This window comes from Pseudomonas sp. efr-133-TYG-103a, from assembly GCF_030209235.1.
Lineage (GTDB): Bacteria > Pseudomonadota > Gammaproteobacteria > Pseudomonadales > Pseudomonadaceae > Aquipseudomonas.
Genome location: NZ_JARVSK010000011.1, coordinates 401,853 through 457,408, shown reverse-complemented (window position 1 = coordinate 457,408; position 55,556 = coordinate 401,853). Strand labels below are relative to the sequence as shown.

Genomic DNA, 55,556 nt, shown 5'->3' with positions numbered 1-55,556 from the left:
CGCGCGACGGACTTTTTCCGCACGCTCGATGCGGTTCATCTTGCGCACCGACAGCGGAAACGCGAGGTTTTCCTCGATGGTCATGTGCGGAAACAGCGCGTAGTTCTGGAACACCATGCCGATGTCGCGCTTGTGCGGCGGCAGGTTATGCAACGGCTTGTCTTTGAGAAATATCTCGCCCTGCGTGGGCGTTTCGAACCCGGCGAGCATCATCAGGCTGGTGGTCTTGCCTGAGCCGGAGGGACCGAGCAGGGTGACGAACTCGCCTTCCTTGATGTCTAGGTTGAGGTCTTTGACGACAGGTCGGAAGCCGTCGTAGGTCTTTTGAATGTTCTTGAAACTGACCAGATGTTGCATGTCGCGGCCTCATTCAGGGAGTAGGCAGGGTCTGTCGTCGCTGCTCATCTGCCTGTTCCCGCAAAATGAAGAGCAATCCGAGGTCGCACTTCGCGAGCGACGCGAGGTGGCAATCCTTCAAGTGTGAAGCCGCCGCCCTGAAACGGGCGGCGGCGAATCGAGCGTTACTTCTGCGCGATCCAGGCGTTGAAACGCTCGGTCAGCGACTCGGTGTTGTCGACCCAGAACTCGACGTCCAGCGGCAGCGCAGCGGCGAGGTTGTCCGGAGTGGTGGGAAGATCGGCCTTCAGGTCCGCAGGCACCAGGTCATTGGCTTTCTTGTTGGGCAAGCCGTAGGCAATGAACTTCGGCAGTTTCGACAGGTTTTCCGGCTTGCTTGCAAACGCAATGAAGTCCATCGCGGCGGCCTTGTTCTCGCTGCCCTTGAGCACGGTCCAGGAGTCGATCGCCGAGACACTGCCGTTCCAGAGGAACTGGAAGTGCTTGCCTTCGTTGCGGTTGAAGCCGGTGATGCGACCGTTGTAGGCCGAGCTCATGACCACGTCGCCGGCGGACAGCATCTGCAGCGGCTGGGCGCCGGCTTCCCACCAGACGATGCTGGATTTGATGCTGTTCAGCTTGTTGAAGGCGCGGTCGACGCCTTCGGGCGTGCGCAGCACCTTATACACGTCTGCAGGCTTCACGCCGTCCGCGATCAGGGCGAATTCCAGGGAGTATTTCGGGCCTTTGCGCAGGCCACGTTTGCCGGGGAATTTGCGGGTGTCGAAAAAGTCGGCCCACGAGGTCGGCGCGGTTTTCAGTTTGTCGGCGTCCCAGGCCACGCCGGTGTTCCACACGATGGCGCCGACCCCGCAATCGTTTACCGCTTCAGGAATGAAGTCGGCCTTGTTGCCGATCTTTGCCCAGTCGATTTTTTCATAGAGCCCGGAATCGCAACCCAGCGCGAGGTCCTCGGCCTCGACTTCGACAACGTCCCAGTTCGGGTTGCCCACTTTCACCTTGGCGTCGAGCACTCCAACGCCACCGTCCCAGCTCTGGTCGAGGACTTTCTTGCCGGTCTGCTCGCCAAACGGTTTGAAGAAGATCTCCCGCTGTGCGTCCTGGAAGTTTCCGCCCCAGGACACGATGGTCAGGTCGCGAGCGCTTGCAGACTGGGCAACGGCCAGCCCGGCAACGGCAAACGCGAGAGCGGCTAGAGCGTGGCACGGCTTGTGCTTCTTGTGCATTTGAAACCTCGACGCAGATGATGTGTGTGTGGGTGGTAAAAATATTTACCACTGCGAAATCTGCGAAGCAAGTTTTATTTGCTGGCGCCATCCTGAAATCCGAACTGCCTGCGTTCGGTAAGCGATTGATTTTCCTCGCCCGACACCCGATATTCACCGGGGCCGTCCTGCGCGTCCGGTTTGCCCGCGCTTTTTGCGGGGCGCGCCATGGGCACATCGCCCCGTCATGGCTTGTTACTTTTGCGCTTGTCAGCCGAGCCGTGTTGGTGCGAAATACCCAACAAGGTGCGCCGCTGGCCGTTCATTCAGCCTTGCCGCCTGCACATCCAGACGCCGCACGCCGTACCGGGCAGCGTTCATTCGAGGAAAAATCCGTGACCGATACACCGGCGATCAGCCGCAACCCCCACGCGCCGGAAGAGCCGCCTGAAGAGCCGATAACCCCTGAAGACAGCGCCTCGGTGGGCGAGCGCCTCAAGGCCCTGCGCCAGAGTCGCGGTCTTTCGATCCGTGGGCTGGCTGAGCTGGCGGGCGTACCGCATGCCACGTTGTCGATCATCGAACGCGACAAATCCAGCCCTTCGGTGAGTATCCTCAAGCGCTTGCTCAAGCCACTGAACGTCACCCTCAGCGTGTTCTTTTCGGATTCGGCGGTGGTCGACCGCGCGGTGTTCTACAAAGCCAGCGAACTGGTCGAACTCGCGGACGGCAAGATGCTGTCGTACCGACAAGTGGGCGCGAACCTGGCCAACAGCTCGATGATGATCCTGCACGAGCGCTACGAACCCGGTGCCGACACCGGCCAGGAAGGCGAAGAGCTTTACTCTCACGAAGCCGAGGAGGGCGGCATCATCATCGAAGGCCGGCTGGAAATGACCGTCGGCGATGAGGTGCGCGTGCTGTCGCCTGGCGACGCCTATTATTTCGACAGTCGCTTGCCACACCGCATGCGCAACCCGTTCGATGAAGTGTGCGTAGTGGTCAGCGCGGTCTCGCCTCCGACCTTCTGATGCTCTCGGCCCATGCTCATGCCCACGGCTGCGCCTTGAGCCGGTCTTCCAGAAAATCACGGAACACCCGAATGCGCGGGCTCAAGTGTTTCCTGTTCGAATAGATCAGATAAAGCGGCTCCTGGTCAGGCACGCTGAAGTCAGTCAGCAGAGGGATCAGACGGCCCTCGCGGAGATCGGCGCCGATGTGGAACTGCGCCAGCCTGACGATTCCTGCGCCGCTCAAGGCCATTTCCCGCAACAGGTCACCCTGCGAGAACACGGCCTTGGGCGTGATCGGAATCGTGCGGATCACGCCCTCCGGGCTGAGGAATTGCCAATTGTTCCACGCACTGTGAAAGCCGAAATTGAAGCAGTCATGCCCGAGCAGCTCGTCAGGCCGGGTTGGCGTTCCCCGGCGCGCCAGATACTCCGCTGACGCGCACGTGACCCACGCGCTTTCCCCGATCTTGCGCGCGACTCTCGAGGAGTCGGGCAGGCCGCCGCTGTGGATGGCGATGTCCAGGCCCTGATCGAACAGGTCAACGTATTGCGGGCCAACCTGCACATCGACGGTCAAGCCGGGGTAGGCCGCCAGAAAGTCAGGCAGCCAGGGCAGGATCTGATGCTTGGCGAACGTCGTCATCGTGTGGATACGCAAGGCGCCGCTCACCCGATCCGGGAACGCCTGCGCCAGCGAGTCGGCCTCGGCCATGGCGTTGATCACTGCCCGCGCGCTCACCCGGTAGGCTGCACCTTCGTCGGTCAGCGTCAGGGTTCGGTTGCCTCGCTGGAACAGTCGCACCTGCAGCCGGTCCTCGAGCCGCGTGATCAGCTTGCTGATGGCCGAGGGCGTCAGGCCGTTGGCCCGTGCAGCCGCTGAAAAGCTGCCATGTTCGGTCGCCCACATGAAGGCCAGCATCTGAGAATAATTGTCCATTTGCACGCTCGTGACAGGCTGCGATCGTCACGCAGCCTGCCAGCAATCAACCCTTCGAACAACGCTCGCCCTGCGCTCCGGACGCAGATATCAGCGAATGAACCGCTGGATATAGTCGTCCGGCAAGCCCAGCGAGGCGTAATGCTTGCGCGCCGCTTCCAGCTTGGTGAACACGTCTTCGTAGCCCACCGCGACACCTTGCGGATCGACGTAGGTGTAGCCGCCCTGAACGTGAAACCAGGTAATCATCTCATCGACGCCTTCAGGCACGAACAGGGTGTGGGTCTCGCCCGGCGGTTCGTAGGCAAACGAACCCTGTTCGGCGACCCAGTCGTGCTCCAGGTAGTACCAGCGGCCCTTCAGCACCAGCGCATGAACGCCGCCGCTGTGACGATGGCGGGACAGCACACCGCTCTGACGGACGCGCAGCAGGTTGATGTAGTAACCACCGGTGGTGCTCAGCAACAGTGGCTTGAAGGACACCGATGCGGTGACCGGCACCCAGAGCGCGTCATCTTCCAGCCAGTCGGTCAGGACGCCGGGGTGAACCATGTCCGGCGTCATGAACGGCACTTGTGGCAGTTGATAGGGAATCGCGAGTTCGTCTGGCTTGGTGGGCGTGCTCATCGGTCTGCTTCCACGGTCGATTATCGAAAGTCCCGGCGACTTGAATGGCCGGGTCGAGAACAGAGTAGGCCAGCAACGTCTTCGGGAGAACCTTCCGGCGGGCACAGTGGCTGTGAACGCACGTCACAGCAGAAGGGCTGATCAGGTTATCGGTTTGCCGGATGAGCGCAGCCAGCGAGCGGAAAGATACAGCGCTAGCTCAGGCCCGCCCCCGGCTTTCCTGGACGATCCTTCCGGCATCGCGTCCCGGCGGCAGGCCAAACACCTTGGCGTAATCCCGGCTGAACTGTGTCGGGCTTTCATAACCCACCTCATACGCGGCGGCCGTTACGCTTCTGGCGCTGCCCACCATCAATGTGCGGGCCTGAAGCAGGCGCACGCGTTTTTGATATTGCAACGGACTGAGCGTGGTCACGGCCTTGAAGTGGCGATGAAACGCCGACACGCTCATGGCCGCGCGCTGCGCCAGATGCTCCACCCGGAGCGGCTGAGCGAAGTCCCGGCGAATCCACTGAATGGCCTTGTTCACGCGGGCCATGGCGGTGTCCGGTGCCGCGATTTCCCGCAGCATCCAGCCGTGCGGGCCCTGCAGAACGCGAAACAGGATTTCGCGTTCATAGGCTGGCGCCAGCGCCGTGATCGCATCGGGATCGCCCATCAGGCGCAACATGCGCACCCAGGCGTCCATCAGTTCCGGGGTCACTGCCGCCACCGAGAATCCGGGGTCGCTGTCGTGGCGTGAGGCAGGTTCAGGCAGGTCCGCGAGCAACGTCGCGAGGATCACCGGATCCAGCGTGAGGCTGACCGCCAGATAAGGTTCACCGGTCGCGGCAGGGTGCACCGTGCCGATGGCCGGCAGTTCGATGGACATCACAAAGTAGGTGGCCGGATCGTAACGCAGGGTCCGGTCGCCCACCGTCATGCTCTTACTGCCCTGCAGAATCAGGTTGATCATCGGGTCGTACACCGCAGCCAGCAGGTGTTCCGGGATCTTCCCCTGGACCATGGCGACACGCGGTATGCCGGTCTCGGTGAGACGGTTCTCAGCGGCGGCAGTCAGTGTGCGAAGTTCATTCAGTTGATTTTCCATGGCCGCCATGCTGACGGCTGCGTGAGCACAGGCGCAAGTGAAAAGCAGAAACAGGCAGGATCGGGGCAGGAACGGTTGCGTCCGCCGGTGCCGATACGCCTACCGTGAACGCTCTTTCAGCAACCCTCGTGGAGAGCATCATGGGCGTCATCGTCATTACCGGAGGCAGCCGTGGCATCGGCGCCAGCACCGCCAGACTGGCCGCCCAGCGCGGCATGGGCGTCATCCTGACGTACAACGATCAGCCAGAGGCGGCGGCAGATGTCGTGCGCAGCATCGAGGACGCCGGTGGCAAGGCCGTCGCGCTCAAACTCGATGTCGCCGACACCGGCAGCTTTGCAGCGTTTCGGGCAACGCTCGTCGACACATTGAACAAGCATTGGGGCGTCGACAGCCTGACCGGGCTGGTCAATAACGCGGGTTACGGGCTGTTCAATCCGCTTGAATCGGTCACCGAGGCGCAATTCGACGGCCTGTTCGGCGTGCACCTCAAGGGCCCGTTTTTCCTCACGCAGGCCTTGCTGCCGTTGCTGGCGGAGCAGGCCAGCATCGTCAACCTCACCAGTGCCACGACGCGGGTGGCCACCGCAGGCGTCGCGCCGTATGCGGCGTTCAAAGGTGGACTGGATGTCCTCACCCGGTACATGGCCAAGGAGTTCGGCGAACGACGCATCCGTGCCAATGCCGTTTCACCGGGTGCCATCCGCACCGATCTGGGTGGCGGACTCACAGACGAATTCGAAGCCTTGCTGGCTTCGCAGACGGCACTCGGCCGTGTCGGCGAGCCCGATGACGTGGCGCGTGTCATCGTCATGTTGTTGAGCGAAGAGGGCGCGTGGATCAACGCGCAGACCCTGGAAGTCGCGGGCGGCTACATCATCTGACAACGAGGGGAAACACATGCTGGATCATATTTTTCTGACGGTCAGCGACATCGCCCGATCCGTTGCATTTTACGAAGCGACGCTGTCGCCGCTGGGCATCACTGCCCGGCTGGATTACGACGGCAAGGATGGCCCGCCTGGCCATCCGGACCTCAAGGGTTTCGGCGCCAACGGCCGGATGTTTTTCTGGCTGCGCGAGGGCGTGGTGGAAGGTCGCGCCGCCCACGTGGGATTCGTCGCCGACAGCCAGGCGCACGTGCAGGCCGCGTATGCCGCCGCCATGGCGAACGGTGCAACGGACAATGGCGCGCCCGGCGCGCGAGTGCATTACGACCCGGATTATTACGCCGGCAATGTGCTCGACCCGGACGGCTACAGCCTGGAATTCGTCTACAAGAAATGGCAGCACGGCGCATGAATACATTGCTCATTTACGGAGCGACCGGCTACACCGGGCGCATGGCCGCCCGTCGCGCCAAAGACCTCGGGCTGGCGTTCGAAATCGCCGGTCGCAATCGCCAGGCGCTGGCGTCTCTGGCCGAAGAGCTGGGCGTCGGCTACCGCGTCTTCGAGGCCAGTTCCGGTGCCACGCAGGCCCTCGACGGTGTTCGGGTATTGCTCAACTTTGCCGGTCCCTTTGCCCATACTGCGCCAGCCCTGATGCAGGCGTGCATCGAGGCAGGTGTTGATTATCTGGACATCACGGCCGAGATCACTGTCTACCGGCTGGCTGAGCGACTGGGCGACCTGGCCAGCGAAGCCGGCGTGATGCTGATGCCGGGTGTCGGCTGGGATGTCGTGCCGACCGACAGTCTGGCGGTGCGGTTGGCCCGGCGAACGCCCGATCCGCGGGCACTGCGCATTGCCCTGCAGGTTCCGGGTTCGATGTCCCGTGGCTCGGCCATGAGCGTGGGCGAGATCGTCGCCGCCGGTGTGATGGCGCGGGTCGACGGTGAACTGGTGGCCACCCCTGATGCAGCCGCGCAACCGTTCGATTTCGGTGACGGTCCGGTTCTCTGCGAGCCATTGTCGTTCGGCGATCTGGTGACGGCCTGGCATTCGACGCAGATTCCTGACATCGCCATGTACGTGCATATTGCCGCTGACGCGTTTCCCCAAGGCGACCTTGCGTTGCTTCCCGACGGGCCGACGGCCGCCGAACGCGAAGCCCATCGCGCTCGCGCAGTGGTCGAAGTGACGGCGGCAGACGGCGCGGTTTCGCGTTCGGTGATCGAGACCGTCAACGGTTACACCTTCACGCCGCTGTCGGCCATTGAAGCGGCGCGCCGCGTCTTGATCGGCGAACGGCAGCCTGGCTTCGAAACCCCTGCACGGGTATTCGGCAGCGATTTTGCCGAATGTATCGAAGGGACCGTTATCAGCGACGATTAGCCCTGGCGTGCGCGCTCACGTCGGGGTGGCACCTCAATGCCCGGGCGTGATGTCGCGGCCGGGATCTTGAATCGCGCGGCGTCGCGCGCAGGTGGCAGACCGAACAGGCGGGCGTATTCACGGCTGAACTGCGATGCGCTCTCGTAGCCCACTGTGTAGGCGATGGACGTGGCGTCCAACGTGTCGAACAACAGCAGCCAGCGAGCCCTTAACAGGCGCAAGCGCTTCTGATACTGGATCGGTGTCATGCCGGTCACCGATCTGAAATGCCGGTAAAACGCCGCGACGCTCATGTCCGCCATGCCCGCCAGCGGTTCTACCCGGAAAGGTTCGGTGTAATGTTCGCGGATCCAGTGCGTGGCGCGGCGGATCTGCGCCAGGCGACCTTCGGGCCGCGCCATGTCGCGCAGCATTTCGCCCAACGGTCCCTGCAGTGCGCGAAAGAGGATCTCCCGCTCGATCATGGGCGCGAGCACGCCAGCTTCATCGGGACGGTCCATCAAACGCATCATGCGCAGCCACGCGCCGATCATTTCCGGTGACGCCGTCACCGCGTCGAAACACCCATCGCCCGGCGCGTTCGAGGCCTTGCCCTCGTCCAGCAACAAAGCGGCGATCACCTCGCTGTCCAGGGTCAGGCTGACCGCAAGGTAAGGCTGGTCTTGATCTTCGGCGTGCACCTGCCCGGTCGCCGGCACATCCACTGAAACCACGAAGTAGCTGCCTGCGGGATATCGCCGCACGCCATCGGCGATCGACAGGGTTTTGCGGCCTTGCAGCACCAGATGCAGCATCGGCGGATAGACCTGATCGGCGCACGCCTCAGCGCGGACCATTGCCACGCGCGGCAGTCCGGTGTCGGTCCATTTGTCATTTGCGCGCATCACCAGATTGCGCAGTTCCGCCAGTGCATTTTCCATGTCTGCGACCATGGGCCAGTTGCCGAGGCCGCGCAAGCGTTTGAGAAGAATAGGCAAGGATGCGCGACAAACCGGCACGCTGCACCAGAGCGATGAGCGAATACTGGGTCAATGCGCTGCGTCGATTCGCGACGGCAGGTGCAGGGCGGCCACGGGCCGCTCTCGGGTACTCTCACTTAACAGAAGGTCGTTGCCATGAAGCTTCAAGGAAAAACCGCATTAGTCACCGGGGCCTCCAAAGGCATCGGCGCAGGCATCGCCCGGGCACTGGGCGCGCAGGGTGCGACAGTGATCGTCAATTACGCCTCCAGTCGACGTGAGGCCGAGGCGGTGGTGGCTGACATCGCCTCGAACGGCGGGTCGGCTTTGGCGGTGCAAGCGGACATGAGCCGCGAGGCGGACGTCGTGCGCCTGTTCGAGACCATCCGGGGTGAATTCGGCACGCTGGACATCCTGGTCAATAACGCTGGCGTTGCGGTGTTCCAGCTCATCGATGACCTGACCGAAGAGGCATTCCACAAGCAATTCAACCTCAACGTACTCGGCTACTTGCTGGCGATTCGCGAAGGCGTGAAGTTGCTGTCGTCCAAAGGCAGTGTGATCAACATCAGTTCCATCCTCAGCACTGACCCGTACCTGGCGTCCAGCGTCTATTCCGCGACAAAAGGCGCCGTCGATACATTGACCTTCGCGCTGGCCAGAGAGCTGGGGCCGCGCGGGATTCGGGTCAATTCGATTCTGCCGGGGCATACCAACACGCCTGCGACCGACGGACATTTTGCCGGTGAGCTGGGCGAGAAGTTGATTGCTGGCACTCCGTTAGGGCGCTTTGGCGAGCCTGAGGACATCGCAGGGCTGGCGCTGTTTCTGGCGTCGGATGATGCGCATTGGGTGACCGGCGAATCCATTCGCGCCTCCGGCGGCGTTCGGGGCGTGGGCTATTGATCGCGTTTGGTTGATCGAAGTAGAGGCTAGTCGAAGCAAAGGCGAATCGAAGCAGAGGCGAATTCGAGCAGGACGACAGGCAAAGCAGCTGACTGGCCAGCGTCAGGCAGAACGTCTGGCCAGTCTGAGCGCTGAATCAGGAACCGCTGCCGGAGCGAGTGCCGGAAGTGCCCGTGCTGTCGGAGCTCGATCCTGCGCCGGACGGTGTCTTGTTGCCCGGGCTTGAGTTACCGCCGCTGCCGGCCTCGCCGCCGGAGCCGGGCAACGCGGTGCCATTGGTGTTGGCGCCGTTGGTGCCACTTGGGCGCGAGGAACTGTCAGACGTCGAACCGCTCGTGCTGCTGCCACTGGAAGTGCCCGAGCCGGTGCTGCTGGTGGCGGCCATCAACGGCATTGACAGCGCGCAGGTCAAGCCGGCGATCGCGAATGCAAAACTCATCTTGTTTTTCATCTAGTAAGCCTCTTCGCAAGAATGAACAAAGGTCAAAGCTGGCAGGGTTGCCAGTTGCTCTCAGTGTGTGACTCATCCGGTGTGCAGAAGAGTTTGCAAAAATAAATAATCCGCGATGAACGGTCAGGTGCCGGTGTCATCGAGTGAATGTTTCCCGGCGTCGCAAAAACCGTGATTGATATATGCACCACTGATCAACTAGAGTTGTGGGTACTCACCGATATCAGGAGCTACACATGTCCCGCCTTGCCGAATTCCGTAAACTTGAACAGCAGCTCGCCGCGCAACTGGCGGAGCTTGAAACGCTGAAGAACGATTCCGGCCTTCAAAAGGAGATCGAGTTCGAAACCAAACTGCGTAACTTGCTGGGCGAGTACAACTTCAGTCTGCGCGAAATCGTCAGCATCCTCGAGCCGCAGTCCGGCAGCCGCAAGGGCGCACCTGCAGTCGCCGAGAAGTCGACGCGCAAAGCGCGTTCGGTCAAGGTCTACAAAAACCCGCATTCTGGCGAGCTGGTAGAAACCAAAGGTGGCAACCACAAGACGCTGAAAGCCTGGAAAGCCGAATACGGCAGCGCCGAAGTGGAGTCCTGGTTGTCCAAGTAACGCCAAGGCTTTCGCCATCGCTTCGAGGACAATAGTCCCCGACGATGTATAACCTGCCAACAGCAGTTGCAAAAGAGGCGCTCTAAAGAGCGCCTCTTTTTTTTGCCTGACCCATGGCGCCTGTCTATCCGGGCAGGTCGGCCCTGCATCTCGTCTTCGCCGGCGGTGAACTTTCGCAAGTAAACCGTTCGTCTCCGGGTGCATTCCCGGACGAAATTATCCGGTTCTCGCTGCCTCGAAACTTCTGTTGCATCAGCCTTGCGTTTTTTCAAGTCGCCCATCAACAGTTACCGAGGAGTTCAATCATGACCCACTGCATTCGTCACCTGGCGCTTGCCGCAGTTTGCATCTTCAGCAGCCTGAGTTACGCGGCAGAGGAACCCAGCGTCACGCTCGATCGTCCTGGCGCGGGCGTGAGACAGATTAAGGAGGGCGATAATGTCCCTGATGAATATCAGCGCGAGAGCCTGGCACTCAAGGATTGGCAACAGCGTCACCTGAGTGCGCCGGGCAAGAATGAGCAATGGGTGGAAATTCAGGATAAATATGCGCTGGTCACTATTCCGACCGGCACCATCAAGCAGATGGTCGACAAATCGAAGGTCAAGCCGTAATCCGATGTATGCGTTCCGAACGCCGTGGCCCGAAAAGGACAGGCGTTCGGAGGCAACTTACCCGTGTGACACTGGTTAAATCAATTGGCGGCATTACCACCGTGGGCTTTGGCCAGCGCCTTGGCTTGCTCAAGGTGCGCTTTCAGCTTGGGCAGCGTCGCAGTCGCAAATGCTTTCAGGTCGGCATCCTTGCCATCGTTGGCTTCTTCTTCGAACAGTTTGATCGTCGCTTCGTGAGCATTGACCTGATTGTTGGCGTACGCCTGATCGAACGACTTGGCGCTGCGCAACTCGAGAATCATGGATTTGGCTTTGTCCATCAACTGCGCGTCAGTCGACACTTCGAGCTTTTTCGAACGTGCCAGCGACTTCAACTTTTCATTGGCGGCGGTGTGGTCTTTGACCATCATCTCAGCAAACGATTTCACGTCGGCCGAGGTGCCTTTTTCCTGCGCCAGTTTACCGGCCTCGACTTCGGCCACGCCTTTGGCTGAGGCATCTTCAACGAAGTCGTCGCTGTCCTGAGCGGCATAAACGGCTTGAACACTCAGGGCGATGGCAAGTGCAAGTGCGGAAGTCTTGATGAAATGGGCCATGGGGTCGTTCCTTATTTTGGTGTTGTTTTATAAAGGGTGTTTTTGGGCAATGATTGCCTTCATGGTTTCGGACTGGGCCCTGTCGGGTTCGTTCAGCGTTTTTGCCGGGACGCGCGTGCGCGGGGGCCGCATAGGGCACTCTGACGCTTGCCCGCCTGCGTATCGACTGCTCGTCCTGTTCGCGCATCAACTGAATGAACTTCATCAATGGCCGCGCATTCTCAAGAGGACACAGAGCGCTTATGACCCTTCGCTGCTTGAGGTCGTTATAGGTAATAACGGGATGCAGTGGAAAAAGGTCTGACACCATGCGATCAGCAGCAGAATGCCAGGTGGGAAAAAATTTCTGCGTAGTGTTTCGACCCCGGTATCCAGAAGCGTGTGGAATATGAAAACCGTTCTGATCGTTGACGACGAATACCTGATCGCCGACATCCTCAGTTTTGCCCTCGAGGATGAGGGCTTCATGACGGTCACGGCCACCAGCGCACTGAAGGCGCTTGAAATATTGGGGCGTGAGCGCCCGGACCTTATTGTCACCGACTTTATGATGCCCGGGATGACGGGGCTTGAGTTTGCCGAGCGAGTCAAGCAGAACGCCGCGTATCTGCCGACGCCGATCGTGTTGATGAGCGGCGCCCAGGCGCACTTGGGTACGGCGCGGCCGGATCTGTTTCTGGAGGTGTTCGAGAAGCCCTTCGATATCGCCGCGATGGTCGCCAGGATCAAGGCATTGCTGCATGCCTGACGTCCATCACGACGCCAGCCCCTCAGCCTTTACTGTGCTCCTGAGAAGTGGGGCCTTTGACGATACCTCTCGGGCCGTAAAGACCCCAGATGATCCAGCCCACCACTGGCAGCGCAAACACCAGGACGATCCACCCCAGCTTCGTGGCCGCCGTTTTCTGGCTGCGCGACACGCTGTAGGCAATCCATGCATCGATCAACAGGACGACGATCACGACGCCCAGGGCAAACATTGTCATTTCCATCACAAAGACCTCCGCAGGTTGCGATACCTGTTGAGAGTCATCGCCAAGGCCGCGGTTTGAAATACCGGCAGCAATGCTGACAGGCGGCCGCCGCGTCGCCACAGCCACGTCGGTGCCCCGGCAGATATCCGCAATCGCCCGCAAATAAATGGAACTCGCCTCAGCACCTGCTGACAAATTGCCACTAGTACTCAGCAGAGGCGAGTTCCATGCTTGAATCCCGTGCCGTGACGCTCCTCGTGACCTTCGTCGATGAACTGGCGTACACCGTTGCGCCGCTGGATTTCACGGCACTTCTGTATTTGCGGGATCAAGGCTACGTGGACGTCTCCATCCAAGGGGGCCGCGTGGTTGCGAGGCGCACCCCTCAGGGCAATCGGTTCGTCAGCGAACGGACGTCGGTTCGCGCGGCGAGACCCAACAGCTGACCCACGTCACGCCGTCAGCGCAAGCGCCGCGCCTGGGGCAGCGCGGCAAAAGCTGGATCACATCGTGCCCAGCGGGTCACGGCTGGCGACGGTCTGGTCCACCAGCCGAATGCTGTTGCGTCCGCCGCGCTTGGATTCATACAACGCGGCGTCACTCTGTTCGATCAACGCCGCGAGGCTGGCAGGCGGCTGCACGAACAGATTCGCTCCGATGCTCAGGGTCACCGGCTCCGGCGTGCTGAAGGCCTGCGACGCGGCTTTGTGGAACTGCTCGCGCAACGTGTCGCTCAATCCCAGGATGCGTTCGCTGGAGGCGTGGCTCAGCAGGATCACGAACTCATCGCCACCCAGGCGCGCCGCCAGCGAGCCTTCGGGCAACACCGCGCGAATCATCTCGCTCAGGGCAATCAACAGGCGGTCGCCTGCGGTGTGGCCATACAGGTCGTTGACCGGCTTGAAGTTGTCGATGTCCAGCAGCAGCAACGCGCCGGGCCGGTCGGCACTGACGTCTTCCAGCAGGCGCGGTGCCCGGACTTCCAGCGCGCGGCGGTTGTACAGCGCTGTCAGCGGGTCGCGAGCGGCCAGGCGCGCAATGCGTTTTTCCCGCCGATAGCGCTCCGAGCCTGTCATCGACAGCGCGATGAGCATGATCGCCATGGCGCCTTCCACCAGCGAAATCTGGATGATCTCGCCCCGAAACGCCGCCAGGTCGATCAGTGTGCCAGGCACTACGGCCGTCACCGCCTTGGAAAAATAGAAAATGCCGTGGGCGAGCAACACGTAGCGTAATTGCACTGCGCCTTCGCTCAGCGAACGGCCATGGGGCCGCAGCAGGAAGCTGGCGCGCAGCATCAGCAGCGTGATCAGCAGGGAGTTGGCGACCAGCATGACCTTCGACCACCAGGGCTGATCCGGCAGAAACAGCAAGCCCAGCCAGACCACGAAGATCAGGTACCAGGCCCGCGACAGCCGCGCCTCGGTAAAGCGCGCCACGCCCAGCAGGAACAGAAAGTGGGCCGTCACCAGCAAGCCGTTGGCGAACCAGATGCCGATGATCAGAATGCCGCTGCTGCGTAACAGCGCCAGTACGCAGCCGACGCTGATCGTGGCGAACCCGGCGCTCCAGAACAGCAGCGAAGGCTCGCGGACATTGCGCCATTCCACTGCCAGATACAGCGCGGCGGCTGCGGCCAGGGCGATCGAGAGAGTCAACATCGTGGTGGGATCGAGCGCCATAAACTGCCTGGTTAGTCTGCTTGCGATAAAAAGTGGCGATTGTAAGCGTTTGAGCAGGTTTTTCGGAGCGTCCGTTTGTCTCTTTACCGAACGCCTGCAAGTGGCACCGGAACATCCGATAGAATGACGCTCCTATCCGGCCGGGTGCGATCCGGGACGCAAGCGAGGCGGCATTGATCGAACGAAGAGAATTCAGCGGATGCATGAAGGGCAAGAACCTTCGTTATCTGGATGAGAACACGCAGCCATCGGCGCAGACCCGGGCGGGATTTCTCCTGCTCGAGCATTTTTCGCTGCCGGCCTTCACCCAGGCACTGGATACCATCGTCACGGCGAACCTGCTTCGTCCCACGCTGTTTTCGTCACGCACGTTCGGTCTGCTGGACGGCGAGGTCACCAGTGATCTGGGCCTGATCATCCGCCCTGACGCGCAGCTGGATGCGCACGCCCTCAAAGAACTCGACTTGCTGGTGATCTGCGGCGGCTACCGAACCGAACTGAAGGCCAGTGAAGAGCTGATCCATCTGCTGGCGAATGCCGCGCAGCTGGGGCTAACCCTGGCCGGTCTGTGGAACGGGGCCTGGTTCCTCGGGGCGGCGGGCCTGCTCGACGGCTACCGTTGCGCCATTCACCCCGAGCACCGGGCCGCGCTGGCCGAGATATCCAAAGTCGCCCGCGTGACCAGCGAAGCCTTTGTGGTGGATCGCGACCGCCTGACCGCCTCAAGCCCCGCAGGGGCTTTCCACATGGCGCTCGAGTGGATCAAAGGGCTGCACGACAAGGCATTGATCGAGGGCATCGAAGACATTCTCTCCTTCGAAGAGTCGCGCTACAGACGTATCAAGCCCACCCGCCACTTGTCTGTCAGTGCGCCGCTCAGGGAAGTCGTCAATCTGATGGATGCCAACCTGGAAGAACCGCTGGAACTGGAGCAACTGGCCGCTTACGCAGGGCGTTCGCGGCGACAGATCGAGCGCCTGTTCAAGGAGCAACTGGGCACCACGCCCCAGCGCTATTACATGGAACTGCGCATCACCGAAGCGCGGCGTCTGCTGCAGCACACCGAGTTGTCGCAGGTTGAAGTGCTGGTTGCGTGCGGCTTCGTCTCGCCCAGTCATTTCAGCAAATGCTACAGCGCCTACTTTGGCTATCGGCCCTCCAAGGAAACGCGTCTGGTGAAGTGAAGATTCGGCGGGCAGGAATCAGCCGTGTTCGTTGAGGGGTTGACGGCGCAAGCGTGTAGGCTTGGCGCAGTCTGGATCGTGAGAGTATTGATGAGTGAAATGAGCACCAAGATCATTACCGTCGAAGGCCATGCCGCTCTGAAAAAAGAGCTGGATTACCTGTGGCGCGAACATCGTCCGGACATCACCCAGAAGGTGACATGGGCGGCTTCGCTGGGTGACCGCAGCGAGAATGCGGACTACCAGTACAACAAGAAGCTGCTGCGCGAGATCGATCGCAGGATCCGCTACCTGCGCAAACGCCTTGAGGACATGCGCGTCGTCAGCTATTCGCCCGAGCAGGAAGGCCGGGTGTTCTTCGGCGCCTGGGTGGAAGTCGAGGACGAGGAGGGCGAAACCAAGAAGTTTCGCATCGTCGGGTATGACGAGATTTACGGGCGCATGGATTACATTTCCATCGATTCACCGATGGCCAGGGCGCTGCTGAAGAAAGAAGTCGGCGACGAGGCGGCGGTGCCCGTTCCCGCAGGCACCAAGCTCTGGTGGATCACCCACATCGAATACCCGAAATAACCCGCCAGCGTGCCAGCCCAGGCGCGCAAGCATTTACAGCCCAGACGCGCTGCCCTGGCGAGATCAACCCTCGCGAAGCACGGTCAGGGGGCTTGCGTTGAGCGCCCGGCGCGTGCCGAACACGCCCGCGCCGCCCACCAGCAGTGCGCCGATCAGCGGCAGCAGCAGTAACCAGGCGTGCGGGTGCCATTGCAGATTGAAGGCGTAACGGTAGAGCGCGAAGCTCACCAGCTCGCATCCCAGTGCCGCCAGCACGCCACTGACGGCGCCCAGCAGTCCGAACTCGATGCGTCGCGCTTTGGTCAGCAACGCGCGGTTGGCGCCCAGTGCCCGCAGCAGCGCGCCTTGGCGGATACGCTCGTCGAGCGTCGCCTGCAACCCGGAGAACAGCACCGCAAGGCCTGCCGCCAGCACGAACAGCAGCACGTACTGCACGGCGAGCGTGACCTGATCGAGAATGCTGCGCAGCTGCTCGAGCAACGCCTCGACCTGAAGGATCGTCACGGCCGGGAACGCCCGCGACAGTTCAACGATCTGCTGATCGTTGCCCGGCGCCAGATAGAAGCTGGTCAGGTAAGTGGTGGGGACATCCTCGAGGGTGCCCGGCTGGAAGATCACGAAGAAGTTGGGTTGGAAGGTGTCCCAGTTGATGTCGCGCAGGCTGGTGACCTTGACCTCCCGACTGACCCCGCCGATCACGAACCCGAGGGTGTCGCCCAGCTTCATGTTCAGGCTGGCGGCCAGCTTGGCCTCCACCGATACGCCCGGTGTGACGCCCTCGGCCGGCAGTTGATCGTTCCACCACTGGCCCTGGGTGATGCTGTTGCCTTCCGGCAATCGTGCCGACCAGGTCAGGTTGAGGTCACGCTGGGTCGCGTTTTCGCCACGGGAGTCCTTGGTGACGAATTTGCTCACCGGTTCGCCGTTGATGGTCATCAGGCGGCCCGGAATCATCGGGTACAGGGGCGCGCTGTGGCTGGACAGGCGGCCCATTTGGCCGGCGAAGTTGTCTTTGTCGTTGGGCAGGATGTTCAGCGCAAAATAGTTCGGCGCGTCCTTGGGCAACTGGTTCTGCCAGGTGTCGAGCAATTCGCCGCGCAGCAGCGCGATCAACCCCATCGACAGCAGGATCAGACCGAACGCCAGCGATTGACCGGCCGCCGCCATCGGGTGACGCAAGAGTTGACCCAGGCCCAGACGCCAGGGCAACGAGGCGCCGGCTAGCAAGCGACGAAGGCTGCGCAGGGCCAGCAGCAGGACCGCGCCAAGCACGAGCGCGGCGATCACGCCCCCGCCGAGCAGGGCGAAGGTCAGCACCAGGTCCAGACTCAAGCGCCACATGATCAGGCCCAGCGCAAACAGGGCCGCGCCGTAGACCAGCCAGGTGCTCGCAGGAATCGGCAGCATGTCGCGGCGCAGCACGCGCAGCGGCGGAACGCGACCGAGCGCCGCCAGGGGCGGCAGCGCGAAACCGGCGAGGGCGACGAGCCCGGTGCCGATCCCTGCCAGGGCCGGAAGCCAACCGCCGGGAGGCACGGCAGCCGGCAGAAGACTGTCGAGCAGGTAAAACAGGCCGAGTTGGGCGAACCAGCCCAGCAGGGCGCCGACCACACTTGCGGCGATGCCGAGCATGGCCAGTTGCAGGCTGAACAGCAGCAACGCTTCGCTGCGCGATAATCCGAGGCAGCGCAGCAGCGCGCTGGCATCGAAACGCCTGACCGCGAAGCGCGCCGCCGAGAGCGCCACCGCGACACCCGCCAGCAACACCGCCACCAGACTCGCCATGTTCAGATAACGCTCGGCCTTGCCCAGCGCACCGCCGATCTGCTGATTGCCGTCGCGAGCGTCGTCGATCTTCTGATTCGGCGCCAGGCTGGGTTCCACGGCCTTGCGGTACGCCGCAAGCGCCTGCGGCGTGCCGCGCCAGAGGTCCCGATAGGTCACGCGGCTGCCGGGCTGCACCACCTTGGTGGCCTCAAGATCAGCCATGTTGATCATCACCCGCGGCGTCAGGCTGTAGAAATTACCGGCACGATCCGGCTCGTAGGTGAGCACGCGGGTCAGCTTCAAGGTTTTGGAGCCGACGTCGATGCTGTCGCCGACCTTGAGGTCCAGCGCCACCAGAACCCGCGCCTCGGCCCAGGCCTCACCCGGCTGCGGCTCGCCGCCGCTGACCTCCGGCTGATACGGCGCCTCGGCGCTTTTCAGCTCACCGCGCAGAGGGTAAGCCGCGTCGACGGCCTTCACGCTGGCCAGTTGAATGCCGCTGTCGGTGGCAACGACGCTGGAGAAAATCACGATGTGCGAATGATCGAGCTTCAGTGCAGTGCCTGCCTCGATCTGTTCGGGTTTGGCCGGCGTGGAACCGCCAAGGATGAGGTCAGCGCCAAGAAACTCCGTGGCGCGCAGCAGCATGGCGCTGTTCAGGCGCGCTCCGAAATAACCGATGGCGGTGCTCGCCGCGACTGCGACGATCAGGGCGAAGAACAGCACCCTCAGTTCTCCGGCGCGGGCATCGCGCAGAAGCTGGCGGGCGGCAAGACTGAGCAGGCGGGCGAACGGCAGGCGTGCCATCAAGGCTCCAGAGGGGCGGCGAGTCGGCCACCTTCAAGTCGGATCAGGCGCCGGCAACGATGGGCCAGGCGTTCGTCATGGGTCACCAGCACCAGCGTCGTATTGCGTTCCTGGTTCAACTCGAACAACAGGTCGCTGATCCGCTCGCCGGTGTGGCTGTCGAGGTTGCCGGTAGGCTCATCGGCAAACAGTACGTCGGGATCGGCGGCAAAGGCACGAGCGATCGCGACCCGTTGCTGTTCGCCGCCGGACAGCTGACGCGGCGTGTGGGTCAGGCGCTGGCCCAGCCCGACCCGCTCAAGCAGGTGTCGGGCGCGATCCCTGGCGTCCTTGCGACCTTCCAGCTCCATGGGCAGCATCACGTTTTCCAGGGCATTGAGGCTGTCGAGCAACTGGAAGGACTGGAACACGAATCCCACGTGTTCGGCACGCACCCTGGCGCGTTGATCTTCGTCGAGCTCGCTCAGGTTGCGGCCCGAGAGCATCACCGAACCGGCGCTGGGCAGGTCCAGCCCGGCGAGAAGGCCCAGCAGGGTGGACTTGCCCGAACCCGATGCGCCCACGATGGCCAGCGTGTCGCCCTTGTTTAGTTCCAGGGAGAGTTCGTGCAGGATGGTCAGGTCACCTTCGGTGCTCGGGACCACTTTGCTGAGGTGCCGGGCACTGAGAATACTTTCGCTCATGGAGAATCCGATGCGTGCGTGGTTTTTAAGTGCTGGCCTGGGTTTGCTGCTGTTGTCTCAAGGAGCCATGGCAGGCACGGTGCTGATCGTTGGCGATAGTATCAGCGCCGCTTTCGGCCTGGATACCCGCCTGGGGTGGGTCAGTCTGCTGGAGCAGCGCCTGGCGGATCAAGGTTACAAGGACAAGGTCGTCAATGCGTCGGTCAGCGGCGACACCAGTGCCGGCGGCCAGGCGCGGCTGCCGGCGCTGCTTGCAGCGCATAAACCGGATCTGGTGATCCTCGAACTGGGCGGCAATGACGGCCTGCGCGGCCAGCCGCCGGCGCAATTGAAACAAAATCTTGCATCGATGATCGACAGCTCGCGGGCCGCCGGCGCGAAAGTGCTGTTGCTGGGCATGCAGATTCCACCCAATTACGGCGCCCGCTATACCGATGCATTCAAGCAGGTATACGCCGACCTTGCGGCCGAGAAGAAGGTCGCGCTGGTGCCGTTCATGCTGGAAGGCGTAGGCGGCCATCCCGAGTACACCCAGGCCGATGGTCTGCATCCGGCGGCCAACGCTCAGGGCAAATTGCTCGAAAACGTCTGGCCGCAGCTAAAACCGCTACTTTAAAGGGCTGCAGGCCTTTTCTGGACGGGGGCTTTCGGCTAATGTGGCGCCCCCGAACTGGAGCCCCCGATGCCGCGCCGTCCCGCCTGGTCACTTTATGCCTATCAACTGATCGAGCCTGACGAGCAGCTTGACCTGTTCGCCTGCCAGGAAGTGCTTGTGCATCTGGTCGCGCGGCAGCTGGAACTGGCAGGTTCCGCCGACCGTACGCTGTGCGGCACGCTGTTGCCCGCTCAGCCACGCTGGTCGGGGGTCGAGCAGGCGATCTACCAGGACGAGCGCCTTTGTCCGCTGTGCCGCGCGATCATCGATGCGCAGCGACGTGGCATGCACCCCATCTGGCCTGAGCTCGAAGCAGGCGTGTAAGCCGTCGCGCCTACTCCCGAAGCCGTTGGCGTGCGTGTACAATCGCGCTCATTCAAGCCTCCCGTTTACCCAAGGATTCCCGGATGTTGTCGCGCATTCCAGCTTTCGCCCGCTGTCTGTCGCTTGCTGCACTGTGTGCGGCCGGCCCTGTTTCTGCTTTGGAATTCCCGCTGCCGCCGCCGGGCGAGGACATCATCGGGCAAGTCCAGACCGTGACCGCCCGCTACGAAGACACCTTCGCCGATCTGGGCACCCGTTACGATCTGGGTTATCTGGAAATGATCGCGGCCAACCCGGGTGTCGATGCCTGGCTGCCGGGCGCCGGTACTCAGGTGGTCCTGCCGACGCGTTTCATCCTGCCGCCGGGCCCACGCGAGGGGATTGTCATCAACCTCGCCGAGTATCGTCTGTATTACTACCCGAAAGGACAGAACGTGGTGTACACGTTCCCGCTGGGTATCGGCCGCGAGGGCTGGGGGTCGCCGGTGTCCACCACCAAGGTCACGGCCAAGACGCCAAACCCGACCTGGACGCCACCCGCGTCAGTCAAGGCCGAGCACGCCGCAGACGGCGACATCCTGCCCAACGTCGTGCCGGCAGGTCCGGACAACCCGCTGGGGCCGTTCAAATTCGGCTTGGGCCTGCCGGGCTACCTGATTCACGGCTCCAACAAGAAGTTCGGCATCGGCATGCGCACCAGCCACGGCTGTTTCCGCATGTACAACAACAACGTGCTGGAGATGGCGGACATGGTGCCGGTGGGCACCACGGTGCGGATCATGAACGAGCCGTACAAGTTCGGCATCAGCGGCGGCAAGGTCTATCTCGAAGCGCACACGCCGCTGGACGAAAGCGGCAACCCTTCGGTGGTCGACAAGCACACTGCCGTCATCAATGCGCTGCTCAAGCGTGAAGACCTGGCCAATAACCTGCGCATCAACTGGGATGAGGTGCGTGACGTGGTCGCCGCCGAAGACGGCATGCCGGTGGAAATCGCCGTGCCCGGCACGCCGGCTCCGGTGGTCAGCAGCGCGCCTGTGACCCTGCAGTAACGACGCCGCGCGCGAGACCCGGCCATCAGGCTCTGCAGCAGAGCAGGGTGGTCGGGTTTTTTGATGCCTGAACGCGTCATGCAGGCAATAAAAAAGCCGACCCGTAACCGGGTCGGCTTTTTAATAATCCCGAAGGGACTATTACTTGCGGCTTGCCTTGTCCAACATGCGCAGAGCGCGCTCGTTGGCTTCGTCAGCAGTCTGCTGAGCTTTCTGAGCAGCAGCCAGAGCTTCATCTGCCTTGCGATAGGCTTCATCAGCACGAGCTTGTGAACGAGCGGCTGCGTCTTCAGTAGCAGTCAGACGAGCTTCGGTTTCTTTGGATGCGCTGCTGCAACCGGTAGCCAGAACTGCGGCCAGGGCCAGAGCAGAGAATTTCAGAACGTTGTTCATCGTGTTCCCCTTAAAGGACTTCTATCAAGTTAGTCATCTCTCGAAAGTGAGAAAATGACCGGCGTACATAGTACCCATTGTTTGTAGTAAGTAAACGGACCCAACGCAAGAACTGCATAAAATTCTTTGCTTTGAAAGTGTTCCGAGCAACTCCTCACGTTTTTTATCGGAAAAAGACCATCGCTGTCAGGCGCAGTCGCCTGTCAGGGATTCGGGCGCAGTCGGTGACGCTTAAATGTGCCCATGGTTGCCGAAGTCGGTCCGCAGTGCCTGATCAAATCCCGAAAGGGATTACATCGAATCGCAGGCGACCTTTTTTGTATAGACGATGATCGTTACAGGCGCATCCTTGACTGTGTTTAAAGTGACTTTGCCGTGAGCAGGGCGTCTCAATGGACATTCGTCGGCGACGTCAGGTTCAACCGAAAGAGCGGTCAGATGTGCGGCAGCGCATTTTGCTGTTGATTCCCTTGAGCAGATTCGACAATGGTGCCTACTATTTGCAGGTGCTCATTTGTTTGAGAACAGCAAAGCTCTTCTCGGTGTCCAAACAGGCACAGGGTGGCGTAGAGGTTCCTTCGCCGGACAAACATCGGTAAGGTAGGGGTCAAAATCCAAGACCCGCGAGGAGTAGTGATGAGCGAGGCGTTGTCCATCCACCATGACGAGACCGGTCACCAGTTCGAGGTGAACATTGACGGTCATCGTGCCTATCTGACGTATATGGACCTGGGGAAGCAGACCCTGGATATCTACCGCACCTTCGTCCCTAATGCATTGCGTGGACGCGGTATTGCAGCGGCACTGACCGAAGTGGCGCTCGATTATGCGGACAGCATGGGCTACACCGTGATCCCGTCGTGCTCGTATGTGGAACGTTACATGGAGCGCAATCAGCGTCAGGCCGCGAAGATCTGACCTGAGACTGAATGAAAAACGCCGAGCATTTGCTCGGCGTTGTCGTTTCTGGCGTCCGGATCAGCCGCGCTGGCGCTTGGGCAGGACGTCCTTGAGCTTGGCGTGCATGCTGCGCAAGGTTTTCTCGGTGCTGTCCCAGTCGATGCAGGCATCGGTGATCGACACGCCGTATTGCAGGTCGGCCAGATCTTTGGGAATAGCCTGGCAACCCCAGTTCAGGTGGCTTTCGACCATCAGGCCGATGATCGACTGGTTGCCTTCGAGAATCTGGTTGGCGACGTTTTCCATGACCAGTGGCTGCAGCGCCGGATCCTTGTTGGAGTTGGCGTGGCTGCAATCGACCATGATATTGGCCTTGATCTTCGCCTTGTCCAGCGCCTGCTCGCACAGGGCGACGCTCACCGAGTCGTAGTTCGGCTTGCCATTACCGCCGCGCAGCACGACGTGGCCGTAGGCGTTGCCCTTGGTGGTGACGATGGACACGCCACCTTCCTGGTTGATGCCCAGGAAACGGTGCGGATTGGAAACCGACTGCAGGGCGTTGATCGCGACGGTCAGGCCGCCATCGGTGCCGTTCTTGAAGCCGACGGCGGAGGACAGGCCCGAAGCCATCTCACGGTGGGTCTGGGATTCGGTGGTGCGCGCGCCGATGGCCGACCAGCTGATCAGATCCTGCAAATACTGCGGGGAGATCGGGTCGAGTGCTTCGGTGGCGGTCGGCAGGCCTTTTTCGGCCAGATCCAGCAGCAGCTGACGACCGATGTGCAGACCGTCCTGAATCTTGAAAGAGTCGTCCAGGTACGGGTCGTTGATCAGGCCTTTCCAGCCAACGGTGGTGCGTGGCTTTTCGAAATACACACGCATGACCAGATACAGCGTGTCGGACACCTCCGCCGCCAGCGCTTTGAGGCGGTCGGCGTATTCGTGGGCGGCCTTGATGTCGTGGATCGAGCAAGGCCCGATCACGATGAACAGGCGGTGATCCTTGCCATCGAGAATGTCGCGGATGACTTCGCGGCCCTTGCTGACAGTGGCTTGCGCGGCTGCAGTGAGGGGAATTTCGCGTTTGAGCTGATCCGGAGTGATCAGTGTCTCGTTGGAGGCAACGTTGAGGTCGTCAATCGGTAAATCAGCCATCGTGTTACTCATCAGGTCACGGATGCTGGCCGCCAGCGTCCCCGTGCGGCGGAGCCGAGCATTATTGAGCGCAACGGGGGAGCGGAACCTTAGCGCGTTAGCCGGTAGTTCGACAATGGGTAATGGCCGCTTTCGACCAACAAACACGGCTTTGCAGGGCGCACCGGGCAACCGGCGGCCGCGAATGAGCGGAATTTGCAAAGCCGGCCTCCGGCAGCGATATAGTGTGCAGCCTGAAACGGGGGAATCACGTGGATCAATTGCAACTGACAGACTTCGACGTCGATCGGCAGCTGTTGTCATTGCCGGGGACGTCGCTGCTGATTTTCACCAGCATCGGCTGTGCCAGCTGCCGTTGGGCGCGGCATCATCTTCCCGGGCTGAATCTTCCCATCGAGCGAATAGCCTGGATCGACGCCGAAGAAAATGGCGGTGCGGTACAGCGCTATGGCGTGTTTCATCTGCCGGCGATGTTTGTCGTGCGTGACGGCGAGTTCTACGGCGCGTTGCGCACGCAGATCGCTGCCGACGCGATCATCCGCGGCCTTGAACAGGCGCTGTCCGGCGAACCTGACGAATTACCATAAGAGGCGTCCATGAACGAAAGCACCACCCAACCCCGTATCGGCATCATCGGCACCGGCGCCATCGGCGGTTTCTATGGCCTGATGCTGGCGCGCGCCGGCTATGACGTGCACTTCCTGCTGCGCAGCGAGTTCAGCGCCGTCTCGCAGAACGGCCTGCGCCTGGACAGTCAGGTGCATGGCCTGCTGACGCTGGAGAATGCTCAGGCGTACGCAAGCGCTGCGGACATGCCGCCTTGCGACTGGCTGCTGGTGGGGGCCAAGACCACCGGAAATGACGGCGTCGCCCCTGCGATCGTCCAGGCGGCTGCGCCCGGCGCCAACGTTTTGCTGCTGCAGAACGGCCTTGGCGTGGAGGACGATCTGCGGGGGCTGCTGCCGGATTCGCTTCATCTATTGGGTGGGCTGTGCTTTATCTGCGTCCACCGCAGCGGCCCGGGCGAGATCGTTCATCAAGCGTTCGGCGCCGTGAACATCGGCTATCACAGCGGCCCGGCCGAAGACGCTGCCGCAAGCCTGCGTAGGGTCGAGCAGGGCGCGGCGTTGTTCCATGCCGCGGGCATCGAGTCGGTGGCGATGGACAACCTCGACAAGGCCCGTTGGCAGAAACTGGTGTGGAATGTGCCTTACAACGGCCTGTCGGTGCTGTTGAAGGCGAGCACCACGCCATTGATGGCCGATCCCGACAGTCGTGAACTGATTCAAGGTTTGATGGCCGAAGTGGTCCAGGGCGCCGAGGCTTGCGGGCATTCGCTGCCGCCGGGATATGCGCAACAGTTGTTCAGCGTGACCGGGCAGATGCCGGATTATCGACCGAGCATGTACCACGACTACGTCGAAAAACGCGCGCTGGAGCTGGAAGCGATCTACGCCAGACCATTGGCCGCAGCGCTGGCGGCGGGCTGCGACATGCCGAAGATCAGGGCGCTGTATCACGCGCTGGCGTTTCTCGACCGCAGCAATCGTTGAGCGCACGGCGCAATAGAGGCAGGGCAACTCTGTCGTTGAACTCAGTCGTTGAAGGGAGATACCGATGGCCAATGATCTGAGCATGAAATCCGCTGGCGGGAAATTGGTGCTGGCCATTTCTTCTCGCGCGTTGTTCGACCTTCGGGAAAGCCATGCCATTTACATGGCTGACGGCGTCGCAGCCTATCGGCAGTACCAGATCGATCACGAAGACGAAGTGCTGGAGCCGGGGGACGCGTATCTGCTGGTGGAAAAGCTGCTAAGCCTCAATGCCAGCCTTCGCCAGTCCCGCGTCGAAGTGATTCTGGTGTCGCGCAACAGCGCCGACACCGGGCTTCGCGTATTCAATTCGATTCAGCATTACGGCCTGGATATTTCGCGCGCAGCGTTCGTCGGCGGACGCAGCCCTTTCCCTTATCTGGCGGCGTTCGGCAGCCATCTGTTTCTCTCGACCCACGCCGAGGACGTGCGCAGTGCGCTGGATGCCGGGTTTGCGGCGGCTACCATTCTGTCGGGCGGGGCGCGACGGGCCGCCAGCGCCGAACTGCGCATCGCATTCGACGGCGACGCGGTGCTGTTTTCCGATGAGTCGGAGCGGATCTACCAGTCCGGCGGCCTGGAGGCCTTTCAGGCGAGCGAGCGCGAAGCTGCGCGCCAGCCACTGCCCGGCGGACCGTTCAAACCGTTTCTGGCCGCCTTGAACCTGCTGCAGAGGGAATTTCCCGAAGAGTCTTGCCCGATTCGCACGGCGCTGGTCACGGCCCGGTCAGCACCGGCCCATGAGCGGGTGATCCGCACCCTGCGCGAATGGGACATCCGTCTGGATGAGTCGCTCTTTCTGGGCGGGCTCGAAAAGTCGGCCTTTCTGGAAGCATTCGCGGCGGACGTGTTTTTCGACGATCAGCCCGGGCACTGCGAAAAGGCCCGCGAAGTGGTTGCCACCGGGCATGTGCCTCACGGCATCAGCAATGAACTAAAGCCTTGAACCTTTAGACCCGAAAGCTGTATCAGACCGGCCGATTCGTCGTCTCGCTGCTACGCTCAATCGTGACTGCGCCTGTGATGGCTGCCTGGAGGTCACATGATCCGCTCGATGCTGTACGCCACGGACCTCGGTCTTTATGCGCCTTACGTGCTGCAACATGCGCTGGAACTGTCGAGGAATTTCAAGGCAGAGCTGCACGTCATTCACGTGGTCGAGCCCATGGGCCTGTTCGCCGAGTCCGTCTTGCAGAGCTATCTGGCCGAGGACGTGCTCAGGGAGTTGCAGAACGAAGGCATCAATACCGTCATCGATGGCATCGAGTCCCGGGTGCTGCGCAGCTTTCGCGAGGAAATGGGCAAGGACAACAAGGATCTCGAGCTGATCTGCAGTCTGCGCGTGGTTCAGGGCGATCCATCCAATGTGATACTCGAACAGGCGCGCAGAATGCGCGTCGATCTGCTGATTGTCGGCAGCCACAGCCACGGCGCCCAGGGGGATACGCCGATAGGCCGCACGGCGGCGCGGGTGCTGCAGCTGTCCGAAGTGCCGGTGTACATGGTTCCGATGGTGCAAAGCCGTTCTGGCGCATGAGCGTGGGGGAGCAAAACGTCGCCTGCTGAAAAAAGCAGCGTGCCATTACCGTTCAAAAGTGATAAAAAGTTCTAGCTTTGTCTTCCTGACCATTAATCCAGTTATATACCGTTGCTGATGCCCGTGGCGTCTTCCGGCTTTGAGGGATACATATGAAGCTTCAACAATTGCGCTACATCTGGGAAGTGGCGCACCACGACCTCAACGTTTCAGCAACGGCGCAGAGCCTGTATACCTCGCAGCCAGGTATCAGCAAGCAGATCCGGTTGCTCGAAGACGAGCTGGGTGTCGAGGTTTTCGCCCGCAGCGGCAAGCACCTCACGCGTGTGACGCCAGCCGGGGAACGGATCATCACCACCGCAGGGGAAATCCTGCGCAAAGTCGAAAGCATCAAGCAGATTGCGCAAGAGTTCTCCAACGAGAAGAAGGGCACGCTGTCCATCGCCACGACGCACACTCAGGCACGCTACGCGCTGCCGCCGGTGATCAGCAATTTCATCAAGCAATACCCCGATGTGGCGCTGCACATGCACCAGGGCTCGCCCATGCAGATTGCCGAAATGGCCGCAGACGGCACGGTGGATTTCGCCATCGCGACCGAAGCGCTGGAGCTGTTCGGCGATCTGGTCATGATGCCGTGCTACACGTGGAACCGCTGCGTGGTCGTGCCTCAGGGACATCCGCTGACCAAGGTGCCGAAGCTGACGCTGGAAATCCTCGCCGAATACCCGATCGTGACCTACGTGTTCGGTTTTACCGGTCGCTCCAAGCTCGACGAAGCGTTCAGCCATCGCGGCCTGACGCCGAAAGTGGTGTTCACCGCGGCCGACGCCGACGTCATCAAGACCTACGTTCGACTGGGGCTGGGCGTGGGTATCGTTGCGAAAATGGCCGTTGACCCCAAACTCGACAGCGACCTGGTCGTCCTCGACGCCAGCGAGCTGTTCGAGGCCAGCATCACCAAGATCGGCTTCCGTCGTGGCACGTTCCTGCGCGGGTTCATGTGCGATTTCATCGAGAAATTCGCCCCGCACCTGACCCGTGAGGTCATGGCCAAGGCCATCCAATGCCACAACAAGCAGGAACTCGAAGAGCTGTTCGAAGGGGTCGTGCTGCCGGAGCATTGACAGCCGGCAGACGCAAAACCTGCATGAGCGCGCTGGCCCGCGATCGCTGACTGTCAGTCACCTGAGTGTGACCGTTGCAGCGCAATCGCGGGCCAGCGCGCTTCTGTATCAGGTCTGTGTCGGCTCAGGACTTCGTAATCAGGTTCCCGGCGTGCAGCCCGCATTCCTTCTGCGTGGCTTCTTCCCACCACCAGCGACCTTCGCGCTCGTGCTGATTCGGCAGAACCGGGCGGGTGCAGGGCTCACAGCCGATGCTGATAAAGCCGCGCTCGTGCAGGCTGTTGTAAGGCAACTCCAGCATGCGGATGTAGTTCCACACGTCTGCGCTGCTCATCTGTGCCAGCGGATTGAATTTATACAGCGTGCGCTCGGGCGTCGAAAACGCGCTGTCGATCTCCACCGCTGCGACGTTGTTGCGGGTGCTCGGGCTCTGGTCGCGGCGCTGACCGGTGGCCCAGGCCTTGACGCTGCCGAGCTTGCGACGCAGCGGTTCGATCTTGCGCACGCCGCAGCATTCGCCATGGCCGTCGCGGTAAAAACTGAACAGGCCCTTTTCCTTGACGAACGGCTCGAGCTTTTCCCGGTCCGGGGAGACGATGTCGATGGCGATGTTGTACTGCTCGCGGACCTGATCGATGAAGCGGTAGGTCTCCGGATGCAGACGTCCGGTGTCCAGGCTGAAGACTTTGACGTTCTTGTTGAGCTTCCAGGCCATGTCCACCAGCACGACGTCTTCGGCGCCGCTGAAGGAAATCCACAGCTCATCACCGAAGTGCTGGAAGGCGAATTTGAGAATGTCCTGCGCGGACTTGTTGGCGTAGGTCGCGGCAATGGCGTCGACGTCGAAAGGGTGGCTCATCAGGCGGCTTCCTAATCATGGGCGGCGCTTAAGCGCTCGTAATGGCGCAGATGGTAACAAAAACCTTCCGCCCTTTGCCTGAAACCTGCGTTCGCCCGCTGCTCGCCACGCCGAGAAAGCGTGCCTGGCCGCTGCGTAATCTGCCCGTGCACACGGAACGGGCGACTGCCCGGCAGCCCCGTTCCTGCGTCACTCAGCTATTTTTTTATGTCCTCGCTCCAGACGTCATACAAGTTCGACGGTGCATCCAGTTGCACTTCGAAACTCAGACCATGCAACGTGTCCCGCGCCGCCAGTTGATAGTTGGGCGCGAACAGCGGAATGAGAAACGCCTGATCGACGGCGCGCTGCTGGATCTGATCCAGTATCGGTTGACGCTGCTTGAGGTCCGAGGTGGCGCGCGCCTGATTGATCAGCCCGGTGATCTGTTCATCGGGCTGAGCCACGCTGCGGTACAGAAAACCGGTGGCGCCAAGCACATCACGCAGCGACAGCGCCGTGTCGGATGGGTTGAGGGTGTTGGGATAGATGTGCCACGAACCGTCAGCCGTGGACTTGACCCATTCGCCGGTGCTGATCAGGCGCAGATCCAGGTCCAGCCCCAGGTTCTTGCGCACGGCGGCCTGTATCTGCTGGATCAGCAGGTCACGGTTGTCACGCACGTAGGTCTGCGGATAGCCCACCTCGACGCGCAAGCGCTGGCCGTCGCGGGTGCGATAGCCTTGAGCGTCGCGGCCGGTCCAGCCGGCTTCGTCGAGCAGCTTGTTGGCACCGGGGACGTCGTTGCCCCAGGTGTTGACCAGGGCCTTGTTGTAACCGGTGTTGTCCGGGCCGATGTTCGACCATGCGCGCGGCACGGTGCCCAGGTAGATGTTGTTAACGATGGCCGCCAGATCGAAGCCGTCACGCAGGGCGCGGCGCACCCGGACGTCATCGGTGGGCGCCTGGCGGTAATTGAGGTTGAGCGTGAATGAGGTTTCCGCCGACGGACCGGTCAGGAACTGGAAGCCCTCGGCATGCTCGAACAGCGCACGATCGGTGGGCTGCACGCCTTCGATGAGGTCCACTTGCCCCGAACTCAATGCCCCGGCCCGTACGGCGTACTCGGGCAGGAAGCGATACGTGACGGCGTCCAGGTACGCCGGTCCCTGGTGCGCGGCATACGCCGGTGGCCAGTGGTAATCGGGGTTTTTCACGAACCGTGCCGACTGGCCCCGGTTGTACTGGTTGAAGATGAATGGCCCGGTGCCGACCAAGTTCGGCCCGCCCTGGCAAAGATCGCCTCCGGCCGCAAGGGTCTTGGGTGACAGAAAGCCCAGTTTGACGCTGGACAATGATTCGAGCATGGCCGAGTCAGGCTTGCTCAATACGATGCGCACCTGATGCGGATCGATCACTTCGGTGCGATCGTAATATTCCAGGAAGGCCGCGGCGTTGGCGGTGTGCGCCGGATCTTTGGTGTAGTCCAGATTGGCCTTGACCGCGGCGCCGTCGAAGGGTGTTCCGTCGGTGAAGGTCACGTCATCGCGCAGGATGAAGGTGTACTCGCGGCCATCGGGCGAAACGCTCCAGCTTTTCGCGAGCCACGGGGCGAAGCTGCCGTCCGCCTGTTTGCCGATCAGTGAGTCGACGTAATTGCGAATCACCAGAAAGGCGTTTTGCTGAGAAGAGTTGTGAGGGTCGAAGCAGGCGGGTTCGGTGGTTACGCCGAACGTCACCTCGCCGCCACTGCGCGGTTGCAGCGTCGGCTTCTGGCTGGCGCCGTTGCTGGCGGCCGTGGCCGGCGGTGAGGCGTTGTTGTCGCAGGCGCACAGCAGCGGGGCGGCCACGATGGCCAGGCAGAGCAGGGAACGGTGAGCTTTCATGGTGTCCTTATCAAGCGGCGGGGTGCGCGCTCAGTAGTTGCAGGGTGTAGGGATGAGTGGGTGCTTCGAACAGCGGGCCGACCGGGCCTTGCTCCACCAGTTGGCCCTGATGAAACACCAGGACCCGGTCGCAGATGTGGCGAATCACCTCCAGATCATGGGAAATGAACAGCAGAGCAATGCCGCGGCTGGCCTGCAGTTCGCCAATCAGGTCCAGCACTTGCGCCTGCACGTACACGTCGAGCGCGGAAACCGGTTCGTCACAGATGATCAGCGCAGGTTCGGCGGCCAGGGCGCGGGCGATTGCAATGCGCTGCCGTTGGCCGCCCGACAAGGAGCGTGGGTGACGATCGAGGAGGTCGGCATTGAGCCCGACCTGTGTCAGCAATGCGCTGGCTTGCTGGCGGTGGTCGCCGCCGGGCAGCAGGTTTTCGGCGATGATCTGCGCCACGGTATAGCGCGGATCGAACGAGCTCAGCGGGTCCTGCGGAATGTATTGCATCTGCCGGCGCAGAGGCCGGCGTTGCGCTTCCGGCACATGACTCCAGCGTTGACCGAGCAGATGCACGCTGCCGCTATCGGGCGCCAACAGGCCGAGGACGATATTGGCGCACGTGGTTTTCCCGGAGCCTGACTCGCCGACGATACCCAGCACCTCGCCCGCGTTCAGCGTGAACGATGCGCTGTGCAGCGCCGTAAACGCCTGACCCTGCCGGCCGAAGCCGCGACGTCGATAGGACTTGCCGATGCCTTCCACCCGCAGCACTTCCCGGGGCTCGGCGGGCAGGCGCGACGGCAGCGGATCGCGCTCGATCACCAGCGGGTCCTGCTCCCGGACACCGGGTCGCACCCGTGCCGAACTCAGGCGGGTACCACGAGACGCTGCGCCGGGACTGGCGGCCAGCAACTGACGGGTGTAAGCATGGCGCGGTTGCGTCAGCACCTGCTGCACGCTGCCGGAATCCACCACCTCGCCGTTGTGCATCACGTGCACCCGGTCGGCGATCTGCGCCACCAGGTTGAGGTCGTGACTGATGATCAGCAGTCCGGCCCCCTGAGCGACACGCTCGGCCAGCACGGCGATCACCTGCCGTTGCACGCTGACGTCCAGCGCCGTGGTGGGTTCATCCGCGATGATCAGCCGTGGACCGGCGGCGATGGCGGCCGCAATCAAGGCTCGCTGACGCAGGCCGCCGGACAATTGATGGGCGAACTGAGTGCTGCGCCACTGCGGATCGGGAATTCCGACCTGGCGCAAGGTATCGAGCACCTGCTGCCCGCGCGCCACGTCATTCAGCATTCGATGGGTGCGCAGCACTTCGCCGGTTTCCTGCCCGATGGTACGCAGCGGGTCAAGCGACACCAGCGCGTCCTGCATGACGAGGCCGGCAAAGCGGCCCCGAAGCTGTCGCCAGTCCTGAAGGTTGAAGCGCAAGGCGTCACGGCCGTCGATCTGCAGACGCCTGGCCCGAACCTGAGCATGTTCGCCCGCCAACCCCAGCAAACTGCGCGCCGTGAGGCTTTTGCCGGAGCCGGACTCGCCGACCAGCGCCACGCATTCGCCCGGATGAATCCGCAGGTTCAGGCCGCGTACCAGCGGCGCGCCGTGATTGACATCGGCGAAGCTGATCCGCAGATCCTCGACGTCGACCAGAGGAGCGCCCGGTTCACTCACCACTCGTGCGCTCATGCTGGCTGCCTCCCTTCGAAGCGGCGCTGGCAGTAGCTGCCCAGCACGGTAAAACTGATCACGGTCAGGGTGATGGCAAGACCGGGAAACACGCTAGGCCACCAGGCCACACGCAGCACATCCCGGCCCTCGGCGAGCATCACGCCCCATTCGGGTGTCGGCGGCTGCGGACCCAGCCCCAGAAAGCTCAGGCCTGACACCGCCATGATCGAACTGCCGATGTCGATGGTCGCCACGATGGGAATCGCCATCAGCACGTTGGGCAGCAAATGGGTGACGAACGTCTGCAGGCGGGAACGGCCGTAGAGCACGGCGTGACGCACGTAATCCGCCTCGCGCACCAGCAGGGTCTGGCTGCGCACCAGCCGGCCGAACTTAGGAATGCCGGCGATGCCGATGGCCACCGCAACGTTCATCAGTCCCGGGCCGATCAGCGCGATCACCAACAGAGCCAGCAAAACGCTCGGAAACGCCGAAAGCACATCGAACAGGCGCGAGGCAACCTCGTCCAGCCAGCGATTTTTCATGCCCGCCACCAGGCCCAGCAAGGTGCCGATGACGAGGCTGATGAGCATGCCCGACAACCCGATCAACAGGGAGTAGCGCGCGCCGTAGACCACGCGGGCGAACACGTCCCGGCCCAGCCGATCGGTGCCGAACCAGTGAGCCGTACTCGGTGCTTGCAGGCCGACGCTGACATCGCCGGCCAGCGGATCGTAATGAGTGATCCAGAAGGGCACCGCCAGCACTACCGCCAGAACCAGCAGGAACAGGCCACTCACGGTGATGCCCAGGGGAAGGCGGTTGAAGTGGCGCGCGGCGACACGGCTGTCGAGCACCGCATCGGCAGCAGCGGCCAGCGTTGAGGAAGGCAGGGTCATTGGGTTCTCAGCCTCGGGTCAATGAACAGGTAGGCGACGTCCAGCAGGGTCGAAATCACCACATAAATGAAGGCGGCCAGCAGCACCACGGCCAGCACCACCGGCACGTCCTGGCTGGTGATCGCGTTGAGCGTGATGGTCCCAAGGCCAGGGCGGCCAAAGACCTTTTCGGTGATCACGGCGCCGCCCAGCAAGCCGCCGATCAGCCAGCCGCCGAGGGTGACGATGGGCAGTAATGCGTGGCGTAACACATGACCGGTGCGCACTTGGGTTTCGCTCAGGCCCCGCGCTCGAACGGTCGTGACGAACGGCTGCTCCAGTGCTTTTTCCATGGCCTCTCGCAGCACCTGCGCGAGAATGCCGGCGGTGGGCAACGCCAGCGTGATCGCCGGGAGTACCAGGGCATTGAAGCCATTGGCTCCAGAGACGGGGAAGAATCGCCAGTGGAAGGAGAACGCCATAAGCAGAAGAATGCCGATCCAGAACACCGGGGTGGAGGTGAGTACGAGCTCCAGCAGCGAAGCGATGCGTCTGCCAACAGCGCTGCGTCCGGCCGTCAGCAGCGCCACGCCGACCGCGAACAGCGTCGCGATGACCCCGGCGGCCACTGCCAGCTGCACCGTCGGCCAGAGTTGCGAGTGCAGCACACTGCTGACCGACTGACGCATGACGTAAGACGTGCCCAGGTCCCCGTGCAACAGGCGCGCGATGAAATCCAGATATTGCTCGGGCAGGGATTTGTCGAGCCCCCATTCAGCCGCGATGGCCTCGCGCAAACCGGGGTATTCATTGTCGCCAGCGAGGATGTCGGCAATCTTGCCGGGCAAAGAGTGAAGCGCCACGAAGGCGGCGCTGACGCTCAACCAGAGCACCAGCAGGCTGCTGCCCAACCGGACCAGCACGTTTCGCCACATAAGGAAGATCCATCCCAAAGTCTCGTCAAGGTCATGACGAGGGTTGATGATTATTCAATAAATGAATATTGGGAGGATCCTATATGCAGGAAAGTCAGGACGTCCAAGTCCGTTTAAGCATATTTTTAGAATGAGAAACGAGGATGCCAGACGTCAAGGCGAGGGCTTTGACGAGTCTGGCGTCCTCTTCAGGAGGGCTTCGGTGAGCAGAAAGGGTGGATCAAGGCGCTGCGGGTCGCAGCGCCTGGCCAATCGGTTACAGGGCTTCCAGCGTCTTCAGCAGCACCCGGACCTTGGTCATGGATTCCTGGTATTCGGCTTCCCACTGCGAGTCGGCCACGATGCCGCCGCCACCCCAGCAGGCGATCTGACCGTCTTGAGCCAGCAGGCTGCGGATGGCGATCGAACTGTCCATCTCGCCGCGCACGTCCAGGTACAGCAGTGAGCCGCAGTACAGCGCGCGGCGGGTGGGCTCCAGTTCATCGATGATCTGCATTGACCGGATCTTCGGCGCGCCGGTGATCGAGCCTCCCGGAAAGCTGCCTGCGATCAGGTCCAGCGCGTCGTGGGCATCGGCCAGTTCGCCCGTCACGGCGCTGACCAGATGGTGCACGTTGGGGTAGGTTTCCAGGCTGAACAACTCCGGTACTTTCACCGAGCCAATGCGGCAACTGCGGCCCAAATCGTTACGCAGCAGATCGACGATCATCAGGTTTTCCGCACGGTCTTTCGGGCTGCGCAGCAGCTCTTGCGCGTAAGCGGCATCTTCGGCGGCGTCCCGGCCCCGTGGCCGCGTGCCCTTGATGGGGCGCGTTTCGACCTGACGCTGGCTGACCCTGACGAAGCGTTCGGGCGACAGGCTCAGCACCGCATTACCCTCCGGCAACGCGAGGTAACCGGCGAATGGCGTCGGGCAGGCCTTGCGCAGCGCGCCGTAGGCCGACCAGGGATCGCCCTGGTACGCGGCCCGAAAGCGTTGCGCGAAATTCACCTGATAACAGTCGCCCGCCTGAATGTAGGCGTGAATGCGCTCGATGGCACGACGATACTGATCGGCGTCGATATCGGCCGCAAACCGGGCGCTCAGCTTGAATGAAGCATCGTGTTCAGCCGCAGGGCCGGTAAACAGGCCGATCAGTCGCTGGCGCTCGGCGGCATCGAGGGCCGGATGGAAGACCAACTGGCTGGTGCGCGTCTGGTGATCGCTTATCAGCGCCCACGGGTAAAGACCGAGCCGGGCGCCTGGCAGATGCAGGTCATCGCTGGCGAGCGCCGGAAGCGGTTCGAGCAAACGGCCAAAATCATAGGCGAGATAGCCGATCAGGCCACCTGCGAATGGCAGCGGGCTGGAGTCTGGCAACGCCGCGTCTCCCAAGCCTGCCAGTGCGCTTCGCAGGCGCTGGAGAAAGGCGTCACCGTTCTCACCGTCAGTGGGCACGAACGTCTCCAGCGGCCAGGCACTGAGAATATCGAAGCGCCCGCGATCGGCCTCGGGGCGCCCGCTGTCGAGCAGGACGGCGCCGGGAGCGTGCCGGATCAACGCGAAATAACCGGTCGGATCGACCTGATAAGTGATCGGGTGTAGGGAACAGGTTTGCATGTGTGGCAGATCAGTCGTGGTGCGCGGAGGGCGATTGTAGTCCTGCGGCGGTTGCAGTCCTAGGGGCTTGTCGGCGCCCGGCAGGCGAAGGGCGCCTGCCGGGCACTGTCCTCAGACGTGCCCGAACAGATCCTGAACGAACTTCACGCGTTGCTCGGGGCTTTCATGACGACCTTCAGCCGCCAGTTGCTCCAGGCGTTGCTCGACAGCGACGGTGCGGTGGGTCAGGCCGCAGTCGTTGGCGATCTGAATGTTCAGACCCGGACGGGCATTCAGTTCGAGAATCAAGGGGCCGCGCTCCTGATCGAGCACCATGTCCACCCCGATGTAGCCCAGACCGCACAGCTCGTAGCATTCCGCCGCAAGCTTCATGAAACCGTCCCAGTTGGGCAGTTGCACGCCGTCCACCGCATTGGTGGTGTCAGGGTGCTTGCTGATGATGTTGTTCAGCCAGGTCCCCCGCAGGGTCAGGCCCGTCGCCAGATCGACGCCCACACCGATGGCGCCCTGGTGCAGGTTGGCCTTGCCGCCGGACTGGCGGGTGGGCAGGCGCAACATGGCCATGACCGGGTAGCCCATCAGCACGATGACGCGAATGTCCGGAACGCCTTCGTAGCTGATGCTTTTGAAGATCTGGTCGGGGGTGACGCGGTATTCGATCAGCGCCCGGTCGCGGTGTCCCCCCAGCGAGTACAAGCCGGTGAGAATGCTGGAGATCTGATGCTCGATTTCATCGTGACTGATGATCCGCCCGGACACCGTACGAAAGCGCTCTTCGAAGCGATCGGCGATGACCAGAATGCCGTCGCCGCCAGCGCCTTTTGCCGGCTTGATCACGAAGTCGCTGCGACCACCGATGATCTCGTCGAGCTTGTCGATTTCCTTTTCGGTGGAAATGATGCCGTACATCTCCGGCACGTGAATGCCCGCAGCGATCGCCCGCTCCTTGGTGATGATCTTGTCATCGACGATGGGGTAGAGGCTGCGCTTGTTGTACTTGAGCACGTAGTCGGCATTGCGCCGGTTGATGCCCATGATCCCTTTGGCTTCCAGTGCTTTCCAGGTTTTCCACCAGCCGATCATCTGACGTTTTCCCGTTCGGCGTCTTCCTTGAGAAAGGCCTTGAAGCGGATCAACTCGGTCAGTCGATAGCCGCGATAACGCCCCATCGCCAGCATGAAGCCCACCAGAATCAGCAGGATGGCCGGGAAGGTAAAGACGAAATAGATGAACTCCGGCACGCTCATGATGATGTGGGCCAGGGACGCTGCGAACAGCGTGCCGATGGCGACTTTCATCGCGTGGCCGCCGCCGCGCTCTTCCCAGGTGATCGACAGGCGTTCGATGGTCATGGTCAGAATCACCATCGGGAACAGCGCCACCGACAGGCCGCGCTCGAGTCCCAGCTTGTGGCTGAACAGGCTGATGGCCGCGATCAGCACGACGACGAAGGTCAGCACTACCGACAATCGAGGCAGCATCTGCAGCTTCAGGTGTTCCAGGTACGAACGCAGCGAAAGGCCCAGCGCGGTGATGATCGTGAACAGGACGATGCCGAACCCCAGCTGGGTCTCGCGAAACGCCAGGGCGATCAGCACCGGCGTGAAGGTGCCCAATGTCTGCAGGCCGATGAGGTTGCGCAGAATCAGGATGACCAGCACGCCGATGGGGATCATGACCATGATCATGAAGGTCTGCTGAGTCTGCAGGGGCAGGCCGTAAAGCGAGTATTCGAGGAAGTCGGCGTCAGTGCTTTCGTCGGTCAGCTTGGCCAGCCGGATGGCGTTCATTTCGCTGTTGTTCAGGCTGAAATTCACCGTGGCTTTCTTGCCGCCTTCCACCGTGATCAGGTTGTCGTCGCCGATCCACCACAGCAGGCGGTCCTGAGGCAGGCCGGCCTCGCCGGTTTCTGGATTGAAATACAGCCAGTCCTTGCCGTTGAAACTGCGCAGCCAGAGTTCCGGGGTCTGCGGCTGGTCCGCCACCAGACGGATTGTGTGGACTTTCTCGACCGGGACGTGAGCAATGGACAGCAGGATTTCGGTGATGCGCGCCTTGTTCTGCACCGAGGTGTCGCCTGCCAGCAGCAGCTTGACGTTGTCGTCACTCAGATTGTTGACACGCTTGATGGCTTCGCTGACGAAGGTTTCGACATCGGCCGAATGCTGGCGGATCGGCGCGAGCAGGGCGTCGGCGGCAATCTTCTCAGGCCCTTCGACGGCGATGCTGTCGCGAAAGATCGGCCCTTTGACCTTGGCTTTTTCGCCGCTGTAGCGCTTGGTCAGCACCAGGCGATAGTAAAGCGTCTGGTTGCCGGTGGCGCGTCGGGCCGACCAGGTCACCTTGCGGTTGCCGTCGGCGCGGTTGACGTTCACGCCGTAATTATTGGAGATGAAGCTCTCGTTGAGGCTGATGTAGTCGCGCGACAGCGGCGGCACGTACATCTGGATTTTCACGGAGTCTTTGGGATTGGCGATGAACTCGACTTTGGCGTCGATGTTCCAGAGGTCGTCGGTTTCGTCTTCGGTCACCGGGATGCCGAGCACCAATATCTGATAAGCCGTGATCGCAATGCCCAGTGTCACGAGGGTCGCGATCAGGATTTTCAGATGGAGGGTAAGAGAGCGCATGTCGTTACTCTGCGGTTTGAGCATCAGTGACGCAGGCAGGCTTGCCGGCTGCGTATTTCAGGCTTGGGTCGACCAGTGCATTGAAGTGCCTGAGGGCGTCGGCGCCAATCAAAAGCGGATATTGGAATGCACTTCGGTCGGTCAAGTTCACTTCTATGTTTCGTAAAGCAGCGCCCATGCACACATCCAGGCTGATGACCGGCCTTGAGGTGTACTTCTTCTCGTCATCGGGGTCGATGTCGCCGGCGCGGCGCTTGATCTTGCTGACGCGCGCCAGTGGTCGCTCGATGGGGTGCTCGTGAGCGTCGTCGATGGCCAGATAAAAACGCACCCACGATTCCCCGTTGCGCTTGAAGCGCTTGATGTCGCGGGCACTGAGGGAGGCGGTTTTTGCGCCGGTGTCCAGTTTGGCGGCCACTTGCAGGTCGATGTCGGCCAGCTCGGCGTACTCGTTCAGGCCGTAGACGGTCTTGTCGGCGGCAAGGCTCAGACCCGGCAGGTACAGGCATAAAAGGAAGAGAAGAGGGTGACGGCTCATAGGTCCTGGCACGATGAAGGTAAACGAGGAGCAGATTGAACGTCGGCTCGGGGTTCTGATTGGGCTCAGGGCCGCGGCCTGCATTGACGTCGTGTGCTGCGTGCAATGGCAGGCGGTGCGGTCGGCATTCTAGCATGATGGTTTCATGGCGCCAGTGAAGGGGCTTGCGGACAAGACGGGTAGGAAGGGACGACATATGCTGTGGTTATTAGACGATTGTCGACAATCCATAAAATCACTTTGACGATAGGGTGCTGATTCGCTAGCTTTGGCGCCATTCATTCAAAAGGTGTCGACAATGTCAGATGCGCTCGAGGTCGTCACGGAATCTTCGCTGGACACGGAAACGCTGTCGGAGAACGTCTTCCGGCGCATTCAGGCGGCCATCGTCAGGGGCGACATTGCGCCGGGCAGCAAGATTTCCGAGCCTGAGCTGGCGCGCACTTACGGCATCAGTCGCGGGCCGTTGCGCGAAGCGATTCACCGGCTGGAAGGGCAGCGCCTGCTGGTGCGTGTTCCCCATGTCGGCGCACGCGTTGTTTCGTTGAGCCATGCCGAACTGGTGGAGCTCTACGAAATCCGCGAATCCCTCGAAGGCATGGCGTGCCGACTCGCTGCGCAGCGCATGACCGCCGAGGAGGTCGACGAGCTGCGTCGGGTGCTGGAGACCCACGAACGCGACAGCGCGTTTCAGGCCGGTGTCGGCTATTACCAGCAGGAAGGGGATTTCGATTTCCATTACCGGATCATCCAGGGCGCACGCAACAGCACCCTCACGCAAATGCTGTGCGGCGAGCTGTATCAGCTGGTGCGGATGTACCGCATCCAGTTCTCGACGACGCCCAATCGTCCGCGCCAGGCATTCACCGAACACCATCGCATTCTCGACGCCATCGCCGACCGTGACGGCGAGCTGGCTGAACTGTTGATGCGCCGCCATATCGGCGCCTCCAAACGCAACATCGAACAGCACTATCAAGCGGCTACTGCCCGAGGTGAACAATGACTTCAAGAACGACTCCCGGCCAACGCTTCCGTGACGCCGTCGCCAGTGAGCACCCGCTGCAAGTGGTCGGCGCGATCAACGCCAACCATGCGCTGCTGGCCCAACGCGCGGGCTTCAAGGCGATTTATCTGTCCGGAGGCGGGGTCGCTGCAGGTTCGCTGGGCCTGCCGGACCTGGGAATCACCGGGCTTGATGACGTGCTCACCGATGTGCGCCGGATCACCGACGTCTGTGATCTGCCGCTGCTGGTGGACGTGGACACCGGTTTCGGAGCGTCGGCGTTCAACGTCGCGCGCACAGTGAAATCGATGATCAAATTCGGCGCGGCGGCGATGCACATCGAGGACCAGGTCGGCGCCAAGCGTTGCGGACATCGTCCCGGCAAGGAAATCGTGTCGCAGCAGGAGATGGTCGATCGCATCAAGGCTGCCGTGGATGCGCGCACCGACGACAGCTTCGTGATCATGGCGCGTACCGATGCGCTGGCCGTTGAAGGACTGGAGTCGGCGCTGGACCGAGCTGCGGCATGCATCGAAGCGGGCGCCGACATGGTCTTCCCCGAAGCCATTACCGAACTTGAGATGTACAAACTGTTCGCCTCACGGGTCAAGGCGCCGATTCTGGCAAACATCACCGAATTCGGTTCGACGCCGCTGTTCACCACCGACGAGCTGAAATCGGCTGAAGTGGCGCTGGTGCTCTATCCGCTGTCGGCTTTCCGGGCCATGAACAAGGCCGCGGAAAACGTCTACAACGCGATCCGTCGCGACGGCACGCAGAAGAATGTCGTCGACACCATGCAAACCCGCATGGAGCTGTATGAGCGCATCGACTATCACGCGTTCGAGCAGAAGCTCGATGCACTGTTTGCGCAGAAGAAGGGCTGAATGTATGTCCCGTTTCTGTAGGCGTGAACTTGCTCGCGATGGCGGTTGTCCAGTTGGCATCCATGCCACCTGGCGAGACCCCATCGCGAGCAAGCTCACGCCTGCAAGGGACCGTGATCATCAGCACCGAATTGCCGATTCCCTGAACAACTACAAGACTGGAGACAGCAATGGCTGAAGGAAAAGTATTGAGTGGCGCTGGCCTGCGTGGCCAGGTTGCCGGACAGACTGCCCTGTCCACCGTGGGTCAGGCCGGAGCCGGGCTGACGTATCGCGGCTACGACGTTCGCGAGCTGGCCGCGGATGCGCGTTTCGAGGAAGTCGCCTGGCTGCTGCTGTACGGTGAATTGCCGACCCGCGCCGAGCTCGACGGTTATCTGAAAAAACTGCAGGGCCTGCGCGATCTGCCTCAGGCACTCAAGGAAGTGCTGGAGCGCATTCCCGCCAATACCCACCCGATGGATGTCATGCGCACCGGTTGCTCGATGCTGGGAACGCTGGAGCCCGAAACCGGCTTCGATCAGCAGCGCGAGGCGACCGACCGGCTGCTGGCCGCGTTTCCGGCGATCATGTGCTACTGGTATCGCTTCAGTCACGATGGCAAGCGCATCGACTGCGTCACCGATGAGGTCTCCATCGCCGGCCACTTCCTTAACCTCTTGCTGGACAAGAGCCCGAGCGAACTGCACCGCAAGGTCATGGACGTTTCGCTGATTCTGTACGCAGAGCACGAATTCAACGCCTCGACGTTCACCGCGCGGGTGTGCGCTTCGACGCTGTCGGACCTGTTTTCCTGCATCACCGCAGCCATCGGCACGCTGCGTGGTCCGCTGCATGGCGGCGCGAACGAAGCGGCGATGGACATGATCGAGAAGTTCTCGTCTGCCGAGGAGGCGACCCAAGGCACGCTGGCGATGCTGCAGCGCAAGGACAAGATCATGGGCTTCGGCCACGCGATCTATAAGGACAACGACCCGCGCAACGAGGTGATCAAGGGCTGGGCGAAGCAGCTCGCCGATGAAGTGGGCGACACCGTTCTGTTTCCGGTCTCCGAGGCCATCGACAAGACCATGTGGGAGCACAAGAAGCTGTTCCCCAACGCTGATTTCTACCACGCCTCGGCCTATCACTTCATGGGCATCCCGACCAAGCTGTTCACGCCGATTTTCGTCTGCTCACGCCTGACCGGCTGGGCGTCCCACGTGTTCGAGCAGCGTGCCAACAACCGCATCATCCGCCCCAGCGCCGAGTACATCGGCGTCGAACAGCGCAAGTTCGTGCCAATCGAACAACGCTGAGAATGGTGCAAGCGCCTGCCTCGACCCTACAGAAGGCGGCATCAGGCTTCCGCCCTTTGAAACAAACCGTGACCGAGTCCTGACAATGAACACTGAATATCGCAAACAGCTGCCCGGCACCTCGCTCGACTTTTTCGACGCCCGCGAGGCGGTCGATGCGATCAGGCCAGGCGCCTACGCCACATTGCCTTACACCTCCCGCGTGCTTGCCGAAAACCTGGTGCGGCGCTGCGCCCCGGCGACCCTCGACGCCTCGCTCAGCCAACTGATCGAACGTCGTCGCGATCTGGACTTTCCCTGGTTTCCGGCGCGCGTGGTGTGCCACGACATCCTCGGTCAGACCGCGCTGGTGGACCTCGCCGGGCTGCGTGACGCCATCGCCGACAAGGGTGGCGACCCGGCCCAGGTCAATCCAGTGGTGCCGGTGCAGTTGATCGTCGACCATTCGCTGGCGGTCGAATGCGGCGGTTATGACCCGGATGCGTTCAGCAAGAACCGGGCGATCGAAGACCGTCGCAATGAAGACCGCTTTCACTTCATCAACTGGACCAAGCAGGCGTTCAAGAACGTCGAGGTGATCCCGCCGGGCAACGGCATCATGCACCAGATCAATCTGGAGCGGATGTCGCCGGTGATCCAGACCCTCAATGGCGTCGCGTTCCCGGATACGCTGGTCGGCACCGACAGTCACACGCCCCACGTCGACGCGCTGGGCGTGATCGCCATCGGCGTCGGAGGGCTGGAAGCGGAGAACGTCATGCTCGGGCGCGCCTCCTGGATGCGCCTGCCGGACATCATCGGTGTCGAACTGAGCGGCCGCCCTCAGCCAGGCATTACCGCCACTGACGTGGTGCTGGCGCTGACCGAATACCTGCGTCAACAGAAAGTCGTGGGGGCCTACCTCGAGTTCTACGGGGAAGGTGCCCACGCATTGACCCTGGGCGATCGCGCCACCATTTCCAACATGGCGCCGGAATACGGCGCAACCGCGGCGATGTTCTCCATCGATCAGCAGACCATCGACTACCTCAGGCTCACCGGTCGTGACGAGGCGCAGGTCAGGCTGGTCGAGACCTACGCCAGAGAAACCGGGCTGTGGGCCGATGCCCTGAGCAGCGCCGAGTACGAACGCGTGCTGCATTTCGATCTTTCCAGTGTCGTGCGCAACATGGCCGGGCCGTCCAATCCCCATGCCCGCGTTGCCACCGCGGACCTTGCCGCCAAAGGCATCGCCAGCGCCTGGGAACAGACCCCGGGGCTGATGCCGGATGGGGCCGTGATCATCGCCGCCATCACCAGCTGCACCAATACCAGCAACCCGCGCAACGTCATCGCCGCCGGTCTGCTGGCACGCAATGCCAACCGGCTGGGGCTGACCCGCAAACCCTGGGTGAAGTCGTCGCTGGCGCCAGGTTCCAAGACCGTGGCGCTGTACCTGGACGAAGCGGGGCTGACTGCCGAACTCGAGCAGTTGGGCTTCGGCGTCGTGGCCTTCGCCTGCACGACCTGCAACGGCATGTCCGGTGCGCTGGATCCGGTGATTCAGCAGGAAATCATCGACCGTGATCTCTACGCGACCGCCGTGCTGTCGGGCAACCGGAACTTCGACGGGCGCATTCATCCGTATGCCAAACAGGCCTTTCTCGCCTCACCGCCACTGGTGGTCGCCTACGCGATTGCGGGCACTATTCGCTTCGATATCGAGAAGGATGTGCTGGGTGTCGGGGCCAATGGCGAAGAAATCCGCTTGAAGGACATCTGGCCAGCCGACGAAGAAATCGACGCGGTGGTCAAGGCCTCGGTCAAGCCTGAGCAGTTCCGTCAGGTCTACATCCCGATGTTTGCCATCCACGAAGACACCGGTCCGAAAGTCGAGCCGTTGTATGACTGGCGGCCGATGAGCACCTATATCCGTCGTCCGCCGTACTGGGAAGGCGCGCTGGCCGGCGCGCGCACACTGCAGGGCATGCGGCCGCTGGCAGTCTTGCCGGACAACATCACCACCGATCACCTGTCGCCTTCCAACGCGATCATGCTCGACAGCGCGGCGGGCGAGTACCTGGCGAAAATGGGCCTGCCCGAGGAGGACTTCAACTCCTATGCCACTCACCGGGGCGATCACCTGACCGCGCAACGCGCGACGTTCGCCAACCCGAAACTGTTCAACGAAATGGTCGTGGAAGGCGGCAAGGTCCGGCAGGGCTCGCTGGCACGCATCGAGCCTGAGGGCAAGGTCACGCGGATGTGGGAGGCCATCGAAACCTACATGGAGCGCAAGCAGCCGCTGATCATCGTGGCCGGTGCCGACTACGGTCAGGGCTCCTCGCGGGACTGGGCGGCCAAGGGCGTACGGCTGGCAGGCGTCGAGGCGATCGTTGCCGAAGGTTTCGAACGTATTCATCGCACCAACCTGGTCGGAATGGGCGTGTTGCCGCTGGAATTCAAGCCGGGCACCAATCGCACCACGCTGAACATCGACGGCAGCGAAACCTTCGATGTAATCGGCGAGCGCACCCCGCGTACCACCTTGACCCTGGTAATTCATCGCAAGAACGGCGAGCGCCTGGAAGTGCCGGTCACCTGTCGTCTGGACACCGGCGAGGAAGTCTCGATCTACGAAGCGGGCGGTGTGTTGCAGCGTTTCGCCCAGGATTTCCTCGAATCTTCCGCGGTGGCCTGACCGGACTGCCGACATCTCCCGAGGCGATGTCGGCGGCCTTTATATAGGAAAAGATTTCATGGCTCATACAGCGCAAATCAGGATACCCGCGACGTACCTGCGCGGCGGTACCAGCAAAGGCGTGTTCTTTCGGCTGCAAGACCTGCCCGAGGCGGCTCAGGTGCCCGGCCCGGTCCGCGATGCCTTGTTGCTGCGAGTGATTGGCAGTCCCGACCCTTACGCCAAACAGATCGACGGCATGGGCGGCGCGACGTCGAGCACCAGCAAAACGGTGATCCTGTCCAAAAGCACGAAGCCTGATCACGACGTCGATTACCTGTTCGGTCAGGTGTCGATAGACAAGCCTTTCGTCGACTGGAGCGGCAATTGCGGCAACCTGTCGGCCGCGGTCGGCCCCTTTGCGATCAGTAACGGCCTGGTCGATGCAGCACGCGTGCCGCAAAACGGCGTGGCCATCGTGAGGATCTGGCAGGCGAACATCGGCAAGACGATCATTGCCCGCGTGCCGGTCACTGATGGCGCGGTGCAGGAAACCGGCGATTTCGAGCTGGACGGCGTGACCTTTCCGGCGGCTGAAGTGCAGTTGGAATTCATGGACCCTGCGGCGGAAGAAGAGGGCGGCGGTGGTTCGATGTTCCCCACGGGTAATCTGGTCGACGATCTTGAGGTGCCAGGCCTGGGCACGTTCAAGGCGACGATGATCAACGCGGGGATTCCAACGATCTTCGTCAATGCCAGTGACATCGGCTACACCGGCACTGAGTTGCAGGACGCGATCAACGCTGATCCTGACGCCCTGGCCCGATTTGAAACCATCCGCGCCTACGGGGCTGTGCGCATGGGGCTGATCGGCCATGTCGATGAAGCCGCCAGACGGCAACACACGCCCAAGGTCGCGTTCGTGGCGCCGCCCAGGGATTACCTGTCCTCCAGCGGCAAGGCAGTGACGAAGCAGGACACCGACCTGCTTGTGCGGGCGATGTCGATGGGCAAGTTGCACCACGCAATGATGGGCACCGCAGCGGTGGCGATCGGCACCGCGGCCGCCATCCCCGGGACGCTGGTCAACCTGGCCGCCGGTGGCGGCGAACGCAGCGCCGTGCGTTTCGGGCACCCGTCCGGCACCCTGCGCGTTGGCGCCGAAGCGGCGCTGGCCGAGGGTCAATGGCAGGTGAAGAAAGCCATCATGAGCCGCAGCGCGCGGGTGTTGATGGAGGGGTGGGTTCGCGTGCCAGGCGATAGCTTCTGAGTTTTGCTTTTTTTGTAGGAGCGCGCTTGTCCGCGAAAGCGTTCTGTCAATGACACATGCGTGACTGACACGACGCATTCGCGGGTAAGCGCGCTGTTGAGATTTGAAAAGAGCTATTTAAACCGTCGCTCGACGCCTTTCTCCACCAGCACCTTCGCCGAGATTTCTTCGACCGAGAAATGGGTGGAATTGATGTTCGGAATGTTTTCCCGGCGGAACAGGTTCTCCACTTCACGCACTTCGAATTCACACTGGGCGAAGCTCGAATAGCGGCTGTTGGGTTTGCGCTCATGGCGGATCGCGGTCAGGCGGTCCGGGTCGATGGTCAGGCCGAACAGCTTGTTGCGGTGCTGCTTGAGCGCGGCCGGCAACTGCAGGCGCTCCATGTCGTCTTCGGTGAGCGGGTAGTTGGCCGCGCGAATGCCGAATTGCATGGCCATGTATAGACAGGTAGGCGTCTTGCCGCAGCGCGACACGCCCACCAGAATGATGTCTGCCTTGTCGTAATAATGGGTTCTGGCACCGTCGTCGTTGTCCAGCGCGAAGTTCACCGCCTCGATCCGCTCCATGTAATTGGAGTTGTGACCGATGGAGTGAGATTTGCCCACCGAATAGGAAGAGTGTGAACTAAGCTCCTGCTCCAGCGGGGCCAGGAACGTCGAGAAGATGTCGATCATGAAGCCGTCGGAGGTCGCCAGGATCTCGCGGATGTCCTGATTGACGATGGTGTCGAAGATGATCGGACGCACCTCGTCCTTCTCGGCCGCCTTGTTGATCTGCTGGACCATGGCCCGGGCCTTCTCGACGCTGTCGATATAGGGCCTCGTGAACTTGTTGAACGTTATGTTTTCAAACTGCGCTAGCAGGCTCTGGCCAAGGGTTTCGGCGGTGATGCCGGTGCCGTCGGAGATAAAGAAAGCGGATCGTTTCATTTGCGCCCTGGGCCTTAAGCTGGTGACGATTCTTGGATATCATAGGCGGGCTTGCGCGCCATGACTGGCCGCAGTCTACCTTTTTTCAGGGTACTGTTTTCAAAGGTACGGATGTCAAAGGTACAGATGTTCAGGATCCAGACCACCCGTGCGCAGAATCCGCTTTTCCTGTGGTTCCAGCACCAAAGCTTTTCCCAACAACAAATCGGTTAGTGGAGAGATCACCTTGGTAGAGTACGTAGTTTCCCTCGATAAGCTCGGCAAACATGATGTTGAGCACGTGGGGGGCAAGAACGCATCCCTCGGCGAGATGATCAGCAACCTGGCGGGCGCAGGCGTTTCCGTTCCCGGTGGCTTCGCCACTACAGCTCAGGCCTATCGTGATTTTCTTGAGCAGAGTGGTCTGAACGATCAGATTCACAAGGCACTCGATGCCCTTGATGTCGACGACGTCAACGCGCTGGCAAAGACCGGTGCGCAGATTCGTCAGTGGATCATGGAGGCCGAATTCCCCGAGAAGCTCAATGCCGAGATCCGTACCGCCTTCGCCGAATTGTCGGCGGGCAACCCGGACATCGCCGTTGCCGTGCGTTCTTCCGCCACCGCAGAAGACCTGCCGGACGCCTCGTTCGCCGGCCAGCAGGAAACCTTCCTGAACATTCGCGGCGTCGACAACGTGATCCGCGCGGCGAAAGAAGTATTCGCCTCGCTGTTCAACGATCGCGCCATTTCCTACCGTGTGCATCAGGGCTTCGATCACAAGCTGGTCGCCCTGTCTGCCGGCGTGCAGCGCATGGTTCGCTCCGAAACCGGCACTGCAGGCGTGATGTTCACGCTGGACACCGAATCGGGTTTCCGTGACGTGGTGTTCATCACCGGCGCCTACGGCCTGGGCGAAACCGTCGTTCAGGGCGCGGTGAACCCTGACGAGTTCTACGTTCACAAGAACACCCTTGAAGCCGGTCGTCCCGCGATCCTGCGCCGCAACCTGGGCAGTAAGGCGATCAAGATGATCTACGGCGAAGAAGCCAAGGCCGGCAAATCGGTCAAGGTCATCGACGTCGACGCCGCCGACCGTGCGCGTTTCTGCCTGACCGATGAAGAAGTCAGCAACCTGGCGCGCCAGGCAATGATCATCGAAAAACACTACCAGTGCCCGATGGACATCGAATGGGCCAAAGACGGTGACGACGGCAAGCTTTACATCGTTCAGGCCCGTCCTGAAACCGTGAAGAGCCGTACCTCGGCCAACGTCATGGAACGCTACCTGCTCAAAGAGAAAGGCACCGTTCTGGCGGAAGGTCGCGCCATCGGTCAGCGCATCGGCGCCGGCAAGGTGCGCATCATCAAGGACGTGTCCGAGATGGACAAGGTTCAGGCAGGCGATGTGCTGGTCTCCGACATGACCGACCCGGACTGGGAACCGGTGATGAAACGCGCCAGCGCCATCGTCACCAACCGTGGCGGGCGCACCTGCCACGCGGCGATCATCGCCCGTGAACTGGGCATTCCCGCCGTCGTCGGCTGCGGCAATGCCACAGAGCTGTTGAAAGATGGCCAAGGCGTCACCGTGTCCTGCGCCGAAGGCGACACCGGTTACATCTTCGAAGGCGAGCTGGGCTTCGACATCAAGCAGAACTCCGTCGACGCCATGCCTGAACTGCCGTTCAAGATCATGATGAACGTCGGCAATCCTGACCGTGCCTTCGACTTCGCTCAGCTGCCAAACGCCGGTATCGGCCTGGCGCGTCTGGAATTCATCATCAACCGCATGATCGGCGTGCACCCCAAAGCGCTGCTGAACTACCCGAATCTGCCGCTGGACATCAAGGAAAGCGTCGACAAGCGCATTGCCGGGTACAACGATCCGGTCGGGTTCTATGTCGAGAAGCTGGTGGAAGGGATCAGTACGCTGGCCGCAGCGTTCGCGCCGAAGAAAGTCATCGTGCGTCTGTCGGACTTCAAGTCCAACGAGTACGCCAACCTGATCGGCGGCAAGCTCTACGAGCCGGAAGAAGAGAACCCGATGCTGGGCTTCCGCGGTGCGTCGCGTTACATCAGCGAAAACTTCCGCGACTGCTTCGAACTCGAGTGCCGCGCCCTCAAGCGCGTGCGCAACGAGATGGGCCTGACCAACGTCGAGATCATGGTGCCGTTCGTGCGCACCCTGGGCGAGGCCAGTCAGGTGGTCGATCTGCTGGCCGAAAATGGTCTGGCCCGTGGCGACAACGGTCTGCGCGTCATCATGATGTGCGAATTGCCATCCAACGCCCTGATGGCCGATGAGTTCCTCGAGTTCTTCGACGGTTTCTCCATCGGTTCCAACGACCTGACCCAGTTGACCCTGGGCCTGGATCGCGACTCCGGGATCATCGCGCACCTGTTCGATGAGCGTAACCCGGCGGTCAAGAAGCTGTTGTCCAACGCCATTCAGGCCTGTAACAAGGCTGGCAAGTACATCGGCATCTGCGGTCAGGGCCCGTCCGACCACCCGGATCTGGCGCGCTGGCTGATGGAGCAGGGCATCGAAAGCGTTTCGCTCAACCCCGACTCGGTGCTGGAGACCTGGTTCTTCCTCTCCGAAGAGGAAGCTCCAACGTGATGTAAATCGAGTAAGATGCTGGCCCGTTTTGCCGGGCCGGCTTCTTGAGAAGGGCGGTCTTGATGAGTCCGCCCTTTTTCATGCCCTTTTTTTACCTGACAGGTTCAGCCCGCGGACAGCCCTGGCGTGCTATTGCGGGCGTGACCTTCTCCGAATCAAGCAAGAGCAATATGCAAAGCAGCAGTCACCTCTTTCCAGTGGCCCTGATCAGCGCCGAACGACGCGGCGATCTGATCGAGGACGTTTATCGCCTCAAACCCGGCAACAGCATGGATTTCACGGTCGAGCTGGCCGTGACGCGTCTGGGTCTGGTCGCCGATCCGGATGTGCGCGGCGTGCCCGTGATCCTGCTGCACGGCAGTTTCTCCAACCGGCGCTTCTGGTATTCGCCCAAAGGCATCGGTCTGGGCGCCTACCTGGCGCGGGCAGGATACGACGTGTGGATCCCCGAGATGCGCGGGCATGGACTGTCGGCGCGCAACGAAGCGTACCGGCATAACCGCGTCGCCGATTACGCGCGCTACGACTTGCCCGCCATCGCCGCCTTCGTCGCCGAGCAAAGTGGCCAGACGCCGCACTGGATCGGCCACTCGATGGGCGGCACGACGTTGGCGGCCGCGCTGGGCGGGCATTACATCGGCGTCGATCAGGTTGCGTCTGCCGCGCTGTTCGGCAGTCAGATCACTCGCAGCTACTGGCCACTGAAAGTGCCGCCCATGCAATGGGGCGCGCGGCTGTTGCTCAAACGCTTCGAGCACGTCTCGGGGCCGCGTTTCAAGCGCGGGCCCGAAGACGAGCCGATGGGTGTCGTGCTGGAAAACATGCGTTGGCATGGCCTGTTCGGGCGCTTCGGTGACAAGAAGGAAGACTGGTGGTCAGGCCTTCGTCATGTGCAGGTCCCGCTGCTTTGCGTGGCCGGGGCAGGTGATCATCAGGATCCGGAGTGGGCCTGTCGCGAGTTGTTCGAGCAGTTCGGCTCGCCCGACAAAACATTTCTGAGCCTGGGGCGCGCGCACGGTTTCAGCGAGGACTTCGGTCATGTGCAGATGCTGGTCAGCAAAGCGGCGCAGGCTCAGGTCTGGCCGCGCGTAGCGGACTGGCTGAGCCGCAACGTTCCGCAGGCGCAGGCTGAATCAACGCTGAACGTTTCGCTGACTTCCTGAATCCTGACGAGCAAAGCGTTTCTATACGCGGGCGTTGCCGCTAAGCTACCTCCAGTTGAGTGGTTATACGGCGTGATTCAGGACAAAAACTCGTCGGTCAGGTTTTTGTTCTATATAAGGAAGCATTGTGGGCCTGGCCGCGGTCACACCAGCGTGCCGGTCGAACCCGCTGCGATGGCAATCCTTGAGAACCAAGCCCTTCACTGACAGGAGTTACCCCATGCACTACATCACTCCGGATTTGTGCGACGCCTACCCTGATCTCGTTCAGGTGGTTGAGCCGATGTTCAGCAACTTTGGCGGTCGCGATTCATTCGGGGGCGAGATCGTCACCCTCAAATGTTTCGAAGACAACTCACTGGTGCGTGAGCAGGCCGAACAGGATGGCACGGGCAAGGTGCTGGTGGTCGATGGTGGAGGCTCGCTGCGCTGCGCGCTGTTGGGCGACATGCTGGCGGAAAAAGCCGCCAGAAACGGCTGGGAAGGCATGGTCATTTATGGCTGCGTGCGCGATGTGGATGTACTGGCACAGACCGATCTGGGTGTGCAGGCGCTGGCCAGCCATCCGCTCAAGACCGACAAGCGCGGGCTGGGCGATCTGAACAAAGTGGTGACGTTCGGTGGCGTCACGTTCCGCCCAGGCGAATACCTGTATGCCGACAACAACGGCATCATCGTATCGCCCAGCCCATTGAAAATGCCGGACTGACCGGCGTGCTCGTTCAACGCATGGCAAGGACAGTGAATGTTCGATGAAACAAACGCGCAGTGGGGGCTGGTGCATGCCCTGGTGCTGGATGGAAAAGGCGGGGCGCGTTCAATCGCACGAACCGAACTGGATTGCCTGCAACTGGAGCCACAGGAAAGCGTGTGGCTTCACTGGGACCGCAGTCACCCGCAGACCCAGACGTGGCTGCGTACCGCCAGCGGTCTGAGCGAGTTCGTCTGCGACCTGATGCTCGAGGAGAACACCCGGCCGCGACTGTTGCCATTGCCGAACAATGAGTTGCTGCTGTTTTTGCGTGGCGTGAACCTCAACCCCGGCGCCGAGCCTGAAGACATGGTCTCGGTGCGCATCTTTGCCGCCGCCCAGCAGGTCATTTCGCTGCGGCTTCGCTCGCTGCGCGCCACCGATGAACTGATCGACCTGCTCAATGAAGGCAAAGGGCCGAGAACCGCTTCCGAACTGCTGGTTTATCTGGCCCAGCTGCTGACTGACAAGGTCCAGGCAGTGGTCAGCGAATTGACCGAACTGGTCGATGACATGGAAGAGCGCATCGACGCCGACGAGCGGTACATGCCGGAACATGGCAACATGGTGCACATCCGCCGAAGGGCCGCGGGCATGCGTCGCTTTCTGGCGCCGCAGCGCGAGATTTACGCCCAGCTCACGCGGAGCAAGATTCCCTGGTTCGTCGAAGATGACGCGGACTACTGGAACGAGTTGAACAACAGCCTGACACGCTATCTCGAAGAGCTGGAACTGACCCGCGAGCGAGTGGGGCTGGTGCTCGAAGCCGAAGACAGGCGCTTGAACGAGCGCATGAACCGCACGATGTACCGCTTCGGAATCATCACCGGCATCTTCCTGCCGATGAGTTTTCTGACCGGCTTGCTGGGCATTAACGTCGGCGGCATTCCGGGCTCGGACAATCCTTACGGATTTCTGTTTGCCTGTGCATTGATGGTCGTCGTCGCGCTGGGGCAAATGTGGCTGTTCAAACGGCTGCGCTGGGTGTGAGGCATAAAAAAGCTGCGCCGTCCTGCATCGAGTGTGTGACTCATGCAGACTGGCCTGCGTCTTCCAGTGACATTACGTGAGGTGCCTATGCACGACCCGTTTGAAGAATCACTGCGAGACATGCTCAATTCTTCGTCCTCCAGCCGGGACGATGACGCGGTTCTGGGACGCGTGTTGAAGACCGCGAACCGCCAGGTCGGAGCAGGTGACCTGTTCGGCCTGCTTGGTCGCTGCACCCAGGCATTGATGATTGCCGTGAATAACGGCTCGGCTCACGTTTCACCTGTTTCCCGTCGCAAGACGATTGCCAGTACTGCTTTCTCCGGTGCTAAAGACAAGGCTGACTGAATATGGAATTGGATCTCTGGACACAGAGCCTGGTTACCGCAATGACTGCGTTGTGGACCAAAGTCGCGAACTTCATCCCGAATCTTTTCGGCGCGCTGGTGGTGGTTCTTCTGGGTTTCGTCGTGGCAAAACTGCTCGACACCCTGTTGTCCAAGCTGTTGGCGAAACTGGGTCTGGATCGCCTGATGGGCGGCACCGGCCTGACCAAACTGATCAGTCGCGCGGGCATTCAGGTCCCGATTTCGACGTTGATCGGCAAGATCGTCTACTGGTTTGTGCTGTTGATTTTCCTGGTGTCAGCGGCAGAATCGCTGGGGCTTGAGCGCGTATCTGCGACACTGGACATGCTCGCGCTGTACTTGCCGAAGGTGTTCGGCGCGGCGCTGGTGCTGCTGGTGGGCGTGCTGCTCGCGCAATTGGTCAATGGCATCGTGCGCGGCGCTGCTGAAGGCGTCGGGCTGGATTATTCGGCGGGCCTTGGGCGTATCGCCCAGTGGCTGGTCATTATCATCAGTATTTCCGTGGCCATCAGCCAGCTGGAGGTCAAGACTGACCTGCTGAATCACGTGATCGTGATCGGATTGATTACCGTTGGTCTGGCCGTTGCCCTGGCGATGGGCCTGGGCAGTCGCGAAATCGCGAGTCAGATTCTGGCAGGTATTTATGTGCGGGAGCTGTATCAGGTAGGGCAACAGGTGCGTATTGGAGAGGTCGAAGGGCAGATCGAAGAGATTGGCACGGTGAAGACCACCCTGCTGACCGATGAAGGCGAGTTGGTGTCATTGTCCAACCGGATCCTTCTCGAGCAGCGAGTGAGCAGCCGCTGAACCGGCAAATCTGCTAATGTATGCCGCCGCAAAATCCCGGGACGCTCGGGACGCGGCGGACATTTATCCGACTGTCGGCACGACTTGTTTTGAATAAACCCCAATCGCTCTCTCTGCGTTACGACCCCCGCGAGCTCTCTGACGAGGAGTTGGTCGCGCGCTCGCACGCCGAGCTGTTCCATGTAACGCGCGCCTACGAAGAGCTGATGCGGCGCTACCAGCGGACACTTTTTAACGTCTGCGCGCGCTATTTAGGGAACGATCGCGATGCTGACGATGTCTGTCAGGAGGTGATGCTTAAGGTGTTGTATGGATTGAAAAATTTCGAGGGAAAATCGAAATTCAAGACCTGGCTCTACAGCATCACCTACAACGAATGCATCACGCAGTACAGGAAGGAGCGGCGAAAGCGTAGATTGATGGACGCTTTGAGCCTGGACCCTCTCGAGGAAGCGTCAGAAGAAAAGGCGCCAAAACCCGAAGAGAAGGGCGGACTCGATCGCTGGCTCGTGCATGTGAACCCGATCGACAGGGAGATTCTGGTGCTTCGATTCGTCGCAGAGCTGGAATTTCAGGAGATCGCAGACATAATGCATATGGGCCTGAGTGCCACGAAAATGCGTTACAAACGGGCACTCGATAAATTACGTGAGAAATTTGCAGGCGTTACCGAAACTTAACTCGGAGCAAATATCTCTAACGGGCAGGCAAGTTCTGATAGACTTGCCGATGAGTTGTCCCTCGATAAGTGGGACTGCTTTACAATCACCAGATGGGGATTTAACGGATGAAACTGAAAAACACCTTGGGCTTGGCCATTGGTACTATTGTTGCCGCAACTTCGTTCGGCGCGCTGGCACAAGGCCAAGGCGCAGTCGAAATCGAAGGCTTCGCCAAGAAAGAACAGTTCGACAGCGCTCGTAATTTCAAGAATGACGGCAACCTGTTCGGCGGTTCTGTTGGCTACTTCCTGACCGACGACGTTGAATTGCGTCTGGGCTATGACGAAGTGCACAACGTCCGTAGCGACGATGGCAAGAACATCAAGGGCGCGAACACCGCTCTGGACGCTCTGTACCACTTCAACAACCCGGGCGACATGCTGCGTCCGTACGTCTCGGCTGGTTTCTCCGATCAGAGCATCGGTCAGAACGGCAGCGGCGGTCGTAACCGTTCCACCTTCGCCAACATCGGCGGCGGTGCCAAGCTGTACTTCACCGACAACTTCTACGCCCGTGCTGGCGTTGAAGCTCAGTACAACATCGACCAGGGCGACACCGAGTGGGCGCCTAGCGTCGGTATCGGTGTGAACTTCGGCGGCGGCTCCAAGAAAGTCGAAGCAGCACCAGCCCCAGTTGCTGAAGTGTGCTCCGACAGCGACAACGACGGCGTTTGCGACAACGTCGACAAGTGCCCTGACACCCCGGCCAACGTTACCGTTGACGCCAACGGTTGCCCGGCTGTTGCTGAAGTCGTTCGTGTTGAGCTGGACGTGAAATTCGACTTCGACAAGTCGGTCGTCAAGCCAAACAGCTACGGTGACATCAAAAACCTGGCTGACTTCATGAAGCAGTACCCACAGACCACCACCACTGTTGAAGGTCACACTGACTCCGTCGGTCCTGACGCTTACAACCAGAAACTGTCCGAGCGTCGTGCAAACGCCGTTAAGCAAGTTCTGGTTAACCAGTACGGTGTTGGCGCTAACCGCGTAAACTCGGTTGGCTACGGCGAATCCCGCCCAGTTGCTGACAACGCAACTGAAGCTGGCCGCGCTGTTAACCGTCGCGTAGAAGCACAAGTAG

General features: G+C 61.3%; 58 protein-coding genes (2 of these 58 cut by a window edge). 35 read left to right on the top strand and 23 right to left on the bottom strand.

The features are described from left to right. Positions 1–357: the 5' end (the start) of an ABC transporter ATP-binding protein gene (locus QRN36_RS10600; protein ID WP_093458342.1), read on the bottom strand. 723 nt of this gene lie to the left of the window's left edge; only the first 357 of its 1,080 coding nucleotides appear in the window; the start codon lies at positions 355–357; its stop codon lies off the left edge, out of view. Positions 358–521: 164 nt separating this feature from the next. Beyond that, positions 522–1,583, bottom strand: a complete 1,062-nt coding sequence (locus QRN36_RS10595) for an ABC transporter substrate-binding protein (protein WP_285424026.1) — start codon at positions 1,581–1,583, stop codon at positions 522–524. Positions 1,584–1,957: 374 nt separating this feature from the next. On the opposite strand from QRN36_RS10595, the gene QRN36_RS27555 reads away from it, so the two are divergent. Further along, on the top strand, positions 1,958–2,593 hold the full coding sequence (locus QRN36_RS27555; protein ID WP_177182024.1) for a cupin domain-containing protein: 636 nt from the start codon (positions 1,958–1,960) through the stop codon (positions 2,591–2,593). A 16-nt stretch (positions 2,594–2,609) separates the two neighbouring features. On the opposite strand, the gene QRN36_RS10585 is transcribed toward QRN36_RS27555, so the two are convergent. The 3 genes from QRN36_RS10585 to QRN36_RS10575 form a co-directional block, all read right to left on the bottom strand. After that, a complete protein-coding gene (locus tag QRN36_RS10585) occupies positions 2,610–3,512 on the bottom strand; it encodes a LysR family transcriptional regulator (RefSeq protein ID WP_285424025.1) in 903 nt (300 codons plus the stop codon). Between the two features lie 90 nt (positions 3,513–3,602). Continuing rightward, positions 3,603–4,139, bottom strand: a complete 537-nt coding sequence (locus QRN36_RS10580; RefSeq protein ID WP_285424024.1) for a 2,4'-dihydroxyacetophenone dioxygenase family protein — start codon at positions 4,137–4,139, stop codon at positions 3,603–3,605. A gap of 199 nt (positions 4,140–4,338) precedes the next feature. Then, positions 4,339–5,229: an AraC family transcriptional regulator gene (locus QRN36_RS10575; protein WP_285424023.1), complete on the bottom strand. Its 891-nt coding sequence runs from the start codon at positions 5,227–5,229 to the stop codon at positions 4,339–4,341. Positions 5,230–5,369: 140 nt separating this feature from the next. Here QRN36_RS10575 and QRN36_RS10570 point away from each other — a divergent pair, with 140 nt between their 5' ends. Genes QRN36_RS10570 through QRN36_RS10560 form a run of 3 tightly spaced genes read left to right on the top strand, consistent with a single transcriptional unit; the run spans position 5,370 to position 7,505 of the window. Next, entirely contained in the window at positions 5,370–6,113 is a 744-nt protein-coding gene (locus tag QRN36_RS10570; RefSeq protein ID WP_285424022.1) for an SDR family NAD(P)-dependent oxidoreductase, read from the top strand. A gap of 16 nt (positions 6,114–6,129) precedes the next feature. Further along, a complete protein-coding gene (locus tag QRN36_RS10565; RefSeq protein WP_285424021.1) occupies positions 6,130–6,531 on the top strand; it encodes a VOC family protein in 402 nt (133 codons plus the stop codon). Next, complete coding sequence (locus tag QRN36_RS10560; protein WP_285424020.1) at positions 6,528–7,505, top strand: trans-acting enoyl reductase family protein; 978 nt, start codon at positions 6,528–6,530, stop codon at positions 7,503–7,505. The genes QRN36_RS10565 and QRN36_RS10560 overlap by 4 nt, the downstream gene beginning before the upstream one ends. Here the strand turns inward: QRN36_RS10560 and QRN36_RS10555 are convergent. Beyond that, positions 7,502–8,425, bottom strand: coding sequence for an AraC family transcriptional regulator (locus QRN36_RS10555; protein ID WP_285424078.1), 924 nt, complete (start codon positions 8,423–8,425; stop codon positions 7,502–7,504). The genes QRN36_RS10560 and QRN36_RS10555 overlap by 4 nt on opposite strands. Before the next feature lie 195 nt (positions 8,426–8,620). On the opposite strand from QRN36_RS10555, the gene QRN36_RS10550 reads away from it, so the two are divergent. From QRN36_RS10550 to QRN36_RS10535, 4 genes are all read left to right on the top strand, one after another. Beyond that, the gene (locus tag QRN36_RS10550) at positions 8,621–9,370 is read left to right on the top strand and encodes an SDR family NAD(P)-dependent oxidoreductase (protein WP_285424019.1); all 750 of its coding nucleotides are present in this window, start codon (positions 8,621–8,623) and stop codon (positions 9,368–9,370) included. 173 nt (positions 9,371–9,543) lie between these two features. Next, a complete protein-coding gene (locus QRN36_RS10545; RefSeq protein WP_177182025.1) occupies positions 9,544–9,825 on the top strand; it encodes a hypothetical protein in 282 nt (93 codons plus the stop codon). 232 nt (positions 9,826–10,057) lie between these two features. Then, positions 10,058–10,426 (top strand): histone-like nucleoid-structuring protein, MvaT/MvaU family, encoded by a 369-nt coding sequence (locus tag QRN36_RS10540; protein WP_093458349.1) that lies wholly within the window; start codon positions 10,058–10,060, stop codon positions 10,424–10,426. A 113-nt stretch (positions 10,427–10,539) separates the two neighbouring features. Next, on the top strand, positions 10,540–11,040 hold the full coding sequence (locus QRN36_RS10535; protein WP_285424018.1) for an RcnB family protein: 501 nt from the start codon (positions 10,540–10,542) through the stop codon (positions 11,038–11,040). Between the two features lie 80 nt (positions 11,041–11,120). On the opposite strand, the gene QRN36_RS10530 is transcribed toward QRN36_RS10535, so the two are convergent. Then, positions 11,121–11,636, bottom strand: coding sequence for a DUF4142 domain-containing protein (locus QRN36_RS10530; protein WP_285424017.1), 516 nt, complete (start codon positions 11,634–11,636; stop codon positions 11,121–11,123). Here QRN36_RS10530 and QRN36_RS10525 point away from each other — a divergent pair. Then, positions 11,623–11,940, top strand: coding sequence for a hypothetical protein (locus QRN36_RS10525; RefSeq protein ID WP_285424016.1), 318 nt, complete (start codon positions 11,623–11,625; stop codon positions 11,938–11,940). The two genes, QRN36_RS10530 and QRN36_RS10525, sit on opposite strands and share 14 nt — an antisense overlap. 84 nt (positions 11,941–12,024) lie before the next feature. Next, positions 12,025–12,384, top strand: coding sequence for a response regulator (locus QRN36_RS10520; RefSeq protein WP_285424015.1), 360 nt, complete (start codon positions 12,025–12,027; stop codon positions 12,382–12,384). Positions 12,385–12,406: 22 nt separating this feature from the next. Here QRN36_RS10520 and QRN36_RS10515 read toward each other — a convergent pair whose 3' ends face one another. Then, positions 12,407–12,628, bottom strand: a complete 222-nt coding sequence (locus tag QRN36_RS10515) for a PLD nuclease N-terminal domain-containing protein (protein ID WP_285424014.1) — start codon at positions 12,626–12,628, stop codon at positions 12,407–12,409. Between the two features lie 209 nt (positions 12,629–12,837). On the opposite strand from QRN36_RS10515, the gene QRN36_RS10510 reads away from it, so the two are divergent. Beyond that, positions 12,838–13,056: a hypothetical protein gene (locus QRN36_RS10510; protein ID WP_285424013.1), complete on the top strand. Its 219-nt coding sequence runs from the start codon at positions 12,838–12,840 to the stop codon at positions 13,054–13,056. A 57-nt stretch (positions 13,057–13,113) separates the two neighbouring features. Here QRN36_RS10510 and QRN36_RS10505 read toward each other — a convergent pair whose 3' ends face one another. Beyond that, entirely contained in the window at positions 13,114–14,292 is a 1,179-nt protein-coding gene (locus QRN36_RS10505) for a GGDEF domain-containing protein (protein WP_285424012.1), read from the bottom strand. A 173-nt stretch (positions 14,293–14,465) separates the two neighbouring features. Here QRN36_RS10505 and QRN36_RS10500 point away from each other — a divergent pair, with 173 nt between their 5' ends. Then, entirely contained in the window at positions 14,466–15,476 is a 1,011-nt protein-coding gene (locus QRN36_RS10500; protein WP_285424011.1) for a GlxA family transcriptional regulator, read from the top strand. A 99-nt stretch (positions 15,477–15,575) separates the two neighbouring features. Further along, the gene (gene greB / locus QRN36_RS10495; protein WP_093458357.1) at positions 15,576–16,049 is read left to right on the top strand and encodes a transcription elongation factor GreB; all 474 of its coding nucleotides are present in this window, start codon (positions 15,576–15,578) and stop codon (positions 16,047–16,049) included. A gap of 63 nt (positions 16,050–16,112) precedes the next feature. On the opposite strand, the gene QRN36_RS10490 is transcribed toward greB, so the two are convergent. Continuing rightward, entirely contained in the window at positions 16,113–18,623 is a 2,511-nt protein-coding gene (locus QRN36_RS10490; protein ID WP_285424010.1) for an ABC transporter permease, read from the bottom strand. Further along, the gene (locus tag QRN36_RS10485) at positions 18,623–19,306 is read right to left on the bottom strand and encodes an ABC transporter ATP-binding protein (protein WP_285424009.1); all 684 of its coding nucleotides are present in this window, start codon (positions 19,304–19,306) and stop codon (positions 18,623–18,625) included. Before QRN36_RS10485 ends, QRN36_RS10490 begins: the two co-directional genes overlap by 1 nt. A 10-nt stretch (positions 19,307–19,316) precedes the next feature. Between QRN36_RS10485 and QRN36_RS10480 the strand changes: the two genes are divergently transcribed. From QRN36_RS10480 to QRN36_RS10470, 3 genes are all read left to right on the top strand, one after another. Further along, positions 19,317–19,922 carry an arylesterase gene (locus tag QRN36_RS10480; RefSeq protein ID WP_285424008.1) on the top strand — a complete coding sequence of 202 codons (606 nt, stop codon included), beginning with the start codon at positions 19,317–19,319 and terminating at the stop codon, positions 19,920–19,922. Positions 19,923–19,988: 66 nt separating this feature from the next. Beyond that, complete coding sequence (locus QRN36_RS10475) at positions 19,989–20,285, top strand: hypothetical protein (RefSeq protein WP_093458361.1); 297 nt, start codon at positions 19,989–19,991, stop codon at positions 20,283–20,285. An 83-nt stretch (positions 20,286–20,368) separates the two neighbouring features. Continuing rightward, positions 20,369–21,337, top strand: a complete 969-nt coding sequence (locus QRN36_RS10470) for a L,D-transpeptidase family protein (protein WP_285424007.1) — start codon at positions 20,369–20,371, stop codon at positions 21,335–21,337. A 141-nt stretch (positions 21,338–21,478) separates the two neighbouring features. Here QRN36_RS10470 and oprI read toward each other — a convergent pair whose 3' ends face one another. Then, positions 21,479–21,730, bottom strand: coding sequence for an outer membrane lipoprotei OprI (gene oprI, locus QRN36_RS10465; RefSeq protein WP_003199355.1), 252 nt, complete (start codon positions 21,728–21,730; stop codon positions 21,479–21,481). Between the two features lie 636 nt (positions 21,731–22,366). On the opposite strand from oprI, the gene QRN36_RS10460 reads away from it, so the two are divergent. Then, complete coding sequence (locus QRN36_RS10460) at positions 22,367–22,648, top strand: GNAT family N-acetyltransferase (protein WP_093458363.1); 282 nt, start codon at positions 22,367–22,369, stop codon at positions 22,646–22,648. 60 nt (positions 22,649–22,708) lie between these two features. Here the strand turns inward: QRN36_RS10460 and QRN36_RS10455 are convergent, their stop codons facing one another. Then, positions 22,709–23,785, bottom strand: coding sequence for a 3-deoxy-7-phosphoheptulonate synthase (locus QRN36_RS10455; protein ID WP_093458364.1), 1,077 nt, complete (start codon positions 23,783–23,785; stop codon positions 22,709–22,711). A gap of 251 nt (positions 23,786–24,036) precedes the next feature. Here QRN36_RS10455 and QRN36_RS10450 point away from each other — a divergent pair, with 251 nt between their 5' ends. The 5 genes from QRN36_RS10450 to cysB all read left to right on the top strand — a co-directional run bounded on the left by QRN36_RS10450 (position 24,037) and on the right by cysB (position 28,041). Next, positions 24,037–24,372, top strand: coding sequence for a thioredoxin (locus QRN36_RS10450; RefSeq protein ID WP_285424005.1), 336 nt, complete (start codon positions 24,037–24,039; stop codon positions 24,370–24,372). Positions 24,373–24,381: 9 nt separating this feature from the next. Next, a complete protein-coding gene (locus QRN36_RS10445) occupies positions 24,382–25,338 on the top strand; it encodes a putative 2-dehydropantoate 2-reductase (RefSeq protein WP_285424004.1) in 957 nt (318 codons plus the stop codon). Positions 25,339–25,420: 82 nt separating this feature from the next. Continuing rightward, the gene (locus tag QRN36_RS10440; protein WP_285424077.1) at positions 25,421–26,323 is read left to right on the top strand and encodes a 5'-nucleotidase; all 903 of its coding nucleotides are present in this window, start codon (positions 25,421–25,423) and stop codon (positions 26,321–26,323) included. A 96-nt stretch (positions 26,324–26,419) separates the two neighbouring features. After that, on the top strand, positions 26,420–26,914 hold the full coding sequence (locus tag QRN36_RS10435) for a universal stress protein (RefSeq protein WP_285424003.1): 495 nt from the start codon (positions 26,420–26,422) through the stop codon (positions 26,912–26,914). A 152-nt stretch (positions 26,915–27,066) separates the two neighbouring features. Beyond that, positions 27,067–28,041 carry an HTH-type transcriptional regulator CysB gene (gene cysB, locus QRN36_RS10430; protein WP_093458368.1) on the top strand — a complete coding sequence of 325 codons (975 nt, stop codon included), beginning with the start codon at positions 27,067–27,069 and terminating at the stop codon, positions 28,039–28,041. A 124-nt stretch (positions 28,042–28,165) separates the two neighbouring features. Here the strand turns inward: cysB and QRN36_RS10425 are convergent, their stop codons facing one another. The 9 genes from QRN36_RS10425 to QRN36_RS10385 form a co-directional block, all read right to left on the bottom strand. After that, the gene (locus QRN36_RS10425; RefSeq protein ID WP_285424002.1) at positions 28,166–28,900 is read right to left on the bottom strand and encodes a phosphoadenylyl-sulfate reductase; all 735 of its coding nucleotides are present in this window, start codon (positions 28,898–28,900) and stop codon (positions 28,166–28,168) included. A 197-nt stretch (positions 28,901–29,097) separates the two neighbouring features. After that, positions 29,098–30,765 carry an ABC transporter substrate-binding protein gene (locus QRN36_RS10420; protein ID WP_285424001.1) on the bottom strand — a complete coding sequence of 556 codons (1,668 nt, stop codon included), beginning with the start codon at positions 30,763–30,765 and terminating at the stop codon, positions 29,098–29,100. A 10-nt stretch (positions 30,766–30,775) separates the two neighbouring features. After that, on the bottom strand, positions 30,776–32,455 hold the full coding sequence (gene nikE, locus QRN36_RS10415) for an ABC transporter ATP-binding protein (RefSeq protein WP_285424000.1): 1,680 nt from the start codon (positions 32,453–32,455) through the stop codon (positions 30,776–30,778). Continuing rightward, positions 32,452–33,336 (bottom strand): ABC transporter permease, encoded by an 885-nt coding sequence (locus QRN36_RS10410; RefSeq protein WP_285423999.1) that lies wholly within the window; start codon positions 33,334–33,336, stop codon positions 32,452–32,454. The genes nikE and QRN36_RS10410 overlap by 4 nt, the downstream gene beginning before the upstream one ends. Then, positions 33,333–34,250, bottom strand: coding sequence for an ABC transporter permease (locus QRN36_RS10405; RefSeq protein ID WP_285423998.1), 918 nt, complete (start codon positions 34,248–34,250; stop codon positions 33,333–33,335). Before QRN36_RS10405 ends, QRN36_RS10410 begins: the two co-directional genes overlap by 4 nt. 256 nt (positions 34,251–34,506) lie before the next feature. After that, positions 34,507–35,850 (bottom strand): aminodeoxychorismate synthase component I, encoded by a 1,344-nt coding sequence (pabB, locus tag QRN36_RS10400; protein WP_285423997.1) that lies wholly within the window; start codon positions 35,848–35,850, stop codon positions 34,507–34,509. Positions 35,851–35,961: 111 nt separating this feature from the next. Then, positions 35,962–36,930: an alpha-L-glutamate ligase-like protein gene (locus QRN36_RS10395; RefSeq protein WP_177182068.1), complete on the bottom strand. Its 969-nt coding sequence runs from the start codon at positions 36,928–36,930 to the stop codon at positions 35,962–35,964. Continuing rightward, positions 36,930–38,480, bottom strand: coding sequence for an inactive transglutaminase family protein (locus QRN36_RS10390; protein WP_285423996.1), 1,551 nt, complete (start codon positions 38,478–38,480; stop codon positions 36,930–36,932). Before QRN36_RS10390 ends, QRN36_RS10395 begins: the two co-directional genes overlap by 1 nt. 4 nt (positions 38,481–38,484) lie before the next feature. Next, a complete protein-coding gene (locus tag QRN36_RS10385) occupies positions 38,485–39,018 on the bottom strand; it encodes an ATP-dependent zinc protease (protein ID WP_285423995.1) in 534 nt (177 codons plus the stop codon). 298 nt (positions 39,019–39,316) lie between these two features. Here QRN36_RS10385 and QRN36_RS10380 point away from each other — a divergent pair, with 298 nt between their 5' ends. The 5 genes from QRN36_RS10380 to prpF all read left to right on the top strand — a co-directional run bounded on the left by QRN36_RS10380 (position 39,317) and on the right by prpF (position 46,138). Beyond that, a complete protein-coding gene (locus tag QRN36_RS10380) occupies positions 39,317–40,024 on the top strand; it encodes a GntR family transcriptional regulator (RefSeq protein ID WP_285423994.1) in 708 nt (235 codons plus the stop codon). Continuing rightward, positions 40,021–40,911, top strand: a complete 891-nt coding sequence (prpB, locus tag QRN36_RS10375) for a methylisocitrate lyase (RefSeq protein WP_093458378.1) — start codon at positions 40,021–40,023, stop codon at positions 40,909–40,911. The genes QRN36_RS10380 and prpB overlap by 4 nt, the downstream gene beginning before the upstream one ends. Before the next feature lie 170 nt (positions 40,912–41,081). After that, complete coding sequence (gene prpC / locus QRN36_RS10370) at positions 41,082–42,209, top strand: 2-methylcitrate synthase (RefSeq protein WP_285423993.1); 1,128 nt, start codon at positions 41,082–41,084, stop codon at positions 42,207–42,209. An 85-nt stretch (positions 42,210–42,294) separates the two neighbouring features. Continuing rightward, a complete protein-coding gene (gene acnD, locus QRN36_RS10365) occupies positions 42,295–44,889 on the top strand; it encodes a Fe/S-dependent 2-methylisocitrate dehydratase AcnD (RefSeq protein WP_285423992.1) in 2,595 nt (864 codons plus the stop codon). A 58-nt stretch (positions 44,890–44,947) separates the two neighbouring features. After that, complete coding sequence (gene prpF / locus QRN36_RS10360) at positions 44,948–46,138, top strand: 2-methylaconitate cis-trans isomerase PrpF (RefSeq protein WP_285423991.1); 1,191 nt, start codon at positions 44,948–44,950, stop codon at positions 46,136–46,138. Between the two features lie 113 nt (positions 46,139–46,251). Here prpF and QRN36_RS10355 read toward each other — a convergent pair whose 3' ends face one another. Beyond that, positions 46,252–47,070 (bottom strand): pyruvate, water dikinase regulatory protein, encoded by an 819-nt coding sequence (locus tag QRN36_RS10355; RefSeq protein WP_081566090.1) that lies wholly within the window; start codon positions 47,068–47,070, stop codon positions 46,252–46,254. A gap of 226 nt (positions 47,071–47,296) precedes the next feature. On the opposite strand from QRN36_RS10355, the gene ppsA reads away from it, so the two are divergent. The 8 genes from ppsA to QRN36_RS10315 all read left to right on the top strand — a co-directional run. Continuing rightward, positions 47,297–49,672 carry a phosphoenolpyruvate synthase gene (ppsA, locus tag QRN36_RS10350; RefSeq protein ID WP_285423990.1) on the top strand — a complete coding sequence of 792 codons (2,376 nt, stop codon included), beginning with the start codon at positions 47,297–47,299 and terminating at the stop codon, positions 49,670–49,672. 170 nt (positions 49,673–49,842) lie between these two features. Further along, positions 49,843–50,835 (top strand): alpha/beta fold hydrolase, encoded by a 993-nt coding sequence (locus tag QRN36_RS10345; RefSeq protein WP_093458383.1) that lies wholly within the window; start codon positions 49,843–49,845, stop codon positions 50,833–50,835. 220 nt (positions 50,836–51,055) lie between these two features. Continuing rightward, complete coding sequence (rraA, locus tag QRN36_RS10340) at positions 51,056–51,544, top strand: ribonuclease E activity regulator RraA (protein WP_093458384.1); 489 nt, start codon at positions 51,056–51,058, stop codon at positions 51,542–51,544. A 36-nt stretch (positions 51,545–51,580) separates the two neighbouring features. Beyond that, positions 51,581–52,576: a zinc transporter ZntB gene (locus tag QRN36_RS10335; RefSeq protein ID WP_285423989.1), complete on the top strand. Its 996-nt coding sequence runs from the start codon at positions 51,581–51,583 to the stop codon at positions 52,574–52,576. Positions 52,577–52,663: 87 nt separating this feature from the next. Next, positions 52,664–52,924, top strand: coding sequence for a CrfX protein (locus QRN36_RS10330; protein WP_285423988.1), 261 nt, complete (start codon positions 52,664–52,666; stop codon positions 52,922–52,924). A 2-nt stretch (positions 52,925–52,926) separates the two neighbouring features. Beyond that, positions 52,927–53,751 (top strand): mechanosensitive ion channel domain-containing protein, encoded by an 825-nt coding sequence (locus QRN36_RS10325; protein ID WP_093458387.1) that lies wholly within the window; start codon positions 52,927–52,929, stop codon positions 53,749–53,751. Positions 53,752–53,840: 89 nt separating this feature from the next. Continuing rightward, a complete protein-coding gene (gene sigX, locus QRN36_RS10320) occupies positions 53,841–54,431 on the top strand; it encodes an RNA polymerase sigma factor SigX (protein ID WP_093458388.1) in 591 nt (196 codons plus the stop codon). Positions 54,432–54,538: 107 nt separating this feature from the next. After that, positions 54,539–55,556, top strand: the 5' portion of a protein-coding gene (locus tag QRN36_RS10315) for an OmpA family protein (protein ID WP_074749765.1). 17 nt of this gene lie beyond the right edge of the window; 1,018 of the gene's 1,035 nt are visible here — the first part of the coding sequence; the start codon lies at positions 54,539–54,541; its stop codon lies beyond the right edge, outside the window.

Bases quoted from the DNA above. Each gene is read 5' to 3' on its own strand.
- QRN36_RS10595 (WP_285424026.1), bottom strand. From the start codon at position 1,583: ATGCACAAGAAGCACAAGCCGTGCCACGCTCTAGCCGCTCTCGCGTTT.
- QRN36_RS10585 (WP_285424025.1), bottom strand. From the start codon at position 3,512: ATGGACAATTATTCTCAGATGCTGGCCTTCATGTGGGCGACCGAACAT.
- QRN36_RS10580 (WP_285424024.1), bottom strand. From the start codon at position 4,139: ATGAGCACGCCCACCAAGCCAGACGAACTCGCGATTCCCTATCAACTG.
- QRN36_RS10575 (WP_285424023.1), bottom strand. From the start codon at position 5,229: ATGGAAAATCAACTGAATGAACTTCGCACACTGACTGCCGCCGCTGAG.
- QRN36_RS10570 (WP_285424022.1), top strand. From the start codon at position 5,370: ATGGGCGTCATCGTCATTACCGGAGGCAGCCGTGGCATCGGCGCCAGC.
- QRN36_RS10565 (WP_285424021.1), top strand. From the start codon at position 6,130: ATGCTGGATCATATTTTTCTGACGGTCAGCGACATCGCCCGATCCGTT.
- QRN36_RS10560 (WP_285424020.1), top strand. From the start codon at position 6,528: ATGAATACATTGCTCATTTACGGAGCGACCGGCTACACCGGGCGCATG.
- QRN36_RS10555 (WP_285424078.1), bottom strand. From the start codon at position 8,425: ATGGAAAATGCACTGGCGGAACTGCGCAATCTGGTGATGCGCGCAAAT.
- QRN36_RS10550 (WP_285424019.1), top strand. From the start codon at position 8,621: ATGAAGCTTCAAGGAAAAACCGCATTAGTCACCGGGGCCTCCAAAGGC.
- QRN36_RS10540 (WP_093458349.1), top strand. From the start codon at position 10,058: ATGTCCCGCCTTGCCGAATTCCGTAAACTTGAACAGCAGCTCGCCGCG.
- QRN36_RS10535 (WP_285424018.1), top strand. From the start codon at position 10,540: ATGGCGCCTGTCTATCCGGGCAGGTCGGCCCTGCATCTCGTCTTCGCC.
- QRN36_RS10525 (WP_285424016.1), top strand. From the start codon at position 11,623: ATGAAATGGGCCATGGGGTCGTTCCTTATTTTGGTGTTGTTTTATAAA.
- QRN36_RS10530 (WP_285424017.1), bottom strand. From the start codon at position 11,636: ATGGCCCATTTCATCAAGACTTCCGCACTTGCACTTGCCATCGCCCTG.
- QRN36_RS10520 (WP_285424015.1), top strand. From the start codon at position 12,025: ATGAAAACCGTTCTGATCGTTGACGACGAATACCTGATCGCCGACATC.
- QRN36_RS10515 (WP_285424014.1), bottom strand. From the start codon at position 12,628: ATGGAAATGACAATGTTTGCCCTGGGCGTCGTGATCGTCGTCCTGTTG.
- QRN36_RS10510 (WP_285424013.1), top strand. From the start codon at position 12,838: ATGCTTGAATCCCGTGCCGTGACGCTCCTCGTGACCTTCGTCGATGAA.
- QRN36_RS10505 (WP_285424012.1), bottom strand. From the start codon at position 14,292: ATGGCGCTCGATCCCACCACGATGTTGACTCTCTCGATCGCCCTGGCC.
- greB (WP_093458357.1), top strand. From the start codon at position 15,576: ATGAGCACCAAGATCATTACCGTCGAAGGCCATGCCGCTCTGAAAAAA.
- QRN36_RS10490 (WP_285424010.1), bottom strand. From the start codon at position 18,623: ATGGCACGCCTGCCGTTCGCCCGCCTGCTCAGTCTTGCCGCCCGCCAG.
- QRN36_RS10485 (WP_285424009.1), bottom strand. From the start codon at position 19,306: ATGAGCGAAAGTATTCTCAGTGCCCGGCACCTCAGCAAAGTGGTCCCG.
- QRN36_RS10480 (WP_285424008.1), top strand. From the start codon at position 19,317: ATGCGTGCGTGGTTTTTAAGTGCTGGCCTGGGTTTGCTGCTGTTGTCT.
- QRN36_RS10475 (WP_093458361.1), top strand. From the start codon at position 19,989: ATGCCGCGCCGTCCCGCCTGGTCACTTTATGCCTATCAACTGATCGAG.
- QRN36_RS10470 (WP_285424007.1), top strand. From the start codon at position 20,369: ATGTTGTCGCGCATTCCAGCTTTCGCCCGCTGTCTGTCGCTTGCTGCA.
- oprI (WP_003199355.1), bottom strand. From the start codon at position 21,730: ATGAACAACGTTCTGAAATTCTCTGCTCTGGCCCTGGCCGCAGTTCTG.
- QRN36_RS10460 (WP_093458363.1), top strand. From the start codon at position 22,367: ATGAGCGAGGCGTTGTCCATCCACCATGACGAGACCGGTCACCAGTTC.
- QRN36_RS10455 (WP_093458364.1), bottom strand. From the start codon at position 23,785: ATGGCTGATTTACCGATTGACGACCTCAACGTTGCCTCCAACGAGACA.
- QRN36_RS10445 (WP_285424004.1), top strand. From the start codon at position 24,382: ATGAACGAAAGCACCACCCAACCCCGTATCGGCATCATCGGCACCGGC.
- QRN36_RS10440 (WP_285424077.1), top strand. From the start codon at position 25,421: ATGAAATCCGCTGGCGGGAAATTGGTGCTGGCCATTTCTTCTCGCGCG.
- QRN36_RS10435 (WP_285424003.1), top strand. From the start codon at position 26,420: ATGATCCGCTCGATGCTGTACGCCACGGACCTCGGTCTTTATGCGCCT.
- cysB (WP_093458368.1), top strand. From the start codon at position 27,067: ATGAAGCTTCAACAATTGCGCTACATCTGGGAAGTGGCGCACCACGAC.
- QRN36_RS10425 (WP_285424002.1), bottom strand. From the start codon at position 28,900: ATGAGCCACCCTTTCGACGTCGACGCCATTGCCGCGACCTACGCCAAC.
- QRN36_RS10420 (WP_285424001.1), bottom strand. From the start codon at position 30,765: ATGAAAGCTCACCGTTCCCTGCTCTGCCTGGCCATCGTGGCCGCCCCG.
- nikE (WP_285424000.1), bottom strand. From the start codon at position 32,455: ATGAGCGCACGAGTGGTGAGTGAACCGGGCGCTCCTCTGGTCGACGTC.
- QRN36_RS10410 (WP_285423999.1), bottom strand. From the start codon at position 33,336: ATGACCCTGCCTTCCTCAACGCTGGCCGCTGCTGCCGATGCGGTGCTC.
- QRN36_RS10405 (WP_285423998.1), bottom strand. From the start codon at position 34,250: ATGTGGCGAAACGTGCTGGTCCGGTTGGGCAGCAGCCTGCTGGTGCTC.
- pabB (WP_285423997.1), bottom strand. From the start codon at position 35,850: ATGCAAACCTGTTCCCTACACCCGATCACTTATCAGGTCGATCCGACC.
- QRN36_RS10390 (WP_285423996.1), bottom strand. From the start codon at position 38,480: ATGCGCTCTCTTACCCTCCATCTGAAAATCCTGATCGCGACCCTCGTG.
- QRN36_RS10385 (WP_285423995.1), bottom strand. From the start codon at position 39,018: ATGAGCCGTCACCCTCTTCTCTTCCTTTTATGCCTGTACCTGCCGGGT.
- QRN36_RS10380 (WP_285423994.1), top strand. From the start codon at position 39,317: ATGTCAGATGCGCTCGAGGTCGTCACGGAATCTTCGCTGGACACGGAA.
- prpB (WP_093458378.1), top strand. From the start codon at position 40,021: ATGACTTCAAGAACGACTCCCGGCCAACGCTTCCGTGACGCCGTCGCC.
- prpC (WP_285423993.1), top strand. From the start codon at position 41,082: ATGGCTGAAGGAAAAGTATTGAGTGGCGCTGGCCTGCGTGGCCAGGTT.
- acnD (WP_285423992.1), top strand. From the start codon at position 42,295: ATGAACACTGAATATCGCAAACAGCTGCCCGGCACCTCGCTCGACTTT.
- prpF (WP_285423991.1), top strand. From the start codon at position 44,948: ATGGCTCATACAGCGCAAATCAGGATACCCGCGACGTACCTGCGCGGC.
- QRN36_RS10355 (WP_081566090.1), bottom strand. From the start codon at position 47,070: ATGAAACGATCCGCTTTCTTTATCTCCGACGGCACCGGCATCACCGCC.
- QRN36_RS10345 (WP_093458383.1), top strand. From the start codon at position 49,843: ATGCAAAGCAGCAGTCACCTCTTTCCAGTGGCCCTGATCAGCGCCGAA.
- rraA (WP_093458384.1), top strand. From the start codon at position 51,056: ATGCACTACATCACTCCGGATTTGTGCGACGCCTACCCTGATCTCGTT.
- QRN36_RS10335 (WP_285423989.1), top strand. From the start codon at position 51,581: ATGTTCGATGAAACAAACGCGCAGTGGGGGCTGGTGCATGCCCTGGTG.
- QRN36_RS10330 (WP_285423988.1), top strand. From the start codon at position 52,664: ATGCACGACCCGTTTGAAGAATCACTGCGAGACATGCTCAATTCTTCG.
- QRN36_RS10325 (WP_093458387.1), top strand. From the start codon at position 52,927: ATGGAATTGGATCTCTGGACACAGAGCCTGGTTACCGCAATGACTGCG.